The organism is Nocardia gamkensis NBRC 108242, from assembly GCF_001612985.1.
GTDB lineage: Bacteria > Actinomycetota > Actinomycetes > Mycobacteriales > Mycobacteriaceae > Nocardia > Nocardia gamkensis.
Map to the genome: position 1 here is coordinate 1 of NZ_BDBM01000054.1, position 55,460 is coordinate 55,460.

Genomic DNA, 55,460 nt, shown 5'->3' on the forward strand with positions numbered 1-55,460 from the left:
CCTGCGGGGCGCGGCGGTCGTTCTGGGCGTGGCCGCGCGGGGCGTCGCCGCGCGGGGCGTGGCCGCGCGAGACCGCGCCGTGGTGGTCCTCCCCCGCGCCGATCCCGCCCGCGCCCGAGTCGTCGGGGTGCTGCGGGACTTACCTGCCATGGCCCCAGGCTAGCCGCAATCGCCCCATCCGGACCATCCGCAACACTGGTACCGCCGCGCCGGGCGCTGCTTTCCGCCGGTCACCGGGACCTTCGCGACCAAGCGATGACGTTCGAATCAGACCGATCGGTCTGACTCGAGCACTGCCCGGACGGCCTCCGGGGATCCGGCGGTCTCCAGCCGGACCTCGTCCCGCCCGAAGGCGTGCAGCACCAGTTCCGAGGGCCTACCCGTCAGCGTGACGACGTCCTCGGACGCCGATCGCACCACCGTGCGCCTGCCGTCCGGCGTCGCCAGCTCGACCGTGACCGGCGCCTTGCGGTAGGCCATCCTGGCCGTCTTGCGCAGCATGGACCACAGCCGGTCCTCGTCGGCGGCGGGCAGTTCGCGTGGCTGCCAACCGGGCTCGGCGCGGCGCACATCCTCGTGATGCACGAACATCTCCGACAGATTGACCACCGCGTCGAGCGGACGCAGCGGCGACCACCACGGCGGACCGGTCCGCACCTGCTCCAGCAGTTCGGGAAACGGCTTGTTCGCCGCCTTCGCCTGCACGCGGTCGAGATACCCCGCGAGCGGCTTCACCATGATGCCCCCCGCGGCGTCGGGCCGCCGTTCGCGAACCACCAAGTGCGCGGCCAGGTCCCGCACCGTCCACGTGCCGCAGAGCGTGCGCGCGTCCGGCCCCGCCGCCTCCATCGCTTCGACGAGTCCCCGGCGTTCCCGCTGTGCCATAGTCACACCCCCGAACATACCGACGCCCCGGCCGCACCGCCGCACGACGCGACGCCCCGCGGGCACCGGGAGTGCGGTGCCACCCCGCGGGTTCTCGGCGTTCGCGCTCCCTATGCCGGGAAATCCCCGGCTAGCGCAATGAGAGTCGGCTCTGTACCTTGTCACTCGGCCCATCGGGTCGTGGGCCTTATGACAAGAAGGGGCAAATCCTCGTGAAGAAGTTTGCTACCGGTGTGGCCGCGCTCGCGGCGGTAGGTGCCGCGCTGGCTGTCAGCGCGCCCGCCGCGAACGCCTACACCAACAACTACGGCGCGATCGCGCTGTCCACCTCCACCGGTTTGATCGGGTACTCCTACGACTACCCGAACTCGGCTGCCGCACAGCAGCGCGCCGTGAGCTCCTGCGGCGCAGCGGACTGCCAGTCGGTGGTCTGGTTCCGCAACGGCTGCGGCGCCGTGGCGTACTCCGGTGACACCGGCACCTGGAGTTGGGGGTACGCGTCGTCGCGCCGCAGCGCGCAGGGCCAAGCCTTGGCGCGCAACGATTCCGACGCCTACATCGTGCACTGGAACTGCACGTCCAACCACGGCTGACGCCCGGACTTCGAGTCGAAGGAAACATCGTGAAGCACCGCATTTTCCGGACCACCGTGGCCGTCGTCCTCACCGCAGTCGCCTGCTCGCTGACCGCCTGCGCCTCCAATGACGACTCCTCGTCCCCGAGCACCAGCGCCAACCCCAGCCACGCGGCGGGTGAATTGGAGGGTGGCTCGGACAAGGGCGACAAGGAGGCCGGCTCCGCGCCGACCACGCCGTCCTCACCCGCACTGCCCAAGCCCTCCGTGCAGCAATTGAACGAGCGGCTGCAGAAGGCGTTCGACCCGAATGTGCCCAACGAGGAGAAGATCAGCTGGATCCAGGCCGCCGAGCAGGATCCCTATCTGGTCGCCAACCTCGTCGAGGCCGCGAAGAAGCAGAAGGTCGCCGTCGAGGTCACCAACGTGGGCGACCCGAAGGACAACAAGCTCAAGGCCGACGCCAAGGTCACCATCGACGGCACCCCGGTGGACGACGCGTTCATCCAGTTCGTGTCCGAGGGCGGCCAATGGAAGGTCGACCACACCTTCGCCTGCAACATCGTCAAGAGCGCGAAGATCGAATCGGCCGCCTGCCAGGAGTAAGCGGTCCCGAACCAGCGAAAAGCGCCGGACAGCCGAGCTGTCCGGCGCTTTTCGATTTCCGGAAGATCAGACGCCGATGACGGTCGGCACGATCATCGGCCGACGACGATAGGTGTCGGCCACCCAGCGGCCCACCACGCGGCGCACACCCTGGGCGATCCGGTGGATATCGGTCACACCCTCGCCCGCCAGCCGCAGCAGTTCGGCTTCCACCAGTTCCGCCGCGCCGAGCAGGGCGGCGGGATCGTCGGAGAAGCCGCGTCCGCTGATCTCCGGTGTGCTCACCGCCTTGCCGGTGGTCTCGTCGATGGCGACGGTGATCGCGATGAAACCGCCCTCACCGAGCACCAGCCGGTCGGACAACGTCGACTCCCCGACATCGCCCACCGACAGTCCGTCGACGTATACGTGGCCCACCGGGACCCGGCCGACGACCGAGGCGATGCCGTCGACCAGGTCGACCACCACGCCGTCCTCGGCGAGCACCACCCGCTCCTCCGGCACGCCGGTCGCGACCGCCAGCGCCGCGTTCGCACGCAGGTGGCGCCACTCGCCGTGCACCGGCATCGCGTTGGTCGGACGTACCGCGTTGTACAGATACAGCAGCTCCCCCGCCGAGGCGTGCCCGGAGACGTGCACCTTGGCGTTCTGCTGGGTGACCACCGTGGCTCCGAGCCGGGCCAGGCCGTTGACCACCGCGAACACCGAGTTCTCGTTGCCGGGGATCAGCGAGGAGGCCAGCACCACCAGGTCGTCGGGCCGGATGTTGATCTGCCGGTGGTCGCCGCGCGCCATCCGCGACAGCGCCGACAGCGGCTCGCCCTGCGAACCCGTGGAGATCAGCACCAGGCGGTGGCTGGGCAGGGTCGCGGCGGCGTCGAGGTCGACGACCACGCCGTCGGGCACAGTCAGATAGCCCAGGTCCTGGGCGATCTGCATGTTGCGGACCATCGAGCGCCCGACGAAGCACACCCGCCGCCCGTACTGCTGGGCCACGTCGACGACCTGCTGGATGCGGTGCACGTGACTGGCGAAGGACGCGACGATGACCCGGCCGCGGGCCTTGCCGATGACCGAGTCCAGCACGCCGCCGATCTCGCGTTCCGGCGTGACGAAGCCGGGGACCTCGGCGTTGGTGGAGTCCACCAGGAACAGGTCGACGCCCTCGTCACCGAGCCGGGAGAAGCCGGCCAGATCGGTGAGCCGCCCGTCCAGCGGGAGTTGGTCGAGCTTGATGTCACCGGTGTGCAGCGCGACGCCGGCCGGCGTGCGGATGGCGACGGCGAGCGCGTCGGGAATGGAGTGGTTGACCGCGAAGTACTCGCAGCCGAACGGACCGTGCGTGGTGTGCTGCCCCTCGGTCACTTCGACCAACTTCGGGTGCAGGCGATGCTCCCGGCATTTCGCGGCGACCAGCGCGAGGGTGAACTTCGAGCCGACGACCGGGATGTCGGGCCGCAGCCGCAGCAGGAACGGCACCGCGCCGATGTGGTCCTCGTGACCGTGGGTGAGCACGACGGCGACCACGTCGTCGATCCGGCCCTCGATGGGGCGGAAGTCCGGCAGGATCAGGTCGACACCCGGCTGCTGGTCCTCCGGGAACAGCACACCGCAGTCGACGATCAGCAGTTTGCCGCCGTACTCGAAGACCGTCATGTTGCGGCCGATTTCGCCGATGCCGCCGAGGGCGAACACGCGCAGGCCGTTCTCGGGCAGGGCGGGCGGGGCGCCGAGACGGTCGTGCGCGGCGACCGGAGCCGCCTGGGGCTGCGGAGCTTCGGCCCGCCGAGCGCCGGACTGGCCGCGACCGCGGGCCGGGCGCCGGGGCGCCGCGTTCTGTGTCTTGGGCTCCCTGCGCGACTGCGCGGGCGCGGCCTCCTTGGCGGAGACGACCGGAGCAGCGTTCTCCTCGGCGAAGACGACCGGAGCGACGTCCGCCGTGGTCTCCTCCGACGCGGGCCGAGGCGGTGCGGCGGTCTCCGGCGACGTGGCAGGCACCGGCTGCTCGGCCGGTGCCGCGGACGGGGCGGGCGCTCCGGCGGGGCGGGAGGCGCTGCGGCGGCGACGGGGTAGGGACTCGCTCACGAGAGCACCCCCGACGAGCGCAGGTCGGCGGCGAGCGATTCCAATTGCTCACCGGTCGGCATCAGCTGGGGCAACCGCGGCTCCCCGACCTCCACACCGAGCAGCCGCAGGCCACCCTTGCTCATCGCGACACCGCCCAGCCTGGCCATCGCGGCGTGCAACGGCAGCAGCGTGGTGTTGATCTCGCGGGCGCGCACGACCTCGCCCGCCGTATACGCTTCCAGCAGGGCGCGTAACCGTTCGGGCGCGAGATGTCCGATAACGCTGATGAATCCGGCCGCGCCGACCGACAGCCACGGCAGGTTGAGCGCGTCGTCGCCGGAGTAGAAGGTCAGGCCGGTGCTCGCGATGAGTTCGGCGCCCATGTTCAGGTCGCCCTTGGCGTCCTTGACCGCGACGATGCGCGGATGCTCGGCCAGCTTGCGGATGGTGTCACTGGCGATCGGCACCACCGACCGCCCGGGGATGTCGTACAAGGTCACCGGCAGGTCGGTGGCATCCGCGACGGCGGTGAAATGAGCGATCAGCCCCTCCTGGGAGGGCCGGGAGTAGTACGGCGTCACCACGAGCAAACCGTGTGCACCCGCGCGCTGCGCGTTGCGCGCGAGCTCGATCGAGTGCGCGGTGTCGTAGGTGCCCGCACCCGCGATCACGGTCGCGCGCGCGCCCACGGCATCGACGACGGCGCGCAGCAGATCCGCTTTCTCCGATTCGGTGGTGGTCGGCGATTCACCGGTGGTTCCCGAGATCGCGAGCAGGTCGACACCACGGTCGATCAGGCGGGCCGCGAGCGCGACCCCGGCATCGACGTCGAGCTTGCCGTCGGCGCTGAAGGGGGTCACCATCGCGACACCTACCGTGCCGGACGCACGCAGCTCCGTTGGCGTCGATTCACCGTTCGTCATGGTCAGAAAGGCTACCCGGTCTGGGACACGCCCTCGACACCGTCGTCGGCGATCAGGCCGCAACACAGACGCGAATCCATATCGACGGCGGCGCGCTGATGTCATACCAGCACTTGCTCGACATCACATATGACGTCACACTGATGTCATGGATTTGAACAAGTACACCAGTCGGCTGCGCGAGGACCTGATCGCGGCCGCGGCGCTCGGCGACGAGAAGACGCAGGCCACGGCGGCAGCCCTGGCCGCGGCTACGGAAGGCTCGGCCCGACTGGTCCTGCTCGCCGCGCTGTCGGACCTCGCCGCCGAGGTCAGCGCCGCGCTGGGTGACCGTACGGTGCACGTGTCGATCGACGGCACGGACGCTTCCATCGATGTGCGCAAGAGCACGGTGGGCGACGAGCATGCCACCTTCGAGGAGATGACCGGAGACATCAGCCGGGTCACGCTGCGGCTGGTGGAGCAGATGAAAGCGCGCGCGGAAGAGGCTGCCGCACAGAGCGGTCAGTCCCTGAACTCGTGGCTGTCGAGCGCTGTGCACGGGGCCTTGCGCGACCAGATGCGCGGCTACGGGCCCAAACGCGACATCTGACCCAGTCGCGCTACCGCAACGCGGCCAGGTTGCCGCGGTCGCCGATGGCGACCTCGTCCAGTTCGAGCCAATCGGCGAGTTCGCGCAGCGCGCCACCGAGGGCGTGCGCGGTGGCCGCGGTGTCGTATCCGGGTTCGGCGAACGCGGCGGGCACCCACAACCGTCCGTTCGCGCGTTCCGCGCGCAGGTCGACCCGACCGACGAGTTCACCGTCGAGCAGGAACGGGAAGACGTAATAGCCGTGCACCCGTTTGTGTTCCGGGGTGTAGATCTCGATGCGGTAGTGGAAGTCGAAAATCCGTTCCGTGCGGGCGCGGAAGAAGATCAGCGGGTCGAACGGGCACAGCAGCGCGGCGCCTTCGACGCGCCGCGGTGTCGCGGCGCCCGCCCGCAGATAGGCCGGTTTCCCCCAGCCCGGTACCTCCACCGGGATCAGCTCACCAGCGTCGACCAGATCGGCGATGGCGGGTTCGGTCTGGGTGCGATGAAGACGGTAATAGTCGCGCAGGTCCGCTTCCGTGCCGATGCCGTGCGCGGTGGCCGCGCGAAGCACCAGCTCACGGACGGCGTCCGGTTCTGCGACGTCGCGCGCCAGCACCTCCGCGGGCAGCACCCGCTCGGTCAGGTCGTAGTGCCTGGCGAAGCCCACCCGGGTCGCTACCGACAGCGCGCCCGCCGCGAACAGTTGCTCGCAGATCATCTTCGTATCGCTGAGGTTCCACCACGTGCCCTTCGGCCGGGGCTTGTCCAACTCCAGGTGGCGCTCCACCTCACCCGCGGTGGCCGGGCCCACCGCGGTGATCACATCCAGGATGTCTTTGCCCAGGGTCGGGTTGCGCTCGACCACCTTGCGCATGCCGGACCAACGCCCGTGCTCGTAGCGCCGCATCCGCCAGCGCAACAGCGGCCAGTCCTCGACCGGGATGAGCGCGGCCTCGTGCGCCCAGTACTCGACGAGCGCCCGCGGCCGCCGCGCGCCGTCGCTCCACGCGGCCTGATCCAGCAGGGTGCGATCGTAGGGCCCGATCCGGCTGAACACCGGCGCGTAATGCGCCCGCACCACCGCCGACACCGAATCCAGTTGCAGCAACTGGGTCCTGTCCAAGACCCCGAGCACCGTCCGCCGCGTCGCCCGCCCGGGCCGGCGCACCCCGAAACCCTGCGCCGCCAAGGCCGTTCGCCGCGCCGCCGCCGCACCCATCTTCCGCATGACCGGCAACCATGCCACGAGGCACCGACAGAATCGCGCCGTCAGGTCGAGACGGTCACCGCGCCGGTGGTGTCGATCTCGGTGCGGCGGTCCCGGTCCGACGCGGTGGCCAGGACGGTGGCCAGGACGCGGCGGCCGGTCGGGAGGATGCGGACGGTGACCGAACCATCGTTCGCGGCGTCCAGTTCCCGGGTGGCGGCGTCGATCACTTGCCTGCGGACCCGATGCGGGACGCCGGTGAATCCGCCGTCGTCGAGCAGGATCACCTCGACGCCGCGGGAGCGGGCTCCGCGGGCGGCGCTGCTGAGCTGATCGGTGGCCAGCTGCGGGGCCCGCAGGCCGTCGCGCAGTTCGGCTTCCAGGAGCCTGCACTGTTCCCGCTCCGCGGCGGTGAGTTCCTCCCCGTCGGCGATGCGTTCCAAGATCGGGCGCGCCACCGCGTCCAGCCGAGCCAGCTGACGGGTGCGTTCGGAGTTCTCCGCGGCCATCGAGGCCTCGGCGGCGGCACGCATGGCCGCCTCCTCGCGCAGCAGGCGCAGCGAACGCTGGGTGGGCCGCATGATCGCCGCGAACAGGGAGACCCCCGCGACCGTGGCGACCGGCACGATCGAGCCGACGACGACGCCCACCCGCAGGCCTGCCACCACACCGACCACGGCGATCACCACGCCGATGCCCGCGACGCCCAGCCAGGCCGCGGCCGAACGTCCACGCAGCACCAGCACGGCGAGCACATAGGAGGCGGCGAACGCCGTCCAGACCTGCTTCGACCAGCCGTGTTCGACATCGAACGAGGTCAGGGTCGTGGCCAGCGGCCCGGAGGCGGCGACGAACACGGTCGCGGGCCAGGGCAGCGGATCGGTCGGCGCCACCAGTACCACGACACCGGCCAGCGCGAGCACGACCAGTGCCGCGACGGCGGCGGCCACCGGCGATTCGGAGAAGTTCCTGATCATGTACAGCACGATGGTCGCTTCGAGAACGACCAGGAACAGCCAGGCCGCGCGGTCCCGCAGTCCGAGCAGATCCCGCAGCCCGAATTCGGTTTCCCGCTCAGCCATTTCCGCCCCACACCAGCGTGACGGTCGTTCCCTCACCGGGCTGCGATTCCACGAAACCCGCGCCGCCGGCCAGCTGACGCATGCGGCCCAGGATGCTCACCGAGATGCCGAGCCGATCGACCGGCACCTCACTCAGGTCGAAACCCGCTCCGTCGTCCCGGAACACCACGCGAATCCCACCCGCGCTGATCGTCACTGTGACGGTCCGGCGCACTTCGCGCCCGGCGACGGTGGCGTGCCGCAGACTGTTGCGCACGGCCTCGGCGAGTGCGGCCGCGATCGTGCTCGCCGCGTCCACCGGCAGATGCAGATCGTCGAACCCGGGCCAGCGTCGCGTGGTGAACCGGATGCCGGGGTTCACCTCGTGCACCGCGGAGCGGAGGAACCCGATCGCGGATTGCGCGTCCAGGCGGTCGGGTTCGTACCCGGCCACCCGGCACTCGTCGAGCTGCTCCAGGGTCCGTTCGGCCTGGCGGCGCAGTACCGGTGATTCGGTCCCCGCTCGCGAGGCGTCCAGCAAGGTGGACAGCACCGCGTCGTGGATCAGCGCGGCGAAGCGCGCACGTTCCCGCTCCCGGGCCGCCGCGCCCGCGACCGCCGCCGCCCGGCTGCTCTCGATCGCCGACTCGCGATCCACTCGCGCGGCCGCCGCCCTGGCATAGATCACGCACCACAGGAACAGCGCGCTCAATCCGGCGGCCCTGGCGAAATCGCCGAGCAGCGCGAGCGCGGTGGTCTCCCGCAGCACGACCAGATTCGCCAGCGCGCTGAACGCCGCGCCCACCACCAGGTACGCCACGGCGAGCGGCGGACGCCAAGCGAGCACCGCCGCGAGGACGCCGAGCGCCAGCACCCGGTACAACCACACCGACGCCGCCCCTTCGGCATCCGGCACGGCATACGCCAGCGGAACCACCGCCATGGCCGCGAGGAAACTCACCGCCGCCGCACCGGCGACCCGCTGGATCACCCGCCTGCTCATGCCGATCGAGACGATCGCGAGCACCGGGAACAGCCCGAACGCCAGCACCACCTCGACCACCGTCCACCGGACCGGCACGAAGCGGCTCTGGTCGGCTATCTCGGGCAACTCGACGACCGCGGCGATCACCCCGGCGATGCCGATGGCCAGGCCGAACCTGCGCAAGATGCGGTCGGCGGCGCCCTCCGAGGCCTTCTCCCTGGACAGCGCGACGACTCCGCGACGCCAGCGGTTCACCCGGAATCGGTGGAGCGGGAGGGAGCGAGAGCGCGACTCGGTGTCCAGCATGCTGGACGCGATCATCCGCGCGGATGCCGCTCGGGAACCGGGAGCCAGCCGTCCTCGACCGCTCGTTTGTACAGGTCGGTCTTGGTCGGCGCGGGACGACCGGCGTCGGCGTACTTCTGGCGGATTCGGCCGAGATAGTCGTTGACCGTCTGCTCGGACAGACCGGTCAACCGCGCGACCCGGGAGGCTTTCTCCCCGGACGCGTAGAGGGTGAGCACTTCCTCCTGACGCGGGCTCAGGCCCACATGGGACAGTTGCGGATCGCCGTCGATGGCGGCGGCCCAATCGGTGGTCACCACCTGCTCGCCGCCGGCCGCGCGGCGCACAGCGGCGACGACGGTCGGCACGTCCTCGGATTTGCGCACCACGCCCAGCACCCCGGCGCGCGCGGCGGCGCGCACCAGGAAGGCGTTGTCCGCGCCGGTGAAGACCAGCACCTCGATACCGCGGTTACGCAGGGCGCGCACGTTGTCCTCGGGCGAGGACCCGTCGGCCAGCCGCAGGTCCAGCACCACCAGGTCCAGCTTCGGCACGCCGTCGGCGGCGGCGAGAAGTTCCGGCACCGTGCCGGCGGTCAGCACCAGATCGAGATCGGTTTCCGGCGCGAGCATCGCGGCGAGACCGATGGCGACCGATTCGTGGTCCTCGACCAATCCGATTCGGCGCGGGGCATTCTCGTTCCCTTCGGCCCAGGTCACCTGGCTCTCCCATCCCGAGCTACTCGTTCACATCCCCACCGCGACAACAACCGCAGACAGTATGCCGGTCGATGGTGCGCCATGGTCAGACACCAGAATTCGGGGGATGCTCAGGCCATGAGCCCGGCCGCGAGGGTGGCCCCCAGCTCCCAGCACCGCTGTAGGTCTTCCTTGGCGGGCGGACCGGAGATCACCACCGCGGCGGCGGCCTGTTCCCAGCCCAGCCCGGTCGTGACGCTCACCACCCCGCGCTCGGCGCCTTCGGTGCCTTCGTTGCGGTTCCTCGAGGCTAATTCGACATCATCAACGGCGCGTCTACAAGGGTTCGTCCTCGTGCTCGATCGACTCCCGAATGCCCTCCACCGACCGCTCGCGCGGGATGCGCTCCGGCCACAGGATCACCGCGAGCACGACGGTCAGCGGCAGGCCGATCACGAGCACCCACCCGAGCATGATCCATCCGTTGTTCATCGGATCTCGTTATCCCCCAAGGAGATCGGCTCGATGTCGATCGGTGCGTACGTGACGACTGCGATGGCGGCCAGTACGTCGGCCTCCAGATCCTGCGGATTAACAGGCCACCCGTCGTCGCCGATCAGTTCCCACGATCCATCGGCATGGTGCAAGAACCTCGCGCCGTCGCTCGGGGCCAGCGCCAGTTTCCGAGCGTCTTCGTCATCCCAGCACGCGGGTAAGTCCATGGCCAGTCTCTCGGTCGCCGGTTGGTAGGCACCCGCCGCCGGGGAGCCGAAGGGCGCGGCGTCCACCCGGCGGCGGGGTTGACCACACGCTATGCGTGTGTATTTCGCGCGAGAAAGAATATTGCGCAATATTGCGCCGAACTTGGGTGCGCGGCCCGGTCAACCACCCGATGATGAATACGTGCCCGCACGGCGGAACATCCACACCACGGGAGGAATCATGAAGCTCGAACGACTCGGCGGCGACAGCACCGATGGGCAATCGCCCACCCTGTTCCTGAGCGACCGGGGCTCGTACGTCACTCAAGGCTGGCGCACCGACTGGCCCGACACCATCGAGATACCCCACCGGTTGATCCGTCATCTGAAGCCGGGGACATGCCTCGGCGCGCTGCTGCGCGATACCGGGCATGGCACGTTCATGTTGACCGGCGAGCCCGTTACCGATCCGGAAGCCCTAGAACAGATTCAGCTGCCCAGCCACGAAACAGCGGTCGAGGTACCCATCGGCACGGAGCGGAGGCGCGATGCTGCACCTGACATTCGATGACCTGACGCATGCCTTCCGCACTCACAAGCGCGCCTTCCACCTGGAGGTCCGCGACGACTACAGCGGCGTTGCCGGGGAAGCCGACCGGGTGCGCCGGTTCCTTGCGGGCCAGCCGCAGGACCCGGCGGCGAGCGCGCGGTGGCATGCGCTCATATGGGAGGTCACCGCGTCTGGGTGCGCGGTGCAGCGGGTCCGGGTGATCTCCGAGCCACACGGGGACTACACCCGCTTCTCGGTGGGCACCACCTCCACCAACATCGAAGTTGGCGAAGACATTCGGTGGTTGCCGCGCCAGGATGCGCCGCCCGGCTTGCCCGATGACGATTGGTGGTTGTTCGATGACGAGATGGCCGCCTACACCGTATTCAACAGCGACGGCACCGCTGCGCCGGGCTGGGCAGCGATCACAGATCCCGTGATCACGGCACACTACGCCCAGCGCCGAGACGAATTGTGGTCCAAGGCGATTCCGCACGCCGAGTACGACAAGTGACCAATGCTGGTGAAGCGCGCCGCGACCTGGGAGCCCGATTGCGTGGCCTCCGAATCGCGGCGTGTCTGCGCGGATACCAACTTGCCGAACAGGCGGGCTGGCATCCGGCGAAGGTCTCCCGCATTGAGAACGGCGCGCAAGCGGTATCCGAGGAGGACTTGGCCGTCTGGTGCCGGATCGCCGAAGCCGAGGATGAATACCCGGACCTGCTGGCGACGGTGCGCAATATCTCCGCCGCGTGGATGGAATGGCGGCGGATAGTCGGCCACGGCTACACGAACCATCAGCGTCAGATCAGCGGCATGGAGGAACGGACCGAACTTCTTCGTGGATTCGACCCCCAGGTATTCCACGGGCTCTTGCAGACTGCGGACTACGCCCGCTCGCTGATGGCCGCCGGGATGGAGTTCCTCAACACCCGCCGCGACCTGGATGCCGCCGTCGCCGCCCGCATGGAGCGGCAACAAATCCTCCGGGAGGGACGGCACCGCTTCTACTTCCTGGTTGGTGAGCAGGCGCTCAAGACCACCGTCGGCACCGACGGGGTCATGGTCGAGCAGCTGCGGCATGTGCTCGCCCTGATGGGCCTTCCTCGGCTGGTCTTCGGCATCGTCCCGGCGGCGAGCGCGTTCTTCCGCCGCACCACCGATTTCGTGCTGTACGACACGCGCAAGGTGCTGGTGGAGACCATCACCGCGGAGTCCGCCATCACGCAGCCCCGAGAGATCGCCCTCTACGAGAAGGTGTTCACCCGGCTGGCCGAGCAAGCTGTCCATGGCGACACTGCCCGCCAGCTGATCAGGGCCGAGCTGGAGCGGCGTACGGGGGCTGCGTAACAGTATGGCCGGGCCACCGATTTACAGCGCTACTCCATCACTGTCGGTGCAGCGGTGCATCATTGGCGCATGACCCTCCGGCTCACCGCGGATAACGCGCGCCGCTACTGGCACACCCTCATCTCAAACGTGCCGCGCTGATCAACGACGCGAGCACCCTACTCGACAACAACTCTGTGGGACGTGCTCGCTCGCTCCTGGTCCTAGCTCAGGAAGAGTTGGCTCGGGCTAACGCGGTCTACGATGCTTCGGTCGCCGCGTGGGAGAGCGGGCGCACGGTTGAACTGTCCTCACCGCCAGGCACTCCCAAGCACCTCGCCGTGTCGAACAATCACCGCGACAGATCGCCGCGACGGATAACTACGCGCTCGACCTGGGACCGTTCTGGGGCGATTACAGCGCGTGGGAGAACGGGGGCGTCCCCGAGCCGGGCGGGGTGCCCGCCGACGTCGATCGCGAGAAGCAGGATGGGTTCTCCGTTGCCTCGGCCCCAGGGCCGGGTGGCCGTTTCGCGTCGCCGCTCGACGTCGAGGCTGAGCCCGTCGCCGCAGAGCTAGTGCGCGTGCCCAGCTCCGAGATGGCCCTCATCCGTGACCACACCCGGAAGCAAGCCCTCGGTACTGCTAGTGAGGACAGCGCGCAAGATCTTCACTGGAGGTTGCTGCGATTTGCCCACCCCGAGACGTGGACCGACTTCGGGGGACACCGACCACCACGCGAGCTGATAAAAGCGATCACTCAACCGCTTGGATTCCAGTAGTCGTCGCAACGCTGTTGGAATCCAAGCCGCTACGGGGTCGGCATATCGTTGTTGAGACTCTTCCGGTAGTCGTACACCAGACCCATCCGGCTCTGCCATTCGTTAACCAGCTCCATAGCGGTCTGACATGCCCACTGAGCGCACCCGGCGGCGAGCGCACTATTCGGATACCAGGGCGCACCGATGGCCTGCCGGTTCGGCGTGATGCGAGGTTTCAGGTCTTTCTCCAACTTGTGCGCGGACGCAACGTCCTGAGTTTTAGGCATGAAGTGCACCAGGGCGTTGCGCAGTTCGATAAGAACGCCGACCGCTTGCGCAGGGCCGCTACCCGTATCGAACGGCGGCTGACCCGCGCACAGCAGTGCGAGTTGGTACTTCCGCAGAACCGGCATACCGCGCTCGACGGGAACCGCTCCGCCCGTCCAGAACTGGGCCATCTGCTCAACAGCGGCAGTGCTGAGCCCGTCGGTGCGGTAGTTGCTGCCACCAGGCTCGGCGGCGTCGGAGAAGGTCTCGTTGACGAACGCTTCTAGGAACGCCACGGACGACAGGACCGCGTTGATCGCATCGGCACGATGACCGAGGTCCACGTTGATCTCACCGGCCGCAACCAGCTCCGATTCGCGCTCGTCGCACATGCGAGCGGACCGCAGTGCGGACCAAAGATGCTGTACAGCCAAATAGTTGCGAACTGCCACCGTTGCGCTGAACGTGACGCTCACGCTGTCTTCGACGCGGACAACATTGATCTCCGATGATCCGACGTCGTCGCCAGGAACAGGACTCATGCCGGGAGCATAGAGGCAGCGTCCGACACGTTCAGTTCTACCCAGACGCGACGTGAACCCGGCTCGTCTGGAGAGCGCCGCCACGGCTCACGTCATGAGCTGTGCGGCCACGGTCGCGCCAAGTTCCCAGCACGCCTCGATATCGGCCTTCGACGGACGGCCCGAAACCGTCACGTACTCTGCCGCTTTCACCCAGCCCAGGCCGGTCGTGATGGAGGTGACACCCTGCTCCGCACCCTCGGTGCCTTCGTTGCCGTGGAAGTACGCCCCGAACGGTCGTCCGCGCGTGGAGTCCAAGCAGGGGTAGTAGATCGCATCGAAGGCGACCTTCAGCCCGCCGCTCATGTACCCCAGGTTCGCCGGGGTGCCGAGCAGGTACCCGTCCGCCTCCAGGACGTCGGTCGGCGTCACCGCCAGCGCAGCGCGGCGCACCACCTCCACACCGGTGATCTCCGGGTCGGTCGCGCCGGAGATCACGGCCTCGAACATCGCCTGGCAGTGCGGCGAGGGGGTGTGGTGGATGATCAGGAGGCGGGTCACAAGCGCGACCTTTGCTTAACGACACCTTCAGCCTCTACCAGATGACACGTCACTCAACCGAGTCCTTCCGTCGCTCGATTTCCCACGTTCCATCCTCACCACGTGCAATCACACGAAGATCGACGTGCTCTGAGTGAGGTAATACCGGACGCCCAGAGATGTAGAGCTTCCCGTGGATGCGAGTTGCGAAGTGCTCAACTCTGATTGATTTATAAACCTTCGCAACTTGCACTGGGCCACCTACGCTGCGTATTTCTGGATCCATCGTCTGCTTGTACAGCGCCTCTAGAGGACGGTAATCGAGCTTCCCCGACATGGCCCCAAGGTTGTAACCCTTTGCCATCTGTCCGGTGAGTTTGCGGCCAGCGTCACCAATTACGCCATACAAACGGACTTTGGCAGGCCTTGCGATAGAAGGCGGAGGGTTGCGCAACCCAGCAAGAACAAATTGCGAAGTACCCTTGTCGAATAGGTAGTGGTAGATCAGGAACCGGCCCTCGGACCAGGACCATCCCGCTAGCAGAAATTCACAGTCGGGAGGATCTGCTGCGGCTGGTCCCATAGCTTGGTCCAAGACCACATTTAACACGCGCTCAAGATGACCGGCGTACTTTGGTAAGTCCAAGGTTCGTAGCAACGATCCCTCGTAGGATCTCGTGGTTGCAAGCACCTGAAATATAAGGGGCAATGCTCGCCATGTATTGCCAGCGAACCCCAACAGCGCGTCCGACCTACCGACATCGAAGATTTTCGCGCATGCGTCCCAATCTTCGCCGCCACCTAGACGGCTATCGCTAGCCATCACAAGTTCGCGCTGTGAGCCGACCTCGCGCTCCCACGCCACGACTGTTGTCATCCCAGGCTCCGCTGACAACGCCCCAATACCCGTAAGCTAGTACCCCGGTAACCGTGCAAATTATGCTTTAGCGCACCGCTCATGTAACCGAGGTTCGCCGGACTGCCCAGCAGGTAGCCGTCGGCGGCGAGCACGTCGGAGGCGGTGACGGCCAGCGCGGCGCGGCGCACGACCTCCACGCCTTCGATCTCGGGGTCGGTGGCCCCGGAGACGACGGCCTCGAACATCGCCTGCATATGCGGGGACGGCGTGTGATGGATGATCAGCAACCGGGCCACCCTGCGATGGTATCGGCCCGCGCGGCGGTCAGGCGCTGTCGCGCTCGTGCCGTTCCAGGGCGACCGCGCGGCGCATGGTCTCCCGGGCCCTGGTGCGGTCGCCCGCGTAGTCGTAGGCGCGCGCCAGGCGGTAGGAGACGCGCCAGTTGTCCGGGTCGGCCTCCCACTCCGCCTTGACCGTGGCGAACAGCTCGTCGGCCGCCGCGCGTTCGATGCGGCCGGAGGGCAGGCGCGGCAGATCGGTGGTGTCGAGCTCGAGGCCCTCGTCGTGGATGCGCCGCGCCAGGTGCTGATGCGCCAGGGCCGCGCGCACGGTGGCCACGACGATCCAGACGCCTAGCAGCGGCAGGATCAGCACGCCGACGCCGATCACGATCGCCGCCACGTCGCCGGAACCGATCAAGCCGAACGCGATCCGGCCGAGCAGCAGGAAGTAGAAACCGAGCACCAGGATGAGGGCCGCGATCAGCGCGACGACCTTGAGGACTTCCCCGCCGCCCTTCCGATCGGCCTGATCCGAGCCGCTCACGATCGCGCTCCGACGGGCGCCGTGCGCGCCCGCCGCGCGCGCCGACGTGCGATCACAGGTCCAGGAACGGGTCGAGTCCGACGGTGAGGCCGGGGCGGTCGGCGATCTCCCGCACGCCGAGCAGCACGCCGGGGGCGAACGAGGAGCGGTCGATGGAATCGTGCCGGATGGTGAGCGTCTCGCCCTGGGTGCCGAACAGCACCTCCTGGTGGGCGACCAGACCGGCCAGGCGCACCGAGTGCACCCGCACTCCGTCCACGTCGGCGCCGCGCGCGCCCTCCAGTTCGGTCGTCGTCGCGTCGGGACTGCGGTTGAGGCCCGCCTTGTCCCGGGCTGCGGCGATCAGGCCTGCCGTGCGGTAGGCGGTGCCGGAGGGCGCGTCCGCCTTGTTGGGGTGGTGCAGTTCGATGACCTCCACCGATTCGAAGAAGCGGGCGGCCTGCTCGGCGAATCGCATGGACAGCACCGCGCCGATGGCGAAGTTCGGCGCGATCAGCACACCGACATCGGGGCGGGCGGCCAGCCAGCCGCGCACCTGCGTCAACCGGGCCTCGTCGAACCCGGTGGTGCCGACCACCGCGTGGATGCCGTGGGCCACCAGGAACTCCAGATTCCCCATCACCACGTCCGGATGGGTGAAGTCGACGACCACCTGCGTGTCCGCCGCGGTGAACGCCTCGAGCGAATCGTCCTTGTCGACGGCGGCGACCAGTTCCAGGTCCTCCGCAGCCGTCACCGCCGCGCAGATCGCCTGTCCGACTTTGCCGCGCGCTCCGAGCACTCCGACCCGAATGGTCACCGCACCTCCTCGTTCCGTTTCCGGTCGGGATCAGCCTAATGGGCCCGGTCGAGCGCGATCCCTCCGCCGCCCGGCGTTCATCGCACCGCCTGCGGTTCACCGGCCTCCCGGCTCGGCGGACCAGCGAGATTCACGGCCATCCTCTGCAGCAACCGCAGCACCTCGGCGAATTGCTCGTCGGTGATGCCCTCCGCCATCTGCCGCCTGCGCCGGCCGATCCGGACGAAGGCCGCCTCGTGCGTGGCGCGGCCCCGCTCGGTCAGTGACAGCACACCCGCGTCGTCGGAGACCAGTCCGGCGGCCACGAGTTGTGCCAGCTCGGTGGGCCATTCGGAATCGGCGGTCCAGAAGGTGTCGAGCGCGTCGCGGACGTCGTCGGCGCGCTGCGGTCCGTCGGCCAGCGAATGCAGGCTCTGCCAGCGTCTGCGACTCAGCCCGCCCGATGCGAGATCTTCGTCGAAGCGCTGGTTTATCAACCGATCGAGCTCCACAAGCCAGTAACCGATACCACGCTGGATGGCCATCATCACTCCTATGTATGAATTAAAACAACTAGATGTAATAGTACATATGAATCGCGCTCATGACAGAGTGGAGTGATGGACGACCACGACGCGATCACCGTCGCCGTGGAAGCGGCGATGGTCCGGATCCGGCGCAGGCAGACGCGCGGTGCGCTGAGCGACGGCGCGATTCCCGTCGCCGTGTTCCGTGTGCTGGACGCCGTCGCCGACGGCTCGGCCGACACGGTGGGCGCGCTCGCTCCGGCGCTCGGCGTCGATCAGCCCAGGGCGAGTCGCCTGGTGGCGCAGGCGGTTTCCGCCGGCCTGCTGGAACGCGGCGCCGATCAGCGCGACGGACGGCGTTCGGTCCTTCGCCTCACCGCCGCCGGTAACCGGGCTGTGGCCGAAGCCAGAAAGGGCAGGCGCACGACCATGGCCGCCGCCATGGCGGACTGGACGCCCGCGGAGCGCGCCGACTTCGCCCGTCTGCTCGAACGATTCGTCGACGCGATGGACCGGCCCGTCGGCTGAACGGTCGCCGTGCGGCGGCAGGCCCGGTCAGTCGAAGACGATGACCTGGCGCAAGGCGTGCCCCGCCGCGAGTTCGTCCATGGCGCGGTTGATTTCGTCGAGCCCGACGTGTGCGGAGACGAGCCGCTCCACCGGCAGGCGTCCCGCCCGCCACATGCGGACATACTCGGGAATGTCCCGGGACGGCACCGCGGAGCCGAGGTAGCTGCCGACGATGGAACGGCCCTGGGCGACCAAGGCCAGCGGAGAGATGGCGGCACGGGCGTCCGGGGCGGGCAGCCCGACGGTGACGGTCGTGCCGCCGGGCGCGGTCGCGGCGACGGCGGTCTCGAAGGCGCGGACGTTGCCCGCCGCCTCCACCACCACCTCGGCCTGCACACCGAGTTCGGCGATCTCGGCCGGGGTATAGGCCGCGTGCGCACCCAACTCCCGGGCGAGAGCGAGCTTGTCCGCTACGGTGTCGACCGCGATCACCTCGTGCCCTTCCGCGGCGAGCGACACCGCGACCAGCACCGCCGCCATACCGACGCCACCCAGACCGACGACCATGATCCGGTCCCCGGTACCGGGTCGCGCCGAATTCAGCAGGGCGCCACCGCCGGTCAGTACCGCGCAGCCGAGGACGGCGGCGACCTCGGCAGGCACGTCGTCGTCGACCGGCACCACCGACCTGCGATCCACCACCGCGTGCGTGGCGAAAGCGGAAACCCCGAGGTGGTGGTGCACCTCGGCGCCGTCGCGGGACAATCGCCGCCCGCCGTTGAGCAGCTCGCCCGCGTTGTTGGCGATGCTGCCGGGCACACAGGGCGTGCGGCCGTCGGTCGCGCACCCGGCGCATTCGCCACACCGCGGCAGGAAGGTCATGACCACGCGCTGCCCGACCGTGATATCGCCGTCGCCGGGACCGACCGCTTCCACCTTCCCGGCGGCCTCGTGGCCCAGCAGCATGGGCACCGGTCGGACCCGGTTGCCGTCCACCACCGACAGGTCCGAATGACACAGCCCCGCCGCCTCGATCCGGACCAGCAGTTCTCCCGGTCCCGGCTCGCGCAGCTCCAGATCACACACCGTGATCGGCGCCGACTCGGCGAACGGCGCGGGCGCCGCGATCCGCTCCAGGACCGCTCCACGAATCTTCATTCCGCCGACGCTACCGCTCGCGGCGGTCCGAGCCCACCGATGACGGCCGCGAGACCGGGCTTCGCCCACGGCCCCGTGCACCGGTCGACCTGCGAAGCGCGATGCGGCTCGCAGAGGCGGCGATCGCGGGGTGCCTACTATGCACGAATGGGTGTGGATCTGGCCGATGTGGTCGAACGCTTGCATGCCGACCTCGCGGCGTGGCTCGGCTCGGCGGCGCCGGAGGAGGTGTTCGAGCGGTTCGCGGCGGCGCAGCACGAGCGGTTCAGCATGGTGACCACCGGGGGTGAAGTGCTGGGGCGCGACGCGTTGCTCGCGGGTCTGCGTGGCGCGCGCAACGCCGTGCCCGGCCTCACCATCGAGGTGTCCGAGGTCGAAGAACTCCAACGGTCCGGCGGCATCGCGGTCGTGCGGTTCCTGGAGACGCACCGGGCGGCCGGCGACACCACGCATCGCCGGGTGACCGCGGTGCTGACCACCGAGGATCCCGGTGGCGTTCGCTGGCTGACGGTGCACGAAACCGAGTCCACGCCCGCCTGACCATTCCCAGCACGGGGATGTGCGCGCTGCGGTGGTGACCGGAGTGCCGGACAATTCCTTGCCTCGTTCCCGGCCGCGCGTCGTCCCGGTGACGGCTCGGATCGCAAAGCTGCGGTTCGGGGGAAAGGTGAACCCGAGGAGGTCGGTGCCGGTGGATCGCTGGGAACGCGACGGGCTGCGCTCCGCCAACAGCGGAATCCGCAACCAGGTCGACCACATTCTGGACGCGCTCGCCGAGCAGCGCACCCACCTGTCGGAGGTGCGCGAGAAGCTGGCCGCCGTGCGCTGCACGGCCGAGTCGGCGGACAAACTGGTGGAGGTGACCGTGGACGCGGCGGGCGTCCTCGTCGATGTGCGCTTCGCCCCGGCGGCACTGCGGAGCACACCGGAACAGCTCGGCCGTTCGGTCACCGAGGCGGGCAGGCAGGCGGCGCGGCTGGCCCGAGACCGTCACGCGGCGATCATCGCCCCGCTCGTCGCCGAAGCCGAAGCGGTACCCGACCTGCCCGATCTGGTCCCCGGCGCACCCAGCCTGCGTGCGGTGTGGGAACCCACGGACCACGATTCGACCGGCTAGCGAGGTCGGTACCCGAAGCCGCGACTCCTCGCCGGACGAGACGGTCCGGCCGATTCGGGCCGACTCGACCGGCGAGGAATCACGGCCATCCCGAGATCCGTTGCGCTGTGGGCTGGTTCGGGTGGCTCGAGCGTGCGGTCCTCGAGTGTCGGCACATGGCATCTACCTCCGTTCGGACGGGCAGCGCGTCGGCTGCCGGGATGGGCTCGGGATGGGCTGAGGGATCAGGCGTAGAGCTTCGCGAGGAATGTGTTCAGGTTGTCGCGGACTCGCTCGACCTTTTCCTCGGGAGTGAGATCCTCGCGATACCTGCTTCCGAGCGCGGGGCGCTTCTTGTTCCGCGCGTACAGCGAGCAGGCGAGATCGGTGCACATGTAGGTGCCGATCGAGTTACCCCTGCGCCCGGACTCACCTGCTTTGTGCGCGGTCATCAGCGAGACCCCGCCACCGGTGTGGGTGGTCAGGCAGATCGCGCACATCTGCGCGCGTCCGGTGCCCCCGGTGGCATACCGCAGGGCGACGCCGACCAGGCGGTCGTCCTGCGGGACGACCAGGTAGCCGCGCCCGGGAAAGGACGGATCGCTCCAGCCCAGGAAGTCCAGATCCGCCCAGGGCCGCACGTCCAGGTCCCTGGGCACGGGCAACCGCTTGGCGTCTCCTTTCGAACAGTTGACGAACGACGACCTGATGTCGCGTTCGGTGACGGGTTCCACGATGGGATCTCCTTCGATCGATCGGTAGGCAAACGGAAGCGACATTACGGTCCCGCCCTGCCGGGAACAACGGATTTTCCGGCGTCGCGGGCACTGCGCGCCGCCCCGGGAGCGAGCCGGGCGCCGCGAACACCTCGGGCGTGGAGGCGGTTTCGCGGCCCGTACGGCGGGTATCCGCGCGCCAGCGGGAGGTGGTTGGCGTCGGGAGGTGACCGGTCTGGTGCAAGACTCGAAGAAGGGGTTCGCCGCGCGACGCAGACTGCGCGGGCCTGCGGATCTGCCGGGACGGTCGTGGTGGGGCGTGATCAAGCGGTCGGTCGGCGAGTTCCAGCGGGACAATCTGACCGACTGGGCCGCGGCGCTGACGTATTACAGTGTGCTGTCGCTGTTTCCGGGACTGATCGTCATGACCGCCGGGCTCGGCATGCTCGGACGCAACGACACGCGGGCACTGGTCGACACCATCCGCGAGATCGGGCCGGGTAGTGGAACGGATCTGCTCGTCGACGCGGTGAACGAGATCCAGGAGGCGCAAGCCCCGGCGGGCCCGTTGGCGTTGCTCGGGTCGGCGTCGGCGCTGTGGACCGCGTCGGCCTACATCGGCGCGTTCATGCGCGCGACCAACGCCATCTACGACATCCAGGAAGGACGCCCGATCTGGAAGACGGTGCCGGTGCGGGTGGCCCTGACCGCCGCGGTGGTGATCCTGCTCGGCGTCTGCACGGTGGGCGTCGTCGTCAGCGGCTCGCTCGCCGACCGGATCGGCGGGTGGCTCGGACTCGCGCGGGCCACGATCGCCGTCTGGGGCATCGTCAAGTGGCCGGTGATGATGGCACTGATCAGCCTGGTCTTCGCCCTGCTGTACTGGGCGGCGCCGAATGTGCGGCAGCCGGGATTCCGGTGGCTGACCCCCGGCAGCGCGCTGGCCGTCCTGCTGTGGGCCGGGGCGTCCTGGGGATTCGCGTTCTACGTCGGCCACTTCGGTTCCTACAACCGGGTCTACGGCTCCCTGGGTGGCGTCGTGGTCTTCCTCGTGTGGCTGTGGATCTCGAATATCGCGGTCCTGCTGGGCGCGGAGCTGGATGCCGAACTGGCACGGGCGCGCAACATCGCCCACGGCCATCCGGCAGACGCCGAACCCTATCTGCCGCCACGCGATGATCCCGACGAATGACAAACGGCGGCAACCGACGGCCGGCGCGGTGGCCTCCAAGTCCGACGCCGCCATCCAGCAGAAACTCAACGCGATCGCCGACGGACCGGCCGACCTGATGAGCGAGCTGAGCGCCGATCATCCCGAACTGCTGCGTCACCGCAGGGAACTCACCGAGGCCGTCGGGCTGGAGAACCGGGAGAGCGCCGGGTGACCGGCGCGCGGGCCGGCGGCACGGTGCGCCACCGGCCCGCGCGGGCGCGGATTCGTCACCGCTGATCGGTCTCGGTGTCCTTGCCTGCTTCCCGGATCGCTTCGGCGAGTTCGCCACGCAGACGCTCGGCGTTGGCTTCGTCTCCGGTGTCCTCGGCGGTGGTGATGTCTTGACGCAATTGCGCGATCGTGTCCCGCGAAACCATAGGACCTCCTCGTCTCTTCGGACGGTTTCCAGTGCAGGGGCGAACCGCGCCCCTCGTGTTCAGGGTGGCCGCTCGGACACGGACGAAACACTTCCGAGACTCGTGCGGGCCGGGGGCTCACGTCCGGATGCGTCGCTGGACCCGGCTCGACGCGACGCCGCCGTAGAGAGGAGGATGCTCCGACGATTGGACCTCGACGAAGCGGGTACACGCCGTAGCGGTATGTCCGGATCGGCTTTCTCTGTGGTACCGACCGCAGCCGATGACCTGCCACCGAATGAAACGGTTGTGACCAGTCCGTACGTCGAGCGAAGTGGCTCGACAGACCCTTACGACGTGCCGGACGGGATGCCGTATTCGAGAGAGCAGGAGCGTCGCATCGATGGAATCACTCACCTTCCACAGCGACAGTCTGGGTGCGACCGAGGACTTCCTCAATCTGAACTACACCAAGATGCGGATAGGCAACAGCACGGGGGTACCGGTCCGCACGAACATCACCCGGAAACTGCTCGGTCCGGTCAGCCTGGACGAACTCGAGTTGAGCTTCGACATGAAGTACGACGCCCAGCCGCTGGGCAAGATATGCCTGTGCCAGGTGTCCACGGGGATGATCGAAGAGAACTACCTCGACGGCACCACCGACTTCTTCCAGGCGGGCGATATCGGGCTGCTCACGCCACCGGACCTGCCGTATTCCGGGGTGGTCCACCACGCCCGGTACAGCATCACGATGTTCGATCCCGCTCTGCTGACCCGGGTCGCGGCCTCGGCCCCGGACCGCGACCTGGAACCGATCCGGCTGATAGGTCATCGGCCGGTCTCCCCCGCCGCCGCGCGGCACCTGTCGCATGTGCTCGAGCACATGCGCGGTCTCGCCGTCGACCGCACGGTGAGTGAACAACCGCTGGTCGCCTCCACTGCCGCGCAGTACCTCGCCGCCAGCCTGCTGCACGCCCTTCCCAGCACGGCCCACACCGATCCGACCGCGCACGACCGCAACGACGCCCATCCCGAGACGGTGCGGCGCGCTCTGGCATACCTCGAATCGCACGTCCGCGACGACATCACCGTCGCCGACATCGCCGCGGCCGCCTACGTCACCGTGCGCGCGCTGCAACTGGCGTTCCGTCGCCATCTCGACAGCACGCCCATGGCGTACCTGCGGCACCTTCGGCTGCGCGGGGCGCACGAACAACTGCGCGACTGCTCACCCGAGGACGGCCACACCGTGACATCGATCGCCGCGGAGTGGGGCTTCGCCCATCCGGGACGATTCGCGACCGCCTACCGCGACGCGTACGGCCGATTCCCCCATACGACGCTTCAAGCGTGATCCCGCGCGCGCCCTGGCCTGCGGCGATCCCGGCCGAGCGCGGCGCGAGGGTAGACGCGATCAGTCGCGCAGAGCGCGCTCACGGAGTTCGGCGAGCGTCCGCGACAAGACGCGCGAGATGTGCATCTGCGAGACGCCGAGCGCGGCGGCGATCTGGGCTTGCGTACATCCCTCGAAGAAACGCATGCGCAGTACGCGCCGCTCGCGTTCGGGCAGTTCGGCCAGCAACGGGGCGACCGCGAGCGCTTCATCGGTCAGGTCGTAGGAGGGGTCCTCCTCGCCGAACGTCTCCGCGACCCGAACGGCGGCGCTGCCGGTGTCGTCGTCATCGATGACGGCATCGATGGAGTTCGTGGAGTAGGCGTTACCCGCCAGCAGCGCTTGCGTGACCTCGGTCAGGTCGATGTTCAGCTCCACGGCGATCTCGAGGGCGGTGGGCATTCGTCCCAGACGTTGGGACAGCCGCTCCACAGCCGGGCCGATGGTCAGCTGGATCTCCTTGATCCGGCGCGGGACCCGCACCGCCCAGCTGTGGTCCCGGAAGTGGCGGCGCACCTCCCCCATGATCGTGGGGACCGCGAACGACAGGAACGACGATCCCCTTCCCGGGTCGAAGCGGTCGACCGCGAGCACCAATCCCACGGCGGCGATCTGATACAGATCGTCGTAATTCTCTCCGCGACCGACGAAGCGACGGGCGATATGCTCGGCCAGCGGCAGGCACCGGCGCATGATCTCTTCCCGCAGCCGCGGACGTCCGGGGTCGTTCTCGGCCATCGCGTGCAATTTCTCGAGCCACGGTTCGATTCCGTCGTAGCTGTCGGTTCCTCGCCGGGCCCGGCGGGGCGTGGCGGTCCTGTGGTTCGCGGTCGCCAGTGACATGAGCTTCCTCGATTCCCCTTTTCCAGCGGTCGACGCGCTCGTGCGATGGCCGACGAGGCGACGGTCGCCGAGTACCGCCCTATCGTTGCGTCAAGCGCTCGTGGGCGGTCTTGTTCGTATTTCGGACGGCCGAGCGGTGTGCATGTGCGCTTGCGGGATGCGGCCGCTGCTCCTCGTCCGCCCGCCCCACCGCCTCGTCCGCCCGGGCGGACGAGGATGACCGGCACACGCGCGGCCGGTCGCTGCCGTGCATCGCAGGCGCCGGGCACGCCATGACCGGCACGCTCTGCCGCACCGCCGGCAGGTCCAGGATGCGCCGCACCGGCACCTCGTCCGGCACGGTCATGCCGACCGGCACGCCCGCTCGCGCACCCCATTCCGCCAGCCCCAACAGCACGCGCACGCCCGCACAGGACAGGAAACGCACCTCGCACAGGTCGATGAGCACCGGAGGAGGGTTCGGCGTTGTGTCGCAGTATTTTTCGACGATCTCGGTCATCGACGTGAAGCATCCCTCGGCCGTCGCCGCATCGAGTTCACCGTGTGTGACGAGGATCAGGCCGTCGGCGGTTCGGACGCCTTCCACGCCGTTCTGACAGGTCATGCGCACCTCCCCGGCGGCCGGTATCGGCACAAGACCGCGACTTCGAGCCTGGCAGTGAGCGCCGGTGGTGTCAGTGCGATAGACGAAGTCTGCCGGGGCATCGGTCCGAAAAACGAAATGCCCCGCGGCGTTCCGGCCGCCGGTCGCTCGATCATCAGTCGCGGGGTATGCGGTGGTGGACGGTGAGCAGGATGTGGTCGAAGGCGGCGACCAGGTCCGGCGGTGGCGGCGGCACGAGGAGCAGCTCCGTGATCAACTGCTGGGCGAGCGCCCGCAGCTTGGTGTTGGTTTCCTGCGAACGCCAGCGCAGGACCTGGAACGCTTGGTCGGCGCTGATCTGATAGATGCGCATGAGCACGCCTTTGGCCTGCTCGATCACGGCGCGGTTCTCGTAGAGTCCGGGCAGCGTCGCGGCCAGCATGGCTTCGTGCGCCTCGGCGAGGGTGTCGGAGAGGTCGACGTAGAAGCCGGAGGTACCGACCGCGGTGCCCGTGTCGTCCAGGATCCGGTCGGCGACGACGAGCACGGTGTGTTCCTGGCCGGACAGGTCGATGAACCGATGCCTGCTCGAGAAGGGTTCGCCGTGATCGATGGCGCGGGTGATGGTCTCGGCCACGTGTGTGCGGTCGTCGGGGTGTTTGTGCGCGAGCAACAGCTCTGTGGTGGGCTCGATCTCGCCGGGCCGGTAGCCGTGCATGCGATAGACCTCAGCGGACCATTCCCACCGGCGGGTGGCGAACCAGAACCGGAAGCTTCCGACCGCAGGGGGCTCGGACGGTGCCGAACCGGTGGGGGGTAAGACGGACGTGCGGGGCTCCATATGCCGAGTCATGGATGCAGTGCCTCTCCGAGGTACAAGGGGCTTGCGGCCGCAACGGGCCCGCGGGCCGCTGCCATCCCTCGACGGGATCACGCGGACGCGGACGCGTCGGGCCGAGAATCCGCTGTTGACTCAACGGCCGGCGCACGCGCACATCGTGGCGGCAACCGGGGACCCACGAGCCAGTATGTCATCCATGTCCCGCCCGGGTGCGATAAGCCCGGAACAACGCCCGGCAAACGAGCCCACCCAGGAATTCTCGATCCGCGGTAACCGCATGGCATCCAGAGCTTTCGAGCCCGGAAGACAGCGCCGACGCACGGCGTGCCGCCCGATCACCGTGTGCGCGATCCGAGCCGTCGCGCCGGATGCGCGGTGTCCAGCAGGTCCCGAACCCGAGTAGCCGGGGCGAGTGTCACGTCCCCGGATCGCTCCAGGGGGCAGGCACTTCGGAAACCGTGGCCGGCTCCGATTCCGAGAATGCGGCGGCGGCACCGGAGCCGACGAACTCGGCCGCCGCGAGTACCGCACGGCGCACCGCGCTTTCGGGTCCGCTGCCCTCGCCCAAGTGGGCTGCCGCGGCGATGGCGAAACTGTCGCCCGCACCGCAGGCATCGCTGCCGTCGGGCGCCTTGGCCGCGACCGGAAGCGGGATGCGCAGGCGTTTGCCCGACGCGCGCAGGCACATCAGGGCGCCCTCCGATCCGAGGGTCACCGCGATCGCCTGCACCGCCCACCCTTTGGTGAGTTTCCACAGGTCCGGTCCGTCGTCGAGCCGACCGGACAGCAGGGCGAGCGCTTCGGCGCGACTCGGGGTGACCAGCGCCGCACCCGGGATCGGCACGGATCCGCGCGGATGGGGATCCCAGACGACCGGGACGTGAGCGGCGTGGGCGCGCAGCAGCGCGCGGATCTGCGGGTGGGTCGCGGTGCCGCGACCGTAGTCCGAGACCACGACGGCATGCGCCGCCGCGAGCGCGGCGTGCGCCGCCTCGGGCAGCAGGTCGGTGCCGAGTCGTCCCGTACCGGAATCGATCCTGGTGATCAGGACCGGCCGCCGGGGCTCCTTGGTCCTGGCGTGCCCGTTCGGGGCGGCCCACGGACCGATCGCTCGCACCCGCTGCTTGCAGACCGTCGAACCGCGCAAGGGCAGCGCGATGACCCGGACGTGGCCGTCCAGCAGTCCGCGCAGCCGGGCAGCCGCCTCGTCGGAGGCGAAGCCCGCGATGAGAACGACTTCCCGCTCTCCCGTCGCGGCGAGCCGGGCTGCCAGTCCCGCCCCACCGGGACGGAACGTCCGGTGTGCGACGTCGACGACAGGAGCCGCGGAATTCGGGCTGCACCGGTCGGCGCGGCCGTCGACGTCGATGTCGAGCAGCGCGTCGCCGATCACGACGAGCGGATCGGCCGCCGCCATCAATCCCGCTCCAACGCGTCTTCCGACGCCGTGCACCGTCCGGCGCCTGTTCCGGCCGTAGCGGGCTGCGGCGGCCCGGTATCCGCCCCTGTCGCTCCGGCCCCCCTCAGCGGGCCTGCGTGCTCGGACACCATGGCGATCTTCACTGCCGGCTCCGTTCGCCGCGGACGACTGGGGTCGAATAGCAGTAACCGATCGGGGCCTCACGGCGAAGCCCGCAGGTGCTGACATGCCCGGACCGATCGGGACGAAACATGCGAAGCCGAAATACCGCCCGAATCGCACCCTGAACTGCGCTGATCAGCGCACAGATTCCGGTATTGCGATCGGCTGTGCTCGAACGAATCCGGGGACGACGGACGCGAGGTCCCGGCGCGGCGGGACTACCGCCCGGACGTACCGGGGCGTGGGTAGGGACGCACCGTCGCCGCTTCGGGTCCGCGGTCGGTGATCGTGGTGGTGAAGACGACGGTTTGCCCCGGGCCGGGGGTTTTGTATCCGCGGGTGTCGATGGCGCGGAAGTCGACGAACACCGGGCTCGTGCGGTCATCGGGCTCGAGGTGGCCGAAGCCCTTCTCGGTGTTGAACCAGGCGACGGTGCCGTGGCGCCATTCGGTGGCCGTGGCGGGAACGACGGTCTCGCGATGCCCGCGTGGCGGCCGGGATCGAACAGGGGCATGCGTGGTGATTGTCATGGGAAAGCGTGTCGCAGGGATAGGGAGCTGCGGGCCCGGGACACCGGGTGCCGGGCCCGCGTCGGAAGAGAGTGACGTGACGGTTCGATCGGTCCGGAGCATCACCTGCCTTTCGCTGTGTTCGTCTTTCCGTTGGCACCGGCTGGATGCCTCTTCCCCCGCGGAGGTCCGCGCTCGCGCGGGTGCGGACGGTGCGCGGGGATTCGGCCACGCAGGGCGGCCACCTCCGGGGAGCGCCGCAGCCCCGTGGCACCCTCGTGGGCAGAAGCCAGGCGCGGCGGCGCCGACGGACATCGCGCGGGAGCCAGAGCTTCACAAAGGATCTCGTCCACCTCGGCGAACAACACCTCGAGTTCGGCATCCAGCAGCGGTGACTCGCAGACGTCATCCCACGTGTCGAGCATGGTCACGACCCTTCACCTCCTACCGGAACGTGCTGGGCCCCGCGGGATCAGGCGTCGATCACCTGGTGGTCGTTACCGCGGGCGACCTCGATCTTGCGGGGTTTGGCCCGTTCGGCGACCGGGATTCGCAGCCGGAGTACGCCATCGGTGTAGTCGGCGCCGATGCGCTCGGTGTCGAGTCCCTCTCCGAGGAAAATCTGACGGCTGAACACTCCGCGAGTGCGCTCCGCGGCGATCATCTCCCGGCCGGAGTCCAATTCGGGGCGCTGTGCGCGCACGGTGAGGACATTGCGTTCCATGTCCAGGTCCAGGGAGCCGGGATCGATACCGGGTAGATCGAGCTCGACCACGAATTCCTCGCCCTCGCGCCAAGCGTCGATCGGCATGACGGCCGGGTGTGCTGCCGTGCCGAGCACCTGTTGCGTGAACCGCTCCAGATCGCGGAACGGGTCGGTACGCATCAACATGGTCGTCACCTACAACTCACTCCATCTACCTCGTAGTACCGAGATAACCTGTGTTGAATCAGATAGATTTCTTATAGCACTATCCAGAAATGGATGCAAGAGGTCGCGGTAGGCAACTTCGGACTTCGCGGTACAACCGTGAAGAAGCGGCGCCATTTCACCCGCCGCCGACGATGCCGGTACTTCTCGGCTTCGGCATGACGCGGTTCCGGAGCAAGCCATGGGCGCACCCCCTTCCGGGGCGCGATACCGGACCGGGCTCGTTGCTCACCCGCACTAGCGCGGGTCGGCTCTGGGCGGGATACCGAATGACAAGTGCGCCGGATGCGCTCGAACGACACCGGAACCTGGAATGACCTGCTCGTTCCGGGTGACTCCGGAAGCGGGCCGGGAGACTTCGTGGAGCGGATGACGGGATTCGAACCCGCGACCCTCACCTTGGCAAGGTGATGCGCTACCAGCTGCGCTACATCCGCATTCGCATCGCGGTGCCCGTGATGCGACACAGAACATTAGCGGACACTCATGGCGAAAAGCCAATCGCCGCTCATGCCCGCTGGACCTCCGCCCGGTCGCGGCGCAGGCCGAGACCGGCCGCGAGCAGGCAGGCGAGGGCGACCACTCCGACGAACCAGGGGAACACCGTGCTCAGACCCCAGGTGGTGGCCGCCCAACCGGCCAGGATGGTGGGCAGGGCCATCGCCGAGTAGGCGAGCAAGTAGTACGCCGACATCGTCTCGCCCCGCTTGTGGTGCGGCACGACCTCCGACAGGTGACGCAGCGATCCGCCGAAGCCGAGGCCGAAGGTCGCACCCAGCGCCACGCCGGCGGCGAGCACGACGACCCAGTTGTGCGTGGCCAGCGCGGGCACCGTCAGCACGAGCGCCAGCGCCATGCCGGCGTCGCCGAGGATCGCGGCCCACCGGGCGGGCACGCCGGTCGCGAACAGTTGCACTGTGGCGCCGGAGAGCGCGGTCGATGCGACGACGGCGCCGCCGAAGACCAGGTTGTGGATGCCGGTCTGCTGCGTGGCCAGCGAGGGGTACAGCGAAAGCAGCACGCCCAGCACCGACCAGGCCGCCATCACGCCGATGGCGGAGAACCAGAAGTCGCCGCGAATCTCCTGCGGTACGGCGGGTTTCGCGATCCGGATACGTCCGGCCACCCGGGCCGAGTGCGGTTCGCGCAGCGCGAGCACTCCGCCGCCGATCGCCAAGCAGACGACGGTGATCACGACGTAAGGCGTGCGCAGCGGATGCGGTGCGTACTGCGCCAGCAGCGCCGAGCCCAGGATCGCCACCGCCATCCCCACGTTGAAGGCGACACCGCTGAGTTGCCCGGACCGCGCGCCGCGGTGCGGACGTAGATCCAGCAGCGCGGCGGCACCCGCGACCACGGTCGAGCCGACCGCGATGCCGTGCAGCGCACGCGCCAGCAGCAGCATCGGCACGCTGTCGGCGAGCACGAACACCAGCAGCCCGGCGACCATCGTGGCGAAAGCGCCGAGCAGCACCGGTTTCCGGCCGACCACGTCGGAAATCCGCCCGGACACCAGCACCGCGCCCAGGGCGGCCACCGCGTACACCGCGAACACGATGGTCGTGGTGAGCGGGGAGAGATGCCACTGCTTCTGATAGATGCCGTAGAGCGGCGCCGGAACGCCCGAAACCCCCAGCGCTACGCCACTGGCCGCCAGGATCAGAGCATAGGCCCAGGGCTGTGCGGTCTGCTCATCGACGGCCACCGCCACTGTCGCTGCCATCGGAACTCCGATCAGGTAAGTTTGATGATGATCGAACCGCAGTCGACGATACATCCAGTACGACGATCATCAAACCTGAGAGTGAGCCGGATCATGCCCGATGCGCGAGACGCGGACCAGCAGGCGCCCCCGGTGGCCGCGTTGCCCGCGGTGCTCAGCGCGCTACAGGATCCGGTGCGCCTGGAGATGGTGCGCCGGCTCGGCAACGCGGGAACGGCGGTCCGCTGCGGCGCGCTCTACGAGGTGATCAACAAATCGACCGCCACCCACCATTTCAAGATCCTGCGGGAAGCGGGCGTGATCGAGCGCCTGATCATCGACGGCCACACCTGCCAGCGCCTGCGCATCGACGACCTCGAGTCCGCCCTGCCGGGGCTGGTGCCGACGATCGTCGCGGCCGCCAATCGTGCTCGCGGAGACTGACCCTGCCGAGGCAGTACGCGCTCAGCAGTTGTCGAAGCGCCACTGCCCGTCGATGAATGTCCAAGTCTTCGGCTTCGTGTCGTCCTGCCCCGCGCGCGCGTCGGAGTGCTCGACCGTGACCGTGCCGGTCGAGCCGGAGGTGGTGACGGTGATCCGCGCGGGCTTGGACTTCAGGTCCCGGCCGTCGTAGAGCTGCGCCATGGACGCAACGTAGTCGTCCTCGTTGAGCGTGAGCTTGCACCGCGCGGAACGGAACCGGTACGCGGCGGCGTAGTCGTGATCGGCCAGCGCGTCGGTCATCTTCGTGGCTTCCGCGCGCAGTGCGGACTCGGTCGGCTCGCCCGCCTTGCCCGCCTCCGCGTCCGTTCCGCCGCACCCGGACAGCACGAGGACGGGCAGCGATACCGTTACCAGCGCGTGAAGGGCACGATTCGTTCGGTTCATCTCGACTCCTTGCAGAGATCGCCGGATCCCATACCCGGACAATCGAGTTCAGCGCCCTCCAGCGGGGACCGAGGGCCGGGCGGCGGAAACAGTATCGCGGTAACGGATTCCCCGCCAAGCCGCGGTCCCCTCGCTCGCGACGATCAGCTCGGCACCAACCGCCGGACGGCGGCAGGTAGCTCACGGGTGCGCTTGTACGGCCCGGCGACCGACGCGGCGAAGGGCCGCGCCAGCAGCGTGCGCGCGACGGCGGACACCTCCTCGGTGGTGACGGCGTCGATACGGGCCAGGGTCTCCGACACGCTGCGGTGGTTGCCGTAGCTGAGTTCGCTGCGCCCCAGACGATTCATGCGCGAGGCGGAGTCCTCCAGGCCGAGCACCAGCCCACCGCGCAGCGAGCCCTTGGCGCGTGCGCATTCGGCGTCGCTGATGCCGTCGGCGGCGACTTCCTCGAGGACGCCTCGGGCCAATGCCGCCACCTCGCCCAGGTTCTCCGGCTGGCAGCCGATGTAGACCGAGAACGCGCCGGTGTCGGCGAAGGTGTCGACGCTGGAATACACCGAGTAGGCCAGCCCGCGTTCTTCCCGGATACGTTGGAACAAACGTGAACTCAGCCCACCACCGACAACGGTGTTCAGCACCGACAGCGGCCAGCGCCGCTCCCCTTCGTGCCGCCCGAAGGCGCGCACGCCGAACGCCAGATGCGCCTGCTCGCTGTCGCGATGACTCCAGTGCAGCTGCGGAGCGCCGTGCGGCCGGAACCTGCCCTCGCGCCGCGGTGCGGGCGTCGCCGCGGGCTCGAGCCGGTTCTCGAAAGCACGGTGCACCAATTCCACGGTGTGGTCGTGCTCCACGTTGCCCGCGACCGCGATCACCATCCGGTCCGGCCGGTAACGCCGCAGGTGGAACGACCGCAGTTGCGCGGCCCGCATCCCCTCGATGGATTCGACGGAACCGATCACCGGGCGCCCGATCGGATGGTCACCGAACAGCGCGGCCAGGAAGGAATCGCCGACCAGGTCCTCGGGATCGTCGTCGCGCATGGCGATCTCCTCGAGTACCACCTGGCGCTCCACGTCCACATCCGACGCCCGGCACAGACCGTTGAGCACCACGTCCGAGACCAGATCGACGGCCAGGGGCAGGTCCTCGTCCAGGACGTGGGCGTAGTAGCAGGTCTGCTCCTTCGCGGTGAACGCGTTGAGTTCGCCGCCGACCGCGTCCATCGCCTCGGCGATGTCCAGGGCCGAGCGCGTCGGCGTCGCCTTGAACAGCAGGTGCTCCAGGAAGTGCGCGGCGCCCGCGACGGTGGGGCCTTCGTCGCGCGAACCGACGCCGACCCAGACGCCGACGGACGCCGAGCGGACCCCGGGCAGATGCTCGGTGACCACGCGCAATCCGCCGGGCAGCACGGTGCGCCGTACTCCGCTGTCCGAGTCCGCCCGCAGCTCGAGTGACGAACCCCCCTGCCCGGTGCTGAGCAGAGGGGTTGTCGTCTTCTTCTTCGTCACAGGGACAAGTACTACTCGGTCCCGGCCGAACCCGCATCGGCCGCGTCGTCGCCGGGCTCCTCGGTGTTCTCCTCGACCGGCACGAGCGAGATCTTGCCGCGGTTGTCGATGTCGGCGATCTCCACCCGCAGCTTGTCGCCGACGTTCACCACGTCCTCGACCTTGGCCACCCGCTTGCCGTTGCCCAGCTTGGAGATGTGCACCAGACCGTCGCGGCCCGGCAGCAGCGAGACGAACGCGCCGAAGGCGGTGGTCTTGACGACCGTGCCGAGGAAGCGCTCGCCGACCTTCGGCAGCTGCGGGTTGGCGATGGCGTTGATCGCGTCGATCGCGGCCTGCGCCGACGGGCCGTCGGTCGCGCCGACGAACACGGTGCCGTCGTCCTCGATGGAGATGTTGGCGCCGGTCTCCTCGGTGATCTGGTTGATCACCTTGCCCTTGGGGCCGATCACCTCGCCGATCTTGTCGACCGGGATCTTGATCGCGGTGACGCGCGGCGCGTACGGGCTCATCTCGTCCGGGGTGGCGATGGCCTCGGCCATCACGTCCAGGATCGTGGCGCGCGCGTCGTGGGCCTGGCTCAGCGCGCCGGCCAGCACCTGCGAGGGGATGCCGTCCAGCTTGGTGTCCAGCTGCAGCGCGGTGACGAACTGGGGGGTGCCCGCGACCTTGAAGTCCATGTCGCCGAAGGCGTCCTCGGCGCCGAGGATGTCGGTCAGCGCGACGTAGCGGACCTCTTCCTCACCCTGATCGTTGGTGATGGTGTCCGAGACCAGGCCCATCGCGATACCGGCGACCGGCGCCTTCAGCGGCACGCCCGCGTTCAGCAGCGACAGGGTGGACGCGCACACCGAACCCATCGAGGTGGAGCCGTTGGAACTCAGCGCCTCCGAGACCTGGCGGATGGCGTAGGGGAACTCCTCCTGGCTGGGCAGCACCGGGATCAGCGCCCGCTCGGCCAGCGCGCCGTGGCCGATCTCGCGGCGCTTGGGCGAACCGACGCGGCCGGTCTCACCGGTGGAGAACGGCGGGAAGTTGTAGTGGTGCATGTAGCGCTTGCTGGTCTCCGGGCCGAGCGAGTCGACCTGCTGGGCCATCTTCACCATGTCCAGGGTGGTGACGCCCAGGATCTGGGTCTCGCCACGCTCGAACAGGGCCGAGCCGTGCGCCCGGGGCACCACCGCGACCTCGGCGGACAGCGCGCGGATGTCGGCCAGGCCGCGGCCGTCGATGCGGAAGCCGTCGGACAGGATCCGCTGACGCACCAGCTTCTTGGTGACCGAGCGGAACGCCGCGCCCAATTCCTTCTCGCGTCCGGCGAAGTCGTCGACGAGGCGCTCGAGCACGGCGAGCTTGATCTGGTCGATCTTCTCCTCGCGCTCCTGCTTGCCGGAGATGCTCAGCGCCTCGCTCAGCTCACGCTTGGCGGTGCCCTCGACGGCCTCGTACACGTCCTGCCCGTACGGCGGGAAGAGCGGGAACTCCTCGGTGGGCTTGGCGGCCAGCTCGGCCAGGTCCTGCTGGGCGCGGCAGAGGCGGGCGATGAACGGCTTGGCGGCCTCGAGCCCTTCGGCGACAACGGCCTCGGTCGGCGCCTGCGCACCGCCTTCCACCAGCGCGATGACGTTCGGGGTTGCCTCGGCCTCGACCATCATGATGGCCACGTCACCGGAGTCGACCACGCGGCCCGCGACGACCATGTCGAACACGGCGCCCTCGAGCTGCTCGGTGGTCGGGAAGGCCACCCATTGGGACCCGGCCCCGTCGTGGATCAGCGCGACGCGCACGCCGCCGACCGGGCCGGAGAAGGGCAGGCCCGAGATCTGGGTGGACGCGGACGCGGCGTTGATCGCCACCACGTCGTAGAGGTCCTTCGGGTCCAGGCTCAGCACCGTGACCACAACCTGGATCTCGTTACGCAGGCCGTCGACGAACGACGGGCGCAGCGGCCGGTCGATCAGGCGGCAGGTCAGGATCGCGTCGGTGGAGGGACGGCCCTCACGGCGGAAGAACGATCCCGGGATGCGACCCGCGGCGTACATCCGCTCCTCGACGTCGACCGTCAGCGGGAAGAAGTCGAACTGGTCCTTGGGCTGCTTGCCCGCGGTGGTGGCCGACAGCAGCATGGTCTCGTCGTCCAGGTAGGCGGCTACCGAGCCGGCGGCCTGCCGGGCGAGGCGTCCGGTCTCGAACCGGATGGTGCGGGTGCCGTAGCTGCCGTTGTCGATCAGCGCGACGGATTCGTACACGCCCGGTTCGACCTCGACGGCGGTGCTCTTGCGTTCAGTTGTTTCGGTCATTCTTCTCTCTCAACCTCTCGTCTTCGCCGGCTCGAGCGCACGGTGGCGCGATCCGGCTGTCGTCAGCCGTACCGGGTACGGACGCGCGGCAACCCTCCTGGCTGCGACGCGCGCACCCGGCCGAATCCCCTTGGAGACGGCGACGCGGAGGCGGTCATCGATCGAAGCCCGACGGCGTCAACTCACTGCCGATAGGCCACTACCGAAGACCGACGCCACGCGGGCGGGTGCATACGGCTGTGCAATGTTGTCGTGCGCAGGGGGGCGATCCACCCCTATACACAAATAGCCAACGGAGCGATTGTACGTCTCCCCGTCGGCTGAACCAGCGACCGCCTCGGGCACTCCATGTCGGACCGCCTGTTACCGCCACCGCGGTTCACGAGCGCCCGGACCCGACTCCTCGAAGTCGACCGAACCCATCGGTCCTCGCGGTCGCCGAACGACTTCTGTCATCGGCACACCGGGCCGGGCACGCCCTGGCCCGGCAGGCGGTCCGAGCTCACCCCCACACATCGAAGCGCGCAAGTCGACCACGGCGGCCATACCGCCGCAGGGTCGCGCGCCGTTCGCGGCCCGGCTCGCGTCGAGGGATCGCTGCGTCCGCGACGAAGTCGCCGGCAGCGGTTACTCGGACGCGAGCCATGAGCGGCCGCGAACCTCGGCACCGAACGCGCCGAAAAGAACTATCGACGCAGCCCGAGGCGCTCGATCAGCGAACGGTAGCGGTTGATGTCGTTGTCCTGCAGGTACTTCGACAGCCGCTTGCGACGACCGATCAGCGCCATCAGACCGTGCCGGGTGTGGTGGTCGTGCTTGTGCTTCTTCAGGTGCTCGGTGATGTCGGCGATCCGCTTGGACAGCAGCGCGATCTGCGCCTCCGGCGAACCGGTGTCCTTCTCGTGCAGGCCGTACTCGGCGAGAATCGCCGACTTCTGCTCGGTGGTCAGCGCCATGGGGCATCCACTCCTGTTTCTCAGTTCCGCGCTCGAAGGTCCGGTTACCCGGGTATGGGCGCCACCGCGGACCGCAGCAAACCCGAGGGACCACCCTACCGGACCGGACGCCGCGCGCCGAAATCGCCGCCCGCGGATCTCGCCCCCGGTTCCGGCCGCGCGCCGCAGGGAAGCACCGGCATTACCTTCCGGGTAATCGACCAGGCGCGGTCCGGCTGCGAATCTTCTTGTCGTACCGCCGAATACGAGGAGAAGACGATGCCCTACCTGGAGACGACCGACGGCACCCGCCTGGCCTACGAGGACTACGGAACCGGAGCACCGATCGTGTTCATCGCCGGGTGGGCGCTGAACACGGAGATGTGGGAGTACCAGGTCCCGTTCTTCGTCGAGCGGGGTTACCGCTGCGTGCTGCTCGACCGGCGCGGGCACGGCCGCTCCGACCGGCCGTCGACCGGATACGACCTGGACACCCGCGCCGACGACGTGGCCGAGCTGATCGAACACCTGGACCTGCGCGAACTCACCCTGGTCGCCCACTCCGCGGGCGGCGCGGAAGTCGCGCGCTACCTGGCCAGGCACGGCACCGCGCGGGTCGCGCGCATCGCGCTGTTCGCCACCACGCTGCCGTTCCTGCGGCAGACCGAGGACAACCCCTTTGGCCTGCCGGACGAGGCGGCCCTGGCCTCCGTCGCGCAGTGGCGCACCGACCGGCCCAAATGGTTCGCCGACCGCGCGCAAGGATACTTCGCCACCCATCTCGGCAACGACGTCTCCCCCGCGCTGATCGAGCACGAGACGCGCCGCTGCCTGTCCGCCGCGCCGTGGGCCACCATCGCGGTCTGGGAGTCGACCTTCCCGTCCGACCACCGCGAGACCCTGCGGACACTGCCGATACCCGCTCTGGTCGTGCACGGGGTGCCGGATCAGTCCATCCCGATCGACGCCAGCAGCAGGCGCACCGCGGAACTCGTTCCGGACTGCGTCTACAAGGAGTACCCGACCGCCGGGCACGGCCTGTACATCACGCATGCCGCGCAGCTCAATGACGACCTGCTCGACTTCATGAAGTCCTGACGCTCACCCGGCGGCGACGGCGATGAGGATCTTGCGCGCGGTCTCCACGTCGCGGCCCATGCACTCGACGAGCTCCTCCACCGACTCGAACTTGCGCTGGCCGCGGATGTGCTCGACGAAGTCCACCGCGACGTGCTGACCGTAGAGATCGGCCTCCCCGTCGAGCACGTACGCCTCGACGGTGCGGGCGCGGCCGGAGAAGGTCGGGTTGGTGCCCACCGAGATGGCGGCCATGGCCCGCTCGCCCGGGGTGACGGTCCCGATGGTGGGGCCGGGGCCGAGCACGGTGAACCATCCGGCGTACACGCCGTCGGCCGGAATCGCGGCGTGCATCGGCGGCGCGACGTTCGCGGTGGGGAAACCGAGTTGCTTGCCCCGGCCGTCCCCGTGCACGACGACGCCCTCCACCCGATGGGGACGTCCCAGCGCCTCGGCCGCGGCTGCCATGTCCCCGGCGTCGACGCACGCGCGGATGTAGGTCGAGGAGAAGGTCACGGCGTGTTCGGCGAGCAGCGTCACGCCGTCGACCTCGAAACCGAAGCGCTGTCCGAGCTCGCGCATGGTATCGACGGTGCCCGTGGCCTTCTTGCCGAAGGTGAAGTTGTCACCGACCACCACCTCGACCACGTGCAACCGCTCCACCAGCAGGTCGTGCACATAACGCGCGGGAGTCAGCTTCATGAACTCATGGGTGAAGGGCATGACGCAGAACACGTCCACGCCCAGTTCCTCGGCCAGTTCGGCGCGGCGGGTGAGGGTGGTCAGCTGCGCGGGGTGCGAGCCGGGGCGGACCACTTCCATCGGGTGCGGATCGAACGTCATCAGCACGGCGGGCACGCCGCGCGCGGCGGCGGACTTCACGGCCCGGCTGATCAGCTGCGCGTGGCCGCGGTGCACACCGTCGAACACACCGATCGTAAGGACACAGCGCCCCCAGTCCGCGGGCACCTCGTCGAGACTTCGCCATCTCTGCACAGTGCGCAGCCTACGCAAATCAGGTAGCGAACAGTATTCGGGCGTGCTGATCTCACACAACGGTTCCACTGCGGTGAGCCGACGCGGAGGCGCGAGCCGTGCCTGGCGCCGCGGGCGCGGACAGGTCGGACGCCACCCGGCGGGAACGGCGCCGATCGGTCGGGCCACCCCCCGCCGCGGCAGGAGACGCGCGGCAGCCGCCCGAGGGATAACCGGGGGGTGGCCGTGGCCGCTGCACGACGGCGCATCGCGGTGCCGCGCCGTCGGTGTCGACGACATCAGCCCGGAAATATCAGGTCACCGGAAAGGAACCGTACGGCATCGCGAAAGCGCCGATACACGCCGGTTTCCCATGGGCCGACGAGTTCGTCTCGCCAGCAGCGGGAATGGTCTAGCGTCCACTCCGTCGGTGACGGAGTGCCCCGGAGTAGCCATGAAAAGTGCAGTCAAGCACGTGCGTGTGATCAAACCGTCCGATTCAGCCGAAACAATCGGCCGGCAACGACAACGTCTCATTCCTTGCGTCACCACCGAAACCTGTGGCGCCACAGGAATCTCGGCGGGCATGGTCAATATGGCCCCGGGCGCGATGTCGAAGGCGCATTATCACGCGCACAGCGAGATCGTCGTCGTCTGCCTGCGCGGACGAGCGGTCACCCTGATCGGCCCGGAGCTGACGCCACATTTCCACGGTCCGGGCGAGTTCATCTACATCCCCGAAGGCGTCGTGCACGTGGCGGTGAATCTCGACGAGGCCGAGGATCTGGTAGCGGTGGAAATGCGGACCGATCCGCTGTTCAACGACGACGTGGTGCTGACGCCGGAATACGACGCCGACGTACCCGAAGTGGTTGCCCGCCTGCGGCGCCTCGATCCGGTCGGCTGACGTGGCCGTCCGCAAACGCAGCCGCGGCGCGGCCGAGGTGACCAGCGGGCCCATCGACGACATCTTCGCGGCGCTGGCGAGCCGCCCCGACGTGGTGTCCTTCGCCGTCGGATCGCCCGACCCCGCTCTGCTGCCGAGCGAACTCGTCGCCACGCTGGCGCAGACGGTCGTGGACAGATACGGCAGCGCCGTCCTCCAGTACGGGATGACCCAGGGATTCGCCCCGCTGTTGGAGGAAGCCCGAAACCTTTTGCGCAATCGCGATATTCGGTGCACGCTCGATCGCCTGCATATCTCGACCGGCGGCTCCGGCGCATTGCACAATGTGTGTTTGGCGCTGCTCGACCCGCGGGACGTGGTGCTGGTCGAGACTCCCACTTACGGCCCGGCGGTGAAGGAATTCCGCAGCCACGGAGCCGCCGTCGTGCCGGTGCCCTCCGACGAATTCGGCCTCGTTCCGGAAGCGCTCGCGGAAGCCCTGTCCCGACACGACGCGGCATTCGTCTATCTACTGCCCACTTTCCAGAATCCAACCGGGCGGACGATGCCCGCCGATCGGCGTGCGGAAATCGCCGAGATCGTCGTCCGCCACGGCACGCTGGTGGTCGAAGACGACGTCTACACCGACCTGCGCTATCGCGGCGTGGCACAGCCCGCGCTGTCGTCGTTCGCGCCGGACAACTCGGTCTACATCACCTCGCTGTCGAAAACGCTCGCTCCCGCGATCCGCGTCGGAATCACCGTGATGCCCCCGGATCTCCTGCGGACCGTGCTGGCGTTGAAGCAGGGCATTGATATGCAGACTTCGACGTACTGCCAGGCGATTGCCGCCGAATTCCTCGGCAGTTCGGCCGGGATCGCACACCTCGCCCAGCTCGTCGACGCCTATGCGGCCAAGTTGGACGCGTTGTCGGTCGCGCTCGAGCGGCATTTCCCGCCGGGGTTCCGCTGGGTCGAGCCGGAGGGCGGGATGTTCATGTGGATCGAGGGGCCGCCCGATTTCGATGCCGATGGGCTGCTGGCGCGGGCACTGCGGCAGGGGGTGGCGTTCCTGCCCGGCAGCGCCTTCTACGCTGACGACGTCGCGGAGCACCGCAACACCATGCGGCTGAGTTTCGCGAACGTGCCGCGCGACGATATCGATCGGGGCATCGCCGCGCTCGCGATCGTCTGCGGGGAGACGGCATGAGCGATCGGCATCCGGTGCACGGCACCTGGGAAGTTCGCGCCGACGGCGCTCCGTTCGGCTACCACGTGATGCAGTTCCATCCCGGCGGCACGATGCTGCAATCGAATCCCGACCACGGCAATCGCGCCACGAGCGACAGCAACGGCATGGGCACCTGGCGGAGCGCGGGCGAGCGGGTCACCGGCGCCTTCCTGGAGTTCACCGTCGATCGCACCGACCCCGCCGTGGTGCGCAAAGGAATCGTCGCCTTCGAGCTCGACGTGACCGGCGACGAATTCACCGGGTTCGCCACGGCGACGTTCTACGAGTTGTCCGGCGAGCCGGTGGGCGCACCGGCCACCGCCCGGTTGACCGGTCGCCGATTCGACGGCGTGGCCGCGCAACGCGACGCGGTGGATCTGTCGACAACGGTCTGACCCACGCACACGCGGACACCGATCCGCCCCTCGCGACGGGTGAACGGCGAACAGCGCTTCGTTGTCGCTGCGCAGGCCGCGGGTCGAGGATGTGTGTATCGGCACGCCAGTGCCTAAGCTCGGGGGTGTGCCCGGTAAACGAGATATCGCCACTCGACGCGAGTTGGCCGACGCCCCGGCGCCGGGCGATACGCACGGCGGCACCGCGACGATCGCGCCTGTGCTCTCGTCGGTCGCCCAGGACTACCTGAAGGTCATCTGGACCGCGCAGGAGTGGTCGCAGGAGAAGGTGACCACCAAATTACTCGCCGAGCGGATCGGCGTGTCGGCCTCCACGGTGTCCGAAGCCGTCCGCAAACTCGCCGACCAAGGGTTGGTCGAGCATGCCCGCTACGGGGCGATCGCCCTCACCCCCGAGGGCCGCCGCGCCGCCGTCGCGATGGTGCGCAGGCACCGGCTCATCGAGACGTTCCTGGTCAACGAGCTCGGTTACGGCTGGGACGAAGTGCACGACGAGGCCGAGGTGCTCGAGCACGCGGTCTCCGAACTGCTGATGGCGCGGATCGACGCCAAGCTCGGATACCCCGATCGCGACCCGCACGGCGATCCGATCCCCTCCGTGGACGGCGCGGTGCCGACCCCGCCCGCGCGCCAGCTCAGCGACTTCCACGCGGGCGAGACCGGCCGGGTCGCGCGCATCTCCGACGCCGACCCCGACATGCTGCGCTACTTCGACTCCGTCGGCATCGCGCTGGACACCGCGATCACGGTCGTCGAACGCCGCGACTTCGCGGGCACCATCGCCATCCGCATCGGCGCCACCGACTCGCAGACGGACCTGGGGCGCCCCGCCGCCGAGGCCATCTGGCTCACCGCCTGAGCCGGTCCGCTCTGTCGGCACATCCAGTAGTGGCCACGCGGCATGCCGCGTGGCCACTCGCGTTCAGGAAGCCAGCACGAATTCGGCGTAGCGGGCCACCGCCAGCACCAGGTCGTCCGAGTGACGCGGACCGACGATCTGTAGCCCGACCGGCAGGCCCGCGCGCGTTGCGCCCGCCGGGATGCTGATCGCGGGCTGCTGGGTGAGATTGAACGGGTAGGTGAACGGCGTCCACTCCGGCCAGCTGCGCAGGCCGCTGCCGGGCGGCACGTCGTGTCCGGCTTCGAACGCGGGAATCGGCACCGTCGGGGTGATCAGGACGTCGTAGTCGGTGTGGAAAGTGCCCATCGTGATGCCGATTCCGGCCGCCACGTTGCGCGCGGCGAGATAGTCGACGGCGGTGACGGTCTCACCGCGCTCCCAGACCGCACGCAACCCGGGGTCCACCCGGTCGCGCGTGCCTTCCGGGAAGCCGGACAGCATGGTGGCCGCGCCGGCCGCCCACAGCAGTTCGAACGCCTCGCGCGGATCCTCGAAGCCCGGATCGGCGGCGCCGACCGTGAGCTCGGCCTCGGCCAGGCGAGCCACCGCCGCGTCGACGATCGCGACGACCTCGGCGTCCACCTCGGCGTAGCCGAGCGTCGGCGAGTACGCCACGCGCAATCCCCGCACGTCGCGCTGCATCTCCGCCCGAAACGCGGTGAGCGTGGGAGCCAGTGCGGTGGGGTCGCGCGGATCCGGCAGCGACAGGATGTCCATCAGCAGCGCCGCGTCCTCGACGGTGCGCGTCATCGGGCCCGCGTGCGCCAGCGGACCGAACGGGCTGGCCGGGAACAGCGGAATCCGGCCGTAGGTGGGCTTGAACCCGACGATGCCGCAGAAGGCGGCCGGGATGCGCACGCTGCCACCGCCGTCCGTGCCCACCGAGACCGGGCCCATGCCCGCGGCGACGGCCGCGGCGCTGCCGCCGGAGGAGCCGCCCGCCGTGGTGGACGGATCGGCCGGATTGCGGGTGACACCTGCCAGCGGGCTGTCGGTGACCGCCTTCCAGGCGATCTCCGGGGTGGTGGTCTTGCCGAGGAAGACCATGCCGTCTTCGCGCAGCCGCGCGGCCACCGGGCTGTCCACCGGCCACGGTCCGGCCGGATCGATCGACGTCGACCCGCGCCGGGTGGGCCAGCCCTCGGTCAGGAACACGTCTTTGATCGAGATCGGCACACCGTCGAGCAGACCGCGGGCGTGACCGGACTGCCAGCGGGCCTCGGAATCCTTCGCCTGCACCAGGGCGCGATCGGGGTCGACGAGACAGAAGGCGTTGAGCGCGCCGTCGCGGTCGGCGATCGCGCGCAGGATCGCCTCGGTCGCCTCCACGGGCGACAACGCGCCCGCCGCGTAGGCGGAGACCAGCTCGACCGCGGTCATGGCGGTCGGGTCGGTGGGTTGGTTCTTGTCGGGGTAGCTCATGGATGGGCTCCTTCAGCCGGGCACGTACCCCAGCCTTTTGTCGACCACGTTGTCCAGCGGACGTCCGGCGATCCAGTTGTCGAAGTTCTCGGTGAATGCGTCGACGATCTCGGTGCGCCATCCGATGAAATCACCGGAGTTGTGCGGGGTGATCCGGACGTTCGGCAGTTCCCACAGGGGGTGATCGGCGGGGAGCGGCTCGGGGTCCACCACATCGAGCGCCGCCGCGGCGATCGATCCGGTGCGCAGCGCGGCAACGAGATCGTCGGTCACAACGAGTTCCCCACGGCCGACGTTGACAAACCTGGCGTGCGGTTTCATCGCGGTGAAGGCGGCGGCGTCGAACATGTTCCTGGTCTGCTCGGTGAGCGGGGCGATCGCGACGACGTAATCGGCACCGGCCAGTTCGGCATGCAGATCGGTGGCGACCTCGCCGAAATCCGGATCCGCAGCGCGCTCGCGCCTGCCCACCGCGCGCACGGTCATCCCGACCGCGCGCAGCAACCGGGCGATATGGCGTCCGATCGAGCCGGTGCCGACGATCAGCGCCGTCGCCCCCGCGACTCGTTCGGATTCCCGATGCCGCCACTCGTGCCGCTGTTGCAGCAGCAGCGAGCCGGACAGGTCCTTGGCGAAACCGAGGATCTGGCCGAGCACGTATTCGGCGATCGCTGCGTCGAAGACGCCTCGGGTGTTGGTCACCACCACGTCACTCGCCCGCAATTCGGGAAACATCGCCGGGTCGACGCCGGTCGAGCCCATGTGCACCCATCGCAAGCGGTCGGCGGCATGCCAGGCGCCGGGCAGCGCCCGCGTACGGAAGTCGTAGACGAACAAGACCTCCGCTCCGCGCAGGGCGTCCGCCAATCCGGGCGCCTCGGTGTACCTGATGGTGGCGCGGCCTGCTACTCGGTCCATTCGCTCGGCGTCGGGCACACTGTCACTGTGCAGGACGACGACAATCGGGCCCTGTTCCACATTGACACACTAAGATCACATCGTATGATTGTCAACAATCCGATCGTGTTCGGAGGTCGTCCCGGCTGAGCGCGAGAGGGGCCGTAGTGGATCTGAGCTTTCCCGACCTCGAGGGGCCTGTGGCCCAACGAGGCATCGGGATCATCGCACCGTTCGATCTCGCACTCGAACGAGAGCTCTGGCGCTGGGCGCCACTGGATGTGAGTCTGCATCTGGCGCGCACCCCCTACGAGCCGGTCCCGGTCTCGCTGGAGATGGCCGAATTGGTGTCCGACGCGGCGCATCTCACCGCGGCCACGCACAACGTGCTGCACGTGGAACCCGAAGTCGTGGCGTACCTGTGCACGTCGGGCAGTTTCATCAAAGGCCTCGCCTACGAGAAATCGCTACGCGACACCATCTGCCGGGCCGGGGCGCAGGACGCGGTCACCACCTCGGGCGCGTTGCTCGAAGCGATCCGCCATCTGGACCTCACCCGGATCTCGGTGCTCACCCCCTACGACGAGATCCTGACCCACCGGCTGCACGAATTCCTCGCCGAGGCCGGGTGTTCGGTGGTGCGCTCCGACCACCTCGGGCTCGGCGGCGGCATCTGGAAGGTCAGCTACCGCACGATCGCCGAACGCATCGTCGGCGCCGACGATCCCGAGGCCCAGGCCGTCTTCGTCAGCTGTACCAACCTGCCGACCTACGACGTGATAGAGCCGCTGGAGAAGGCACTCGGCAAACCGGTGCTCACCGCCAACCAGCTCACCATGTGGGCCTGTCTCGGCCGGATGAAGCTGCCGATGATGGGTCCCGGCAAGTGGCTGCTCAACGTTTTCTGAAGGAAGAACATCGCATGGACGCACCCACCGTCGGTTTCATCTACCCAGACCACGCCGCCGAGGACGACTACCCGCTCGCGGCGGCGGCGATCGGCGCGCACCTTCCGGTGGCCCACATCTACGGCACCGATCTGCACGCCGTACCCGAACTGCTCGAGCTGGGCAGCCCCGAGAAACTGCGCCTCGGCGCCTCCTTGCTCGCCCCGCACCGCCCGGACGCGATCGTGTGGGCCTGCACCTCAGGCAGTTTCGTCTACGGGCCCGAGGGCGCCCGCGACCAGGTGCGCGCGCTGGCCGAAGTCGCGGGCGTGCCCGCGACCAGCACCAGCATCGCGTTCGCCGACGCCGTGCACGCGCTCGGACTGCGCACCGTCGCCATCGCCGCCAGCTATCCCGACGAAGTCGCCCGGCTGTTCGTGGAATTCCTCGCCGACGCGGGAATCGACGTCGTCTCGATGTCCAGCGCGGGCATCGACACCGCCGCCGAGGTCGGCACCCTCACCCCGGCCCAGGTGCTGCGGCTGGCGGCGGACAACGACCACCCGGATGCGCAGGCGCTGCTCATCCCCGACACCGCGATGCACACCATGGCGGTGCTGCCGGACCTGGAGGCTACGCTGGGCAAACCGGTGCTCACAGCCAATCAGGTCACCATCTGGGCGGGTCTGCGGCTGGCCGGCGCCGAGCCGGTCGTTCCCGGCCTCGGCACGTTGTTCGCGGAAAGGCAGATCGATGTCCGTCGTTGATTTCGAGCCGGTGAATCGGCAGTCGACCGCGGAGATGATCGCCGATCGGCTCCGCGAGGCGATCATGCGCGGCAGTCTCGCGCCCGGCTCGCAGCTCGGCGAAGCCGACCTGGCCGCGCAATTCGCGGTCTCCCGCGGGCCGGTGCGCGAGGCGATGCAGCGTCTGGTGTCCGAGGGCCTGCTGCACAGCATCCGCCACCGCGGCATCTTCGTCATCGAACTGAGCCTCGACGACGTCGTCGACATCTACCGCGCCAGGACGGCGCTGGAGGGCGGCGCGCTGGATCTGATCCTGCACAGCCGCCGCGCGATCGCCTACGAGGCGCTCGGGGCCAGCGTCGAGGAGATGGTCACCTGCGCCGAACGCGGTGACGCCGTGGGGGTGTCCGAGGCCGACCAGGCCTTCCACGAGGCGCTGGTGGAGAGCGCCGCCAGTCCCCGGCTGGTACGCGCGGCCCGCACCCTGCTGATCGAGACGCGAATGTGCCTGGGCGCCTTGCAGACCACCTACCCGGACCTGCGGGAACAGGCCCGGGAACACGTCGACCTGCGCGAGGCGATCGGCACCGCCGACCCCGCGCGCGCCCGGGCCCTGCTCGTGGAGCACATGGACGACGCCGTGCAGCGCCTGCGCCACCAGATCGGCGGCTAGACCCGGCATCACGTCCGCCACCTTCGCCGCCGTTACCCGCCCACGGCCGCCGCAGGCGACCAGCCCACACTGTACGGATTCTCCTGAGCGACAGGGCTTACCGGAACCGCGCCGGGATCTGTCGATACGACACCGGCATGGATCAAAGGTTGGCCGGACGGACGACCATCACCGAGGACGCGCGATTACCGGACTCCCGCAGCAGGGCGATGGCGCGGCCTGCCGGGTCGATGGCGGCATAGACGCCGGAAAGCCCGGCCGGGGCGAGCCAGCGGCCGTTGCGCAGGTCGTCGGCTTGCGTATCGTCGATGTCCCGGTGCGGGAAGGCGGTCCGGACCGCGGCGTCCATGTCGAGGCTCAGCGGCGGCGCGCCTGATTCCGCGGCGGCGGCCAGCTCGTCCAGGGTGCGGGCGTGCTCGAGGGTGAACGGCCCGACCCTGGTTCGGCGCAACGCGGTCAGGTGGCCGCCGACGCCCAGCGCTGCGCCGAGATCGCGGGCCAGTGCCCGCACATAGGTGCCCGAGGAGCATTCGACCACCACGTCCAGGTCGGCGAAATCGCCGAGATCGCGCCGGGCGAGCACGTCGAACCGCGACACCGTGACGGGGCGGGCGGCCAGCTGCACGTCTTCGCCCGCGCGGTGGCGGGCGTAGGCGCGCTCACCGTTCACCTTGATCGCGCTCACCGTGGCAGGCACCTGGTCGATGTTCCCGGTGAGTTCGGCTGTGCACGCGGCGATGTCGTCGTCGGTGAGGTGAACGGACGAGGTGGTCGTGAGCACCTCGCCCTCGGCGTCGTCGGTGCTGGTCGACTGCCCGAGCCGGATGGTCGCGGTGTACGCCTTGGTCGTGAGGGTGAGCAGGCCGAGCAGTTTGGTCGCGCGCTCCACACCGAGCACGAGCACACCGGTCGCCATCGGGTCGAGGGTTCCTGCGTGGCCGATCTTCTTGGTGCGCAGCAGCTTCCGGCATTTCGCGACGACGTCGTGGCTGGTCCAGCCGCCGGCCTTGTCGATGACGAGCAGCCCACCGAGTCCGTCCATCAGACGTGCGCGATCGCGGTCAGGATGTACCCGTCGGTGATCAGCCAACGGCCGTCGAACGAGTGCAGCGGCGGCCCACCGTCGGTGGTCTGCCCCGGCACCAGCAATTCGGTCCGGAAACTGCCGCGCCCGGAATCGGCGGAGCTGTCCTCGATCTCGAAGGTGATGTGCGCGTCCTCGAAGCCCAGCCAGCGCACCGTCAGGGGGAACCACGCCTTGTAGGTGGCTTCTTTGGCGCAGAACAGCAACCGGTCCAAATGCAGCTCAGAATCGGTGGTCTTCAGCCATTCCCGCTCCTGGGGCAGACTGACCGAGTCCAGCACACCGTCCGGCAACGTGGCGTGCGGCTCGGCGTCGATGCCGATGGAACGGAACCGCAGCTTGTGGCCCAGCGCGGCGGCCTGGTAGCCGTCACAGTGGGTCAGGCTGCCGACGATCCCGCGCGGAAAGACCGGAGCGCCGCGCTCGCCTTTGCCGATGGCGACCGGCGGCTCGCCGAGCTGCGTAAGCGCCAGCCGGGCGCAGTGCCGCGCGCCGATGAAGTCACGGCGCCGCTTTTCCACCGACTTGGCGATCAGATGCTCCTCCGCTGGATGCGGCCGCAGATCCTCCGGGTACGCCAGCAGCTCGGCCGAGGCCACCCCCGTGGGCAGAATGTTCTCGATCATCATCGACGAGCGTAGTCGAGCCCCACCGGACGGGATCGCAGCGCCATGTGCCGCGCGACTATGCCAGTCCGCGCCGCTGCTGCGCTTTGCTGCGCATCTCCGCGGCGGCGGCTTCCATCTCGGGAGTCACCTGGAAGTGCCCGCCCCACTTGTTCAACGTGCCCGGCGGGTACTGCGGGGTCGGCAGGATCTGGCGCAGCAACCGCTCGGGCAGGCCACGGCGCTGCCATTCGCGCGGGTAGCCCAGCGAGACCTCCTCGAACCGGACGCCGTCGTAGTGCGAGGTGCGCGGGATGTGCAGGTGGCCGTAGACCGAGCACACCACGTTGTAGCGGGTGTGCCAGTCCGCGGTCAGCTCGGTGCCGCACCACAGCGCGAACTCGGGGTAGAACAGCACATCGGTCGGCTGCCGGACCAGGGGGAAGTGGTTGATCAGGACGACCGGGGTATCGGGGGCGAGCGCGTCGAGCTTGCGCTTGGTCACCTGCACCCGGGCGTGGCACCACGCGTCCCTGGTCAGATACGGCTCCGGCGAGAGCAGGAATTCGTCGGTCGCCACCACGTTGCGCTCGCGGGCGATCGCCAGACCCTCCGCCTTGGTGGTGGCTCCCTCCGGCAGGAACGAGTAGTCGTACAGCAGGAACATCGGCGCCAGCGTGACCGCGCCGCCGTGCTCCTCGGCGCCCGCGCCCCGCCATACCGGAAAGGGGTCCTCCGGCGTGAGGACGTCGAGGTCACGGCACATCGACACCAAGTAGTCGTAGCGTGCCACCCCGGACATCTGCACCGGATCCTTGGCCGTCGTCCACAGCTCGTGATTGCCCGGCACCCAGATCACCTTGGCGAAGCGGCGGCGCAGCAGCTCCAGCGCCCACCGGATGTCCTCGGTCTTCTCCCCCACGTCGCCGGCCACGATGAGCCAGTCCTCCGGCGAGTCCGCCTTGATCTGCTCGACGACCGGCCGATTCCCCTGGTGCCCGACATGAATGTCGCTCACCGCCATCAACTTGGGTATCACCACACCTACCTTGGCACATCCGTCCGGATTCGCGCGCACCGACCGAGCCGGGTGTCGGTCACCTCGGCATCTCGGCGCCGACCGAGGCCCACCGGCCCGACAGCGCCCGCCACGCGACGGCGATCAGCCGCAACAGCATGAACGCCCCGAGACCGGACCAGATTCCGGCGACGCCCCAGTCGAAGGCCAGCGACATCCAGATGGCGGGCAGGAAACCGAGCATTGCCGCACCGAGCGTGGTGGTACGCAGATACGCCGCGTCGCCGGCGCCGAGCAGCACGCCGTCGAGGGCGAAGACGATGCCCGCCACCGGAATGAGCGCGACGAAGAACCACCACACCACATGGGCGCGCTCGAGCACTTCGGCGTCTTCGGTGAACAGCGCCGGAATCGCCACCGCTCCCGCCGCGAAGCAGGCGGCGAGCCCGAGGCTGAAGATCTCCGACCAGCGGGTCACGCGCCGCGCGATCCCGCGGGCGCCGGTGGCGTCACCCGCGCCGAGAGCGGCACCGGTGAGCGTCTGCGCGGCGATGGCCAGCGCGTCCAGGGCCAGCGCCAGGAAGTTCCACAGTTGCAGCACCAACTGGTGGGCCGCCACCGACGCGGCGCCGAAACGCGCGGCGACCGCCGCCGCCGAGACGAAGCACGCCTGGAAGGCGAAGCTGCGGGCGATGAGGTCGCGCCCGAGCACGAGTTGGGCCCGCATGACCGACCGATGTGGGGCGAGCGGAACTCGTTCGCGGATCAGCGCGTCGAGGAACAGGACGGCGGTGACGATCTGCCCCGCCACGTTCGCCACGGCCGAGCCGGGCAGGCCCAGGTGCGGTGCGCCGAACAGACCGTGCACCAGCGCGGGGCAGAGCACGCCCGACACCGCGAGTCCGGCGACCACGAAGACCAACGGCCTGCGCGTCTCCTGGACGCCACGCATCCACCCGTTCCCGGCCATGGACAGCAGGATCAGCGGCACGCCGAACAGGGCGATCCGCACCCAGCCCAGGGCTTCTTCCGCGATCTCCCCACCACCCGCGATGGCGCTGGTCACCGGTACGGCGAAAGCCTGGACCAGCACGAGGATCGCGACGCCGACGGCGACCGCGATCCAGCTGGCCTGCACACCCTCGGCGACGGCTCCCCGGTGGTCGCCCGCGCCGTGGCGACGCGCCGAGCGCGCGGTGGTGCCGTAGGACAGGAAGGTCAGCTGCGAACTCGTCTGCGCCAGAATCAGCCCGCCGACGGCCAGACCGGCCAGCGCGAGCGCCCCGAGCCTGCCGACCACGGCCAGATCGAACAGCAGGTAGATCGGTTCGGCCACCAGCACACCGAGGGTAGGCAACGCGATGCCGAGAATGCGCTTCGGTCCGGCAGCGGCGGCACGGTCCACACGCGCAGGCTCCGCCCCATCCACGAGCGAAGCCGGGTCACCGATCTCCGCGTCGCTGCATCCCTGCGCGTTCACGAACACCTCCCCGGGACCACCATCGTTCCGCTCACGCTCCACCTCGGCAGGTGCCACTGACAACCACGGCAGCGTGCGGCAGGCATCATCCGACCCCCGCTTCCGGACGAGCGGGGCGACGCCCCGACGACGTCACGGCCACCGCGCGGGCGCCCCGGCACGGCGCCACTACCGACGGCCACGCCTCATCCGAGGGCGGCCAGCAGCGCACCGACCAGATCGCCGGGCGTGCCGTACGCGGTGTATCCGGCGGCGAAACGGTGGCCGCCGCCGCCCAGCGCTGTCGCCACCTCCGCGACGTCCACCCCGTCGCCCGCGAACGATCCGCTGTCGCGCGAGCGCAGCGACACCGTCCACCGGTCCGGCACGACGCGGGATTGCTTGAATACCGCGGCGATTCCGGCTTCGGCGGTCGTGCGCACGATGTCGATCACGCTCTCGACTTCCTCCGACCGCACGTCGTCGATGTCGTCGCGACGCACGAACGCGTATACCAGCCCCACACCGCCGCGGACCTCCGGAACGAGTTGCGCCGTGCCCAGCACCCGCGACAACATGGGCAGCCACCCGAACGGGTGGGTGTCCATCAAAGTGCGAGCGATGTCCGCGCCGTCGATTCCGGTGGCCAGCAGCCGTTCCGCGAGTTCGTGGGTACCCGGCCGCACCCACCGGAACGAGCCGGTGTCGGTGACCAGACCGGCATAGAGGCAATGCGCGACATCCGCGTCGATCGGCACGCCCCACGCGTCGAGCACCCGCGCGACGAGGCTCGTGGTGGACTCGGCGCCGGGATCGACCACGTTGATCGCGCCGAAGGAGGTGTTCGAGCGATGGTGATCGATCACCATTGTCGTTGCGGCGCCGGGCAATCGGTCGGCGAGCGCGCCCAACCGGGTCGCGCTGCCGCAGTCGACGGCGATCAGCAGGTCCACCTCCGCACGCACCTCGGCGGGCGCCACCAGGTGCCGCACGCCGGGCAGCGACCGCATCGACACGGGTAACTCCGCCGGTTCGGCGAAGGACACCTGTACCGGGATCCCGCGCCGGTGCAGCACCAGCGCCAGCGCGAGACCACTTCCCACGGTGTCCGCATCGGGCTGCACATGGCAGACGATGGTCACCGAGCGCGCGGCGTCCAACGCCGCCACGGCCACATCCAGATCGGCCGTTTCCCGCATCGTCGTCATCGACTACCGCATGTCACTCGTCGGTGTCGCGTTCGACCTTGTAGGGGTCGGCGTCACCCGCGGGCCTGGCCGTGGCGGCCACCTTGGCGACCTCGTCGTCCGCGGCCCGCGCCCTGGCGAGCAGTTCCTCCATCTGCCGTGCCGCGTCGGGCACGGTGTCCAGTACGAATGCCAGCGTCGGGGTGAATTTGACCCCCGTTCCCGCGCCCACTTTGGAGCGCAGGACGCCCTTGGCCTTCTCCAGGCCGATCGCCGCACCTTCGTAATCGGGCTCGGCGTCGAGGGTTTCGCCCATCACGGTGTAGTACACCGTCGCCTCCCGGAGATCGCCGGTGACCTTGGCGTCGGTGATGGTCACGAAACGCAGCCGCGGGTCCTTCACCTCGTATTCGATCGCGGTCGCGACGATCGAGGAGATCCGCTTGGCGAGTCGGCGTGCCCTGGCTTGGTCCACCATGGCCGTTTCCTCCTCACTCTCAACTCTGTTCGATGGCGGTCGGAGCGCGGACCGGTGTCGCCACCGGAGCTCCGTCCTCCGCGCCGTCGCTGCGCCGGTCAGTCTTCGGGCCCGAAGATCCGGCGGCGCACCGCCAGCAACTGTAACTCCGGACGGGACGCGACGTGCCGTTCACATTTGTCCAGCACCTCGGTCAGGTGATCCATGCCTGCGCTGACCATGGCCACGCCCAGTAGCGAGCGACGGTATAGATCGTGTTCCCCACCTTCGGCGGCACTCACACCGAAACGCTGCAATTCGGCCAGAATCGGCCGGATCACCGAGCGCTTCTGTTTCAGTGAATGCACATCGCCGAGCAGCAGGTCGAACTCCAGTGCACCCAGGTACACCCACACCCTCCACTGTCAGGAAGACCGGCCGGACGCCGCGCACGTCGCGCGGCGTCCGGATTTCGTCTCGGTCTATCAGTCGCGCGGCTTCTCGCGCAGCTCGTAGGCCTCGATGATGTCGCCTTCCTTGATATCGGAGTAGGTGACCGTCATACCGCATTCGAAGCCCTCGCGGACCTCGGTGACGTCGTCCTTCTCCCGGCGCAGCGACGAGATCGTCGTCGTCTCGGCGATCACCACGTTGTCGCGGAGCAAGCGCGCCTTGGCGTTGCGCTTGACCGAACCCGACGTGACCATGCAACCGGCGATGTTGCCGATCTTCGATGAACGGAAGATCGCCCTGATCTCGGCCCGGCCCAGCTCGACCTCTTCGTAGATCGGCTTGAGCATGCCCTTGAGGGCCTTCTCGATCTCGTCGATGGCCTGGTAGATCACCGAGTAGTACCGGATGTCGACACCCTCGCGGTTGGCCAGCTCGGTGGCCTTGCCCTCGGCGCGGACATTGAATCCGATGATGATCGCGTTCGATGCCGAAGCCAGGTTGACGTTGGTCTCGGTGACGCCACCGACGCCGCGGTCGATCACCCGCAGACGCACCTCGTCGCCCACCTGGATCTGGAGCAGCGCCTCCTCGAGGGCCTCGACCGTACCCGAGTTGTCGCCCTTGAGGATCAGGTTCAGCTCGCTGGTCTCCTTCAGCGCGGCATCCAGATCTTCCAGGCTGATCCGCTTGCGGCTGCGTGCGGCCAGCGCGTTGCGCTTGCGCGCATTGCGCCGGTCGGCGATCTGCCGGGCGATCCGGTCCTCGTCGACCACGAGCAGGTTGTCACCGGCGCCGGGCACCGACGTGAAGCCGACCACCTGGACGGGCCGCGACGGCAGTGCCGCCTCGACGTCGTCGCCGTGCTCGTCGACCATTCGGCGCACGCGGCCGTAGGCGTCTCCCGCCACGATCGAGTCGCCGACCCGCAGGGTGCCGCGCTGGATCAGCACGGTCGCCACCGGGCCCCGACCGCGGTCGAGGTGCGCCTCGATGGCCACACCCTGCGCGTCCATGTCCGGGTTGGCCCGCAGGTCCAGCGCCGCGTCCGCGGTCAGCAGGACCGCCTCGAGCAGCGCATCGATGTTGATGTTCTGCCTGGCGGAGATGTCGACGAACATGGTCTCGCCGCCGTATTCCTCGGCGACCAGGCCGTACTCGGTGAGCTGCTGACGAACCTTCTGCGGGTTCGCGCCTTCCTTGTCGATCTTGTTGACCGCCACCACGATCGGCACGTCGGCCGCCTGCGCGTGGTTGATCGCCTCCACCGTCTGCGGCATGACGCCGTCGTCGGCGGCGACCACCAGGATCGCGATGTCGGTGGCCTTCGCACCGCGGGCACGCATGGCGGTGAACGCCTCGTGACCGGGGGTGTCGATGAAGGTGATGAGCCGGTCCTCGTCGCCCAGATGGGTGAGCACCTGGTAGGCGCCGATGTGCTGGGTGATGCCACCGGCCTCGCCCTCGCGGACGTTCGCCTTGCGGATGGTGTCCAGCAGTCGGGTCTTACCGTGGTCGACGTGACCCATGACGGTCACCACCGGCGGACGCTGTTCGAGGTCTTCCTCGCCGCCCTCGTCCTCGCCGTAGGTGAGGTCGAACGACTCCAGCAGCTCACGGTCCTCGTCCTCGGGGCTGACCACGTGGACGACGTAGTTCATCTCGCTGCCGAGCAGCTCGAGGGTCTCGTCGTTCACCGACTGGGTCGCGGTGACCATCTCACCGAGGTTGAACAGGGCCTGGACCAGCGCGGCCGGGTTCGCGTCGATCTTCTCCGCGAAGTCCGACAGCGACGCGCCGCGGGCGAGCCGGATGATCTCGCCGTTGCCGCGCGGCAGCCGCACGCCGCCGACGGCGGGCGCCTGCATCGAGTCGTACTCTTGCCGCTTCTGCCGCTTCGACTTGCGGCCACGACGGGGAGCGCCACCGGGACGGCCGAACGCGCCTGCCGCGCCACCGCGGCCACCGGGACCACCCGGACGACCGCCGCCACCACCGCCACCGGGACGACCGCGGAAACCACCGGCCGCGCCGCCACCGGCACCGGGCGCACCGGCACCCGCACCGGGGGCGCCGCCGCCACCACCGCGGTAGCCACCGCCGCCGCCCCCGCCGGGACGACCCGCACCGGCGCCACCGGGGCGCCCGGGACGACCGGCGCCGGGGCCTCCGGCGCCACCCGGACGCGCCGCACGCGACGGCATCGCACCGGGATTCGGGCGGGGCGGCATCGAGCCGGGACTCGGCCGCGGGCCACCGGGACGCGGACCACCCTGACCGGGGGCCGGACGGGGACCGCCCTGAGCCGGACCCGGACGCGGGCCACCCTGAGCCGGACCCGGACGGGGACCGCCCTGAGCCGGACCCGGACGCGGGCCACCCTGAGCCGGACCCGGACGCGGACCACCCTGACCGGGGGCCGGACGCGGCGCGGGACGCTCGGGAGCCGACGAATAGGGGTTGTTACCGACGCGCGGGGTCTTCGGCCCCGGACGCG

Annotated in this window: 62 protein-coding genes, 1 tRNA gene and 2 pseudogenes; 22 read left to right on the forward strand and 43 right to left on the reverse strand. The window is 69.0% G+C overall.

What is annotated here, in order from left to right:
• Window positions 1-267: 267 nt before the first annotated feature.
• Window positions 268-891, reverse strand: a complete 624-nt coding sequence (locus NG1_RS29440; RefSeq protein WP_157114299.1) for a TIGR03085 family metal-binding protein — start codon at window positions 889-891, stop codon at window positions 268-270.
• A gap of 206 nt (window positions 892-1,097) precedes the next feature.
• Between NG1_RS29440 and NG1_RS29445 the strand changes: the two genes are divergently transcribed.
• Together NG1_RS29445 and NG1_RS29450 are read left to right on the forward strand one after the other, a co-directional pair.
• Window positions 1,098-1,478 carry a DUF4189 domain-containing protein gene (locus tag NG1_RS29445; RefSeq protein ID WP_245549015.1) on the forward strand — a complete coding sequence of 127 codons (381 nt, stop codon included), beginning with the start codon at window positions 1,098-1,100 and terminating at the stop codon, window positions 1,476-1,478.
• 29 nt (window positions 1,479-1,507) lie between these two features.
• On the forward strand, window positions 1,508-2,065 hold the full coding sequence (locus NG1_RS29450) for a WKL family lipoprotein (protein WP_040867964.1): 558 nt from the start codon (window positions 1,508-1,510) through the stop codon (window positions 2,063-2,065).
• 66 nt (window positions 2,066-2,131) lie between these two features.
• On the opposite strand, the gene NG1_RS29455 is transcribed toward NG1_RS29450, so the two are convergent.
• On the reverse strand, window positions 2,132-4,150 hold the full coding sequence (locus tag NG1_RS29455) for a ribonuclease J (protein WP_062976249.1): 2,019 nt from the start codon (window positions 4,148-4,150) through the stop codon (window positions 2,132-2,134).
• Complete coding sequence (dapA, locus tag NG1_RS29460) at window positions 4,147-5,055, reverse strand: 4-hydroxy-tetrahydrodipicolinate synthase (protein ID WP_062976251.1); 909 nt, start codon at window positions 5,053-5,055, stop codon at window positions 4,147-4,149. Before dapA ends, NG1_RS29455 begins: the two co-directional genes overlap by 4 nt.
• A 148-nt stretch (window positions 5,056-5,203) precedes the next feature.
• Between dapA and NG1_RS29465 the strand changes: the two genes are divergently transcribed.
• A complete protein-coding gene (locus tag NG1_RS29465) occupies window positions 5,204-5,647 on the forward strand; it encodes a hypothetical protein (RefSeq protein ID WP_062976253.1) in 444 nt (147 codons plus the stop codon).
• A 10-nt stretch (window positions 5,648-5,657) separates the two neighbouring features.
• Here the strand turns inward: NG1_RS29465 and NG1_RS29470 are convergent, their stop codons facing one another.
• The 7 genes and pseudogenes from NG1_RS29470 to NG1_RS29495 form a co-directional block, all read right to left on the reverse strand.
• Window positions 5,658-6,857 (reverse strand): winged helix-turn-helix domain-containing protein, encoded by a 1,200-nt coding sequence (locus NG1_RS29470; RefSeq protein ID WP_062976255.1) that lies wholly within the window; start codon window positions 6,855-6,857, stop codon window positions 5,658-5,660.
• 41 nt (window positions 6,858-6,898) lie between these two features.
• Complete coding sequence (locus NG1_RS29475) at window positions 6,899-7,918, reverse strand: DUF8320 family protein (RefSeq protein ID WP_062976257.1); 1,020 nt, start codon at window positions 7,916-7,918, stop codon at window positions 6,899-6,901.
• A complete protein-coding gene (locus tag NG1_RS29480) occupies window positions 7,911-9,137 on the reverse strand; it encodes an ATP-binding protein (protein ID WP_245660118.1) in 1,227 nt (408 codons plus the stop codon). Before NG1_RS29480 ends, NG1_RS29475 begins: the two co-directional genes overlap by 8 nt.
• A gap of 62 nt (window positions 9,138-9,199) precedes the next feature.
• Window positions 9,200-9,886, reverse strand: coding sequence for a DNA-binding response regulator (locus NG1_RS29485; protein ID WP_062976261.1), 687 nt, complete (start codon window positions 9,884-9,886; stop codon window positions 9,200-9,202).
• Between the two features lie 110 nt (window positions 9,887-9,996).
• Window positions 9,997-10,161, reverse strand: a pseudogene (locus NG1_RS29490) (flavodoxin family protein); the annotation flags it as partial.
• A gap of 40 nt (window positions 10,162-10,201) precedes the next feature.
• Window positions 10,202-10,357, reverse strand: coding sequence for a hypothetical protein (locus tag NG1_RS37135; protein WP_157114300.1), 156 nt, complete (start codon window positions 10,355-10,357; stop codon window positions 10,202-10,204).
• On the reverse strand, window positions 10,354-10,653 hold the full coding sequence (locus NG1_RS29495) for a hypothetical protein (protein ID WP_062976263.1): 300 nt from the start codon (window positions 10,651-10,653) through the stop codon (window positions 10,354-10,356). Before NG1_RS29495 ends, NG1_RS37135 begins: the two co-directional genes overlap by 4 nt.
• A gap of 154 nt (window positions 10,654-10,807) precedes the next feature.
• Between NG1_RS29495 and NG1_RS36035 the strand changes: the two genes are divergently transcribed.
• The 4 genes from NG1_RS36035 to NG1_RS39135 all read left to right on the forward strand — a co-directional run bounded on the left by NG1_RS36035 (window position 10,808) and on the right by NG1_RS39135 (window position 13,023).
• Entirely contained in the window at window positions 10,808-11,137 is a 330-nt protein-coding gene (locus NG1_RS36035) for a hypothetical protein (protein ID WP_084499293.1), read from the forward strand.
• Window positions 11,115-11,630, forward strand: coding sequence for a DUF6879 family protein (locus NG1_RS37140; RefSeq protein ID WP_062976265.1), 516 nt, complete (start codon window positions 11,115-11,117; stop codon window positions 11,628-11,630). Before NG1_RS36035 ends, NG1_RS37140 begins: the two co-directional genes overlap by 23 nt.
• Entirely contained in the window at window positions 11,627-12,466 is an 840-nt protein-coding gene (locus NG1_RS29505) for a helix-turn-helix domain-containing protein (RefSeq protein WP_062976267.1), read from the forward strand. The genes NG1_RS37140 and NG1_RS29505 overlap by 4 nt, the downstream gene beginning before the upstream one ends.
• Window positions 12,467-12,606: 140 nt before the next feature.
• Window positions 12,607-13,023: an AbiV family abortive infection protein gene (locus NG1_RS39135; RefSeq protein ID WP_369691029.1), complete on the forward strand. Its 417-nt coding sequence runs from the start codon at window positions 12,607-12,609 to the stop codon at window positions 13,021-13,023.
• A 232-nt stretch (window positions 13,024-13,255) separates the two neighbouring features.
• Here NG1_RS39135 and NG1_RS29515 read toward each other — a convergent pair whose 3' ends face one another.
• The 7 genes and pseudogenes from NG1_RS29515 to NG1_RS29540 form a co-directional block, all read right to left on the reverse strand.
• Window positions 13,256-14,014, reverse strand: coding sequence for a hypothetical protein (locus tag NG1_RS29515; protein WP_063910472.1), 759 nt, complete (start codon window positions 14,012-14,014; stop codon window positions 13,256-13,258).
• Between the two features lie 87 nt (window positions 14,015-14,101).
• Window positions 14,102-14,554 carry a flavodoxin family protein gene (locus NG1_RS29520; RefSeq protein ID WP_174315402.1) on the reverse strand — a complete coding sequence of 151 codons (453 nt, stop codon included), beginning with the start codon at window positions 14,552-14,554 and terminating at the stop codon, window positions 14,102-14,104.
• A 49-nt stretch (window positions 14,555-14,603) separates the two neighbouring features.
• Window positions 14,604-15,410: a hypothetical protein gene (locus NG1_RS37145; protein WP_157114301.1), complete on the reverse strand. Its 807-nt coding sequence runs from the start codon at window positions 15,408-15,410 to the stop codon at window positions 14,604-14,606.
• 62 nt (window positions 15,411-15,472) lie between these two features.
• A pseudogene (locus NG1_RS29525) lies at window positions 15,473-15,688 on the reverse strand (flavodoxin family protein); the annotation flags it as partial.
• Between the two features lie 28 nt (window positions 15,689-15,716).
• Window positions 15,717-16,217: a hypothetical protein gene (locus NG1_RS29530; RefSeq protein WP_062976273.1), complete on the reverse strand. Its 501-nt coding sequence runs from the start codon at window positions 16,215-16,217 to the stop codon at window positions 15,717-15,719.
• A 52-nt stretch (window positions 16,218-16,269) separates the two neighbouring features.
• Window positions 16,270-17,016: a 4-hydroxy-tetrahydrodipicolinate reductase gene (dapB, locus tag NG1_RS29535; protein WP_062976275.1), complete on the reverse strand. Its 747-nt coding sequence runs from the start codon at window positions 17,014-17,016 to the stop codon at window positions 16,270-16,272.
• A 77-nt stretch (window positions 17,017-17,093) separates the two neighbouring features.
• Window positions 17,094-17,540 (reverse strand): MarR family winged helix-turn-helix transcriptional regulator, encoded by a 447-nt coding sequence (locus NG1_RS29540; RefSeq protein WP_157114302.1) that lies wholly within the window; start codon window positions 17,538-17,540, stop codon window positions 17,094-17,096.
• 75 nt (window positions 17,541-17,615) lie between these two features.
• On the opposite strand from NG1_RS29540, the gene NG1_RS29545 reads away from it, so the two are divergent.
• On the forward strand, window positions 17,616-18,050 hold the full coding sequence (locus tag NG1_RS29545) for a MarR family winged helix-turn-helix transcriptional regulator (RefSeq protein WP_062976279.1): 435 nt from the start codon (window positions 17,616-17,618) through the stop codon (window positions 18,048-18,050).
• 27 nt (window positions 18,051-18,077) lie between these two features.
• On the opposite strand, the gene NG1_RS29550 is transcribed toward NG1_RS29545, so the two are convergent.
• Window positions 18,078-19,190: an alcohol dehydrogenase catalytic domain-containing protein gene (locus tag NG1_RS29550; RefSeq protein ID WP_062976281.1), complete on the reverse strand. Its 1,113-nt coding sequence runs from the start codon at window positions 19,188-19,190 to the stop codon at window positions 18,078-18,080.
• 147 nt (window positions 19,191-19,337) lie between these two features.
• On the opposite strand from NG1_RS29550, the gene NG1_RS29555 reads away from it, so the two are divergent.
• Complete coding sequence (locus tag NG1_RS29555; protein ID WP_062976283.1) at window positions 19,338-19,730, forward strand: DUF4440 domain-containing protein; 393 nt, start codon at window positions 19,338-19,340, stop codon at window positions 19,728-19,730.
• 145 nt (window positions 19,731-19,875) lie between these two features.
• On the forward strand, window positions 19,876-20,307 hold the full coding sequence (locus tag NG1_RS29560; protein ID WP_168434097.1) for a YbaB/EbfC family nucleoid-associated protein: 432 nt from the start codon (window positions 19,876-19,878) through the stop codon (window positions 20,305-20,307).
• Window positions 20,308-20,531: 224 nt separating this feature from the next.
• Here NG1_RS29560 and NG1_RS29565 read toward each other — a convergent pair whose 3' ends face one another.
• Window positions 20,532-21,020: an FBP domain-containing protein gene (locus NG1_RS29565; protein ID WP_062976331.1), complete on the reverse strand. Its 489-nt coding sequence runs from the start codon at window positions 21,018-21,020 to the stop codon at window positions 20,532-20,534.
• A 220-nt stretch (window positions 21,021-21,240) separates the two neighbouring features.
• Here NG1_RS29565 and NG1_RS29570 point away from each other — a divergent pair, with 220 nt between their 5' ends.
• Window positions 21,241-22,194 (forward strand): YihY/virulence factor BrkB family protein, encoded by a 954-nt coding sequence (locus tag NG1_RS29570; RefSeq protein ID WP_245660120.1) that lies wholly within the window; start codon window positions 21,241-21,243, stop codon window positions 22,192-22,194.
• Between the two features lie 28 nt (window positions 22,195-22,222).
• A complete protein-coding gene (locus NG1_RS29575; RefSeq protein WP_157114303.1) occupies window positions 22,223-22,387 on the forward strand; it encodes a hypothetical protein in 165 nt (54 codons plus the stop codon).
• A 55-nt stretch (window positions 22,388-22,442) separates the two neighbouring features.
• Here NG1_RS29575 and NG1_RS37150 read toward each other — a convergent pair whose 3' ends face one another.
• Window positions 22,443-22,592, reverse strand: a complete 150-nt coding sequence (locus tag NG1_RS37150) for a hypothetical protein (protein ID WP_157106969.1) — start codon at window positions 22,590-22,592, stop codon at window positions 22,443-22,445.
• A 382-nt stretch (window positions 22,593-22,974) separates the two neighbouring features.
• On the opposite strand from NG1_RS37150, the gene NG1_RS29580 reads away from it, so the two are divergent.
• Window positions 22,975-23,928: a helix-turn-helix transcriptional regulator gene (locus tag NG1_RS29580; protein ID WP_062976289.1), complete on the forward strand. Its 954-nt coding sequence runs from the start codon at window positions 22,975-22,977 to the stop codon at window positions 23,926-23,928.
• Between the two features lie 60 nt (window positions 23,929-23,988).
• Here the strand turns inward: NG1_RS29580 and NG1_RS29585 are convergent, their stop codons facing one another.
• The 8 genes from NG1_RS29585 to NG1_RS29620 all read right to left on the reverse strand — a co-directional run bounded on the left by NG1_RS29585 (window position 23,989) and on the right by NG1_RS29620 (window position 30,979).
• Window positions 23,989-24,810 carry an RNA polymerase sigma factor SigF gene (locus tag NG1_RS29585; RefSeq protein ID WP_062976291.1) on the reverse strand — a complete coding sequence of 274 codons (822 nt, stop codon included), beginning with the start codon at window positions 24,808-24,810 and terminating at the stop codon, window positions 23,989-23,991.
• Between the two features lie 79 nt (window positions 24,811-24,889).
• Window positions 24,890-25,414 (reverse strand): STAS domain-containing protein, encoded by a 525-nt coding sequence (locus NG1_RS29590; protein WP_157114304.1) that lies wholly within the window; start codon window positions 25,412-25,414, stop codon window positions 24,890-24,892.
• A gap of 154 nt (window positions 25,415-25,568) precedes the next feature.
• A complete protein-coding gene (locus tag NG1_RS29595) occupies window positions 25,569-26,234 on the reverse strand; it encodes a PAS and ANTAR domain-containing protein (protein WP_062976295.1) in 666 nt (221 codons plus the stop codon).
• A 415-nt stretch (window positions 26,235-26,649) separates the two neighbouring features.
• Window positions 26,650-27,651, reverse strand: a complete 1,002-nt coding sequence (locus NG1_RS29600) for a PfkB family carbohydrate kinase (RefSeq protein WP_062976297.1) — start codon at window positions 27,649-27,651, stop codon at window positions 26,650-26,652.
• A gap of 383 nt (window positions 27,652-28,034) precedes the next feature.
• Window positions 28,035-28,346: a cold shock domain-containing protein gene (locus tag NG1_RS29605; protein ID WP_084499289.1), complete on the reverse strand. Its 312-nt coding sequence runs from the start codon at window positions 28,344-28,346 to the stop codon at window positions 28,035-28,037.
• 451 nt (window positions 28,347-28,797) lie between these two features.
• Entirely contained in the window at window positions 28,798-29,217 is a 420-nt protein-coding gene (locus NG1_RS29610) for an Hsp20/alpha crystallin family protein (protein WP_062976333.1), read from the reverse strand.
• A gap of 400 nt (window positions 29,218-29,617) precedes the next feature.
• A tRNA-Gly gene (locus tag NG1_RS29615) sits at window positions 29,618-29,693 on the reverse strand.
• Between the two features lie 71 nt (window positions 29,694-29,764).
• Window positions 29,765-30,979 carry an MFS transporter gene (locus NG1_RS29620; RefSeq protein ID WP_062976299.1) on the reverse strand — a complete coding sequence of 405 codons (1,215 nt, stop codon included), beginning with the start codon at window positions 30,977-30,979 and terminating at the stop codon, window positions 29,765-29,767.
• Between the two features lie 93 nt (window positions 30,980-31,072).
• On the opposite strand from NG1_RS29620, the gene NG1_RS29625 reads away from it, so the two are divergent.
• Window positions 31,073-31,402 (forward strand): ArsR/SmtB family transcription factor, encoded by a 330-nt coding sequence (locus tag NG1_RS29625; protein WP_062976335.1) that lies wholly within the window; start codon window positions 31,073-31,075, stop codon window positions 31,400-31,402.
• A 21-nt stretch (window positions 31,403-31,423) separates the two neighbouring features.
• Here NG1_RS29625 and NG1_RS29630 read toward each other — a convergent pair whose 3' ends face one another.
• The 4 genes from NG1_RS29630 to rpsO form a co-directional block, all read right to left on the reverse strand.
• The gene (locus tag NG1_RS29630; protein WP_062976301.1) at window positions 31,424-31,846 is read right to left on the reverse strand and encodes a hypothetical protein; all 423 of its coding nucleotides are present in this window, start codon (window positions 31,844-31,846) and stop codon (window positions 31,424-31,426) included.
• Between the two features lie 143 nt (window positions 31,847-31,989).
• On the reverse strand, window positions 31,990-33,330 hold the full coding sequence (locus tag NG1_RS29635; RefSeq protein ID WP_062976337.1) for a M16 family metallopeptidase: 1,341 nt from the start codon (window positions 33,328-33,330) through the stop codon (window positions 31,990-31,992).
• A gap of 38 nt (window positions 33,331-33,368) precedes the next feature.
• Window positions 33,369-35,657, reverse strand: a complete 2,289-nt coding sequence (locus NG1_RS29640) for a polyribonucleotide nucleotidyltransferase (protein WP_062976303.1) — start codon at window positions 35,655-35,657, stop codon at window positions 33,369-33,371.
• A gap of 686 nt (window positions 35,658-36,343) precedes the next feature.
• Entirely contained in the window at window positions 36,344-36,613 is a 270-nt protein-coding gene (rpsO, locus tag NG1_RS29645) for a 30S ribosomal protein S15 (RefSeq protein WP_039799352.1), read from the reverse strand.
• Window positions 36,614-36,871: 258 nt separating this feature from the next.
• Here rpsO and NG1_RS29650 point away from each other — a divergent pair, with 258 nt between their 5' ends.
• Window positions 36,872-37,690: an alpha/beta fold hydrolase gene (locus NG1_RS29650; protein WP_062976339.1), complete on the forward strand. Its 819-nt coding sequence runs from the start codon at window positions 36,872-36,874 to the stop codon at window positions 37,688-37,690.
• A gap of 3 nt (window positions 37,691-37,693) precedes the next feature.
• Here NG1_RS29650 and NG1_RS29655 read toward each other — a convergent pair whose 3' ends face one another.
• Window positions 37,694-38,665 carry a bifunctional riboflavin kinase/FAD synthetase gene (locus NG1_RS29655; RefSeq protein ID WP_084499290.1) on the reverse strand — a complete coding sequence of 324 codons (972 nt, stop codon included), beginning with the start codon at window positions 38,663-38,665 and terminating at the stop codon, window positions 37,694-37,696.
• A 433-nt stretch (window positions 38,666-39,098) separates the two neighbouring features.
• Between NG1_RS29655 and NG1_RS37595 the strand changes: the two genes are divergently transcribed.
• The 4 genes from NG1_RS37595 (at window position 39,099) to NG1_RS29675 (ending at window position 42,036) form a co-directional block, all read left to right on the forward strand.
• Window positions 39,099-39,551: a cupin domain-containing protein gene (locus NG1_RS37595; RefSeq protein WP_063910474.1), complete on the forward strand. Its 453-nt coding sequence runs from the start codon at window positions 39,099-39,101 to the stop codon at window positions 39,549-39,551.
• Between the two features lies 1 nt (window position 39,552).
• Window positions 39,553-40,740 carry an aminotransferase-like domain-containing protein gene (locus tag NG1_RS29665; protein ID WP_062976309.1) on the forward strand — a complete coding sequence of 396 codons (1,188 nt, stop codon included), beginning with the start codon at window positions 39,553-39,555 and terminating at the stop codon, window positions 40,738-40,740.
• The gene (locus tag NG1_RS29670) at window positions 40,737-41,156 is read left to right on the forward strand and encodes a hypothetical protein (RefSeq protein ID WP_062976311.1); all 420 of its coding nucleotides are present in this window, start codon (window positions 40,737-40,739) and stop codon (window positions 41,154-41,156) included. The genes NG1_RS29665 and NG1_RS29670 overlap by 4 nt, the downstream gene beginning before the upstream one ends.
• A 211-nt stretch (window positions 41,157-41,367) precedes the next feature.
• A complete protein-coding gene (locus NG1_RS29675) occupies window positions 41,368-42,036 on the forward strand; it encodes a metal-dependent transcriptional regulator (RefSeq protein ID WP_174315409.1) in 669 nt (222 codons plus the stop codon).
• Between the two features lie 63 nt (window positions 42,037-42,099).
• On the opposite strand, the gene NG1_RS29680 is transcribed toward NG1_RS29675, so the two are convergent.
• Both NG1_RS29680 and NG1_RS29685 read right to left on the reverse strand, forming a co-directional pair.
• Window positions 42,100-43,500, reverse strand: coding sequence for an amidase (locus NG1_RS29680; RefSeq protein WP_084499292.1), 1,401 nt, complete (start codon window positions 43,498-43,500; stop codon window positions 42,100-42,102).
• Between the two features lie 12 nt (window positions 43,501-43,512).
• Window positions 43,513-44,478, reverse strand: coding sequence for a D-2-hydroxyacid dehydrogenase (locus NG1_RS29685; protein WP_062976315.1), 966 nt, complete (start codon window positions 44,476-44,478; stop codon window positions 43,513-43,515).
• Window positions 44,479-44,564: 86 nt separating this feature from the next.
• Here NG1_RS29685 and NG1_RS29690 point away from each other — a divergent pair, with 86 nt between their 5' ends.
• From NG1_RS29690 to NG1_RS29700, 3 genes are read left to right on the forward strand one after another with little or no spacing between them, the layout of a single operon-like run.
• Window positions 44,565-45,305: a maleate cis-trans isomerase family protein gene (locus tag NG1_RS29690; RefSeq protein ID WP_040868092.1), complete on the forward strand. Its 741-nt coding sequence runs from the start codon at window positions 44,565-44,567 to the stop codon at window positions 45,303-45,305.
• Window positions 45,306-45,319: 14 nt separating this feature from the next.
• Window positions 45,320-46,051: a maleate cis-trans isomerase family protein gene (locus NG1_RS29695; protein WP_062976317.1), complete on the forward strand. Its 732-nt coding sequence runs from the start codon at window positions 45,320-45,322 to the stop codon at window positions 46,049-46,051.
• Window positions 46,038-46,703 carry a GntR family transcriptional regulator gene (locus NG1_RS29700; protein WP_062976319.1) on the forward strand — a complete coding sequence of 222 codons (666 nt, stop codon included), beginning with the start codon at window positions 46,038-46,040 and terminating at the stop codon, window positions 46,701-46,703. Before NG1_RS29695 ends, NG1_RS29700 begins: the two co-directional genes overlap by 14 nt.
• 142 nt (window positions 46,704-46,845) lie before the next feature.
• On the opposite strand, the gene truB is transcribed toward NG1_RS29700, so the two are convergent.
• The 8 genes from truB to infB form a co-directional block, all read right to left on the reverse strand.
• Window positions 46,846-47,745: a tRNA pseudouridine(55) synthase TruB gene (truB, locus tag NG1_RS29705; protein ID WP_062976322.1), complete on the reverse strand. Its 900-nt coding sequence runs from the start codon at window positions 47,743-47,745 to the stop codon at window positions 46,846-46,848.
• Window positions 47,745-48,413: a 4'-phosphopantetheinyl transferase Npt gene (gene npt, locus NG1_RS29710; RefSeq protein WP_062976323.1), complete on the reverse strand. Its 669-nt coding sequence runs from the start codon at window positions 48,411-48,413 to the stop codon at window positions 47,745-47,747. The genes truB and npt overlap by 1 nt, the downstream gene beginning before the upstream one ends.
• Before the next feature lie 58 nt (window positions 48,414-48,471).
• Window positions 48,472-49,431, reverse strand: coding sequence for a metallophosphoesterase family protein (locus tag NG1_RS29715; RefSeq protein ID WP_157114307.1), 960 nt, complete (start codon window positions 49,429-49,431; stop codon window positions 48,472-48,474).
• 58 nt (window positions 49,432-49,489) lie between these two features.
• The gene (locus tag NG1_RS29720) at window positions 49,490-50,815 is read right to left on the reverse strand and encodes an MATE family efflux transporter (protein WP_157114308.1); all 1,326 of its coding nucleotides are present in this window, start codon (window positions 50,813-50,815) and stop codon (window positions 49,490-49,492) included.
• 260 nt (window positions 50,816-51,075) lie between these two features.
• Entirely contained in the window at window positions 51,076-52,077 is a 1,002-nt protein-coding gene (locus NG1_RS29725; RefSeq protein WP_062976325.1) for a DHH family phosphoesterase, read from the reverse strand.
• Window positions 52,078-52,090: 13 nt separating this feature from the next.
• On the reverse strand, window positions 52,091-52,534 hold the full coding sequence (gene rbfA, locus NG1_RS29730; protein ID WP_040868103.1) for a 30S ribosome-binding factor RbfA: 444 nt from the start codon (window positions 52,532-52,534) through the stop codon (window positions 52,091-52,093).
• A gap of 98 nt (window positions 52,535-52,632) precedes the next feature.
• Window positions 52,633-52,923: a DUF503 domain-containing protein gene (locus NG1_RS29735; protein WP_040868135.1), complete on the reverse strand. Its 291-nt coding sequence runs from the start codon at window positions 52,921-52,923 to the stop codon at window positions 52,633-52,635.
• A 75-nt stretch (window positions 52,924-52,998) separates the two neighbouring features.
• The coding region (gene infB / locus NG1_RS29740; RefSeq protein ID WP_084499297.1) for a translation initiation factor IF-2 at window positions 52,999-55,460 on the reverse strand (2,462 nt) is incomplete at its 5' end.

Coding starts and splice junctions, on each gene's coding strand:
- NG1_RS29580 (WP_062976289.1), top strand. CDS start 22,975: ATGGAATCACTCACCTTCCACAGCGACAGTCTGGGTGCGACCGAGGAC.
- NG1_RS29465 (WP_062976253.1), top strand. CDS start 5,204: ATGGATTTGAACAAGTACACCAGTCGGCTGCGCGAGGACCTGATCGCG.
- dapA (WP_062976251.1), bottom strand. CDS start 5,055: ATGACGAACGGTGAATCGACGCCAACGGAGCTGCGTGCGTCCGGCACG.
- NG1_RS29650 (WP_062976339.1), top strand. CDS start 36,872: ATGCCCTACCTGGAGACGACCGACGGCACCCGCCTGGCCTACGAGGAC.
- NG1_RS29540 (WP_157114302.1), bottom strand. CDS start 17,540: ATGGCCATCCAGCGTGGTATCGGTTACTGGCTTGTGGAGCTCGATCGG.
- NG1_RS29600 (WP_062976297.1), bottom strand. CDS start 27,651: ATGGCGGCGGCCGATCCGCTCGTCGTGATCGGCGACGCGCTGCTCGAC.
- NG1_RS29590 (WP_157114304.1), bottom strand. CDS start 25,414: ATGACCTGTCAGAACGGCGTGGAAGGCGTCCGAACCGCCGACGGCCTG.
- truB (WP_062976322.1), bottom strand. CDS start 47,745: ATGGACGGACTCGGTGGGCTGCTCGTCATCGACAAGGCCGGCGGCTGG.
- NG1_RS37595 (WP_063910474.1), top strand. CDS start 39,099: ATGAAAAGTGCAGTCAAGCACGTGCGTGTGATCAAACCGTCCGATTCA.
- NG1_RS29550 (WP_062976281.1), bottom strand. CDS start 19,190: ATGAAGATTCGTGGAGCGGTCCTGGAGCGGATCGCGGCGCCCGCGCCG.
- NG1_RS29625 (WP_062976335.1), top strand. CDS start 31,073: ATGCCCGATGCGCGAGACGCGGACCAGCAGGCGCCCCCGGTGGCCGCG.
- NG1_RS29470 (WP_062976255.1), bottom strand. CDS start 6,857: ATGCGGAAGATGGGTGCGGCGGCGGCGCGGCGAACGGCCTTGGCGGCG.
- NG1_RS29700 (WP_062976319.1), top strand. CDS start 46,038: ATGTCCGTCGTTGATTTCGAGCCGGTGAATCGGCAGTCGACCGCGGAG.
- rbfA (WP_040868103.1), bottom strand. CDS start 52,534: ATGGTGGACCAAGCCAGGGCACGCCGACTCGCCAAGCGGATCTCCTCG.
- NG1_RS29515 (WP_063910472.1), bottom strand. CDS start 14,014: ATGAGTCCTGTTCCTGGCGACGACGTCGGATCATCGGAGATCAATGTT.
- npt (WP_062976323.1), bottom strand. CDS start 48,413: ATGATCGAGAACATTCTGCCCACGGGGGTGGCCTCGGCCGAGCTGCTG.
- NG1_RS29640 (WP_062976303.1), bottom strand. CDS start 35,657: ATGACCGAAACAACTGAACGCAAGAGCACCGCCGTCGAGGTCGAACCG.
- NG1_RS29610 (WP_062976333.1), bottom strand. CDS start 29,217: ATGTTGATGCGTACCGACCCGTTCCGCGATCTGGAGCGGTTCACGCAA.
- NG1_RS37145 (WP_157114301.1), bottom strand. CDS start 15,410: ATGACAACAGTCGTGGCGTGGGAGCGCGAGGTCGGCTCACAGCGCGAA.
- NG1_RS29555 (WP_062976283.1), top strand. CDS start 19,338: ATGGGTGTGGATCTGGCCGATGTGGTCGAACGCTTGCATGCCGACCTC.
- NG1_RS36035 (WP_084499293.1), top strand. CDS start 10,808: ATGAAGCTCGAACGACTCGGCGGCGACAGCACCGATGGGCAATCGCCC.
- NG1_RS29545 (WP_062976279.1), top strand. CDS start 17,616: ATGGACGACCACGACGCGATCACCGTCGCCGTGGAAGCGGCGATGGTC.
- NG1_RS29630 (WP_062976301.1), bottom strand. CDS start 31,846: ATGAACCGAACGAATCGTGCCCTTCACGCGCTGGTAACGGTATCGCTG.
- NG1_RS37140 (WP_062976265.1), top strand. CDS start 11,115: ATGCTGCACCTGACATTCGATGACCTGACGCATGCCTTCCGCACTCAC.
- NG1_RS29605 (WP_084499289.1), bottom strand. CDS start 28,346: ATGACAATCACCACGCATGCCCCTGTTCGATCCCGGCCGCCACGCGGG.
- NG1_RS29670 (WP_062976311.1), top strand. CDS start 40,737: ATGAGCGATCGGCATCCGGTGCACGGCACCTGGGAAGTTCGCGCCGAC.
- NG1_RS29475 (WP_062976257.1), bottom strand. CDS start 7,918: ATGGCTGAGCGGGAAACCGAATTCGGGCTGCGGGATCTGCTCGGACTG.
- NG1_RS37135 (WP_157114300.1), bottom strand. CDS start 10,357: ATGAACAACGGATGGATCATGCTCGGGTGGGTGCTCGTGATCGGCCTG.
- rpsO (WP_039799352.1), bottom strand. CDS start 36,613: ATGGCGCTGACCACCGAGCAGAAGTCGGCGATTCTCGCCGAGTACGGC.
- NG1_RS29585 (WP_062976291.1), bottom strand. CDS start 24,810: ATGTCACTGGCGACCGCGAACCACAGGACCGCCACGCCCCGCCGGGCC.
- NG1_RS29595 (WP_062976295.1), bottom strand. CDS start 26,234: ATGGAGCCCCGCACGTCCGTCTTACCCCCCACCGGTTCGGCACCGTCC.
- NG1_RS29695 (WP_062976317.1), top strand. CDS start 45,320: ATGGACGCACCCACCGTCGGTTTCATCTACCCAGACCACGCCGCCGAG.
- NG1_RS29620 (WP_062976299.1), bottom strand. CDS start 30,979: ATGGCAGCGACAGTGGCGGTGGCCGTCGATGAGCAGACCGCACAGCCC.
- NG1_RS37150 (WP_157106969.1), bottom strand. CDS start 22,592: ATGGTTTCGCGGGACACGATCGCGCAATTGCGTCAAGACATCACCACC.
- NG1_RS29680 (WP_084499292.1), bottom strand. CDS start 43,500: ATGAGCTACCCCGACAAGAACCAACCCACCGACCCGACCGCCATGACC.
- NG1_RS29725 (WP_062976325.1), bottom strand. CDS start 52,077: ATGACGACGATGCGGGAAACGGCCGATCTGGATGTGGCCGTGGCGGCG.